The organism is Actinomadura darangshiensis, from assembly GCF_004349235.1.
Taxonomy (GTDB): Bacteria; Actinomycetota; Actinomycetes; order Streptosporangiales; family Streptosporangiaceae; genus Spirillospora; species Spirillospora darangshiensis.
In genome coordinates this window covers 1-57438 of the sequence record NZ_SMKY01000014.1, presented here as the reverse complement: position 1 = coordinate 57438, position 57438 = coordinate 1, and the positions used below count along the sequence as shown (strand labels likewise).

Below are 57438 nucleotides of genomic sequence, written 5' to 3'. Positions count from 1 at the left end.
CCATGGTCGCCGTCCTTCTCGGGGTGCGGGGGTCAGGACCGCGGCAGCCGCGCCGCCAGCGTCCGGATGTGCTCGATGAGGCCGAGCGACCCGGGGGTGGTCTCGCCCAGTGACTCGGGCAGGGCGAGCAGCCCGGAGTCGAGGATGAACGGGTCCACGACGTGGAAGGTCCGGTCCAGCCCCGGCCGCTCGCCCTTGAGGCCGTCCGGTGTCGCGAGCAGCGAGGTCGGGCAGGTCAGCCTGGTCCTGTCCGGGTAGCTGAACAGGCCGGACACCTTCCAGTCCGACAGCTTGATCGTGCTCATGCAGCCGTAGGTCTCGTCCTCGGTCACCCGGCCGACGACGCCCTGCCAGGTCCCGTCGCCCTTGACCACGCCGCCGAGCAGCGTCGCGGTGCCGTCGGCCTCGTGCGAGACGCCCCACTCCCAGCCGGAGTAGCGCTGGTCGGCGACGTTGAAGTTGCCCCAGTTGTGGTCGTGGTAGCCGCGCCATCCGCTGACGTCGATGCGGGACGAGGATCCGGGCGGCTGGAGCCATCCGTTCACATGGCTCGTCGCGACGGGCGACGACCAGTACATCGTCTGGCCGCCGTCATAATCGATCGGCCCGCCGGTCACGCCGGGCAGGGCGTTGTCGAACCAGATGTCGGCCTTGGCGAACAGGCCGTGCCACGTCAGGTGGTAGCCGCGCCGCGGGTCGTAGACGAGGTCGCCGGCGCTGCTGGTGACGGACGGGCCGTCCTTCGCGGTCACCGCGGCGACCGGTTCCGGCAGCACCGTCTTCCCGCCCTCCTCCGGGTACCAGAAGATCAGCCCCACGGGGACCGGTGCGGTGAACAGCATCGCGATGAACGTGCGGTGGGTGGCCGGGTCCATGACGTGCGAGTACCACCACTCGGTGGCGGACCCGGGGTGCGGACCGTCGTCGCGGGGCTCGGCGAGCTTGCCGGGCACCTGCGTGAGGTCCGAGCGCTTGATGTCGGTGCGGGGAATCCAGGACCCGGGGTCGTCGCCGGCCTTCGCGCGACCGGCCGGTCCGAGCGCGGCGAGGGCCGTGACGGCCAGGACCAGCGAGAAGAGCAGCGCCAGGTTCCGGCGGACGGTGTAGGGACGTACCACGTTGAGCCTCCTCGGCCATGCCCCCCGTGACGTCGGGCCCCTCAGGTGGAGCCGTGGACCGAGTGTGATTCGGTTGCCAACGGCTGTCAAGCACACTGTCGACACACTGTCCGATCACGTCGCCGGCGGGTACGCTGCCGCCATGGCCTCCACCACGCAGCCGCGCAGGAAGGTCCGCGAACGGCGTGACGACGTGCGGCGCCGCGTACTGCGGACGGCCGCCGAGATGATGGCCGACGGGACGCCGTACACCGAGCTGCCCGTCCAGCGCATCGCCGAGCGGGCGGACGTGGCCCGCTCGACCTTCTACCTGCATTTCCCGGACAAGAGCCGGCTGCTGATCGCGATGGCGGAGGAGGCGGTCGAGGCCCTGTTCGGCGAGGCCGTGACCTGGTGGCGGGCCGACCACGCCGACGGCGAGGACGGCGTCGCCCATGCCATGCGGCAGACGATCGCCGCCTACCGCGAGCACCGCCGCGTCCTCCACGCGCTCGGGGAGGTCGCCGGCTACGACCCGGACGTCGCGGCCTTCTGGCGCGACCGGATGCGGCGCCTCACCGAGGTCGTCCAGAACCGCCTGGACGCCGAGCAGCGCGCCGGCACCGTCGGCTCCGGCATGCACACTCCGACGACGGCCCAGGTCCTGATCTGGACGGTGGAACGCACGGTCTCCGCGCACTGCCACCACGACGAAGGACCGGGCGACGAGCAGATGGCCCGCACCCTGGCCCGCACGATCTGGCTGACCGTCTACGCCGTACCGTAGGCGGGAAGGATGACGGGCGACGTCCAACGGAGGGGCCGCGGATGCCGGACACGCCACGACCGGAGATCGACACGACCGCCCCGCATTCGGCCGCATCTGGGACTACTAGCTGGGCGGCAAGGACAACTACCAGGTGGACCGCGAGGCCGGCGACGCCGTCCTCCGGGTCCTGCCGGGAATCGCCGCCTCCGCGAAGCAGGACCGCGCCTTCCTCGGCCGGGCGGTGCGCTTCCTGGTGTCCCAGGGGATCCGGCAGTTCCTGGACCTCGGCGCCGGCCTCCCGACCGTCGACAACACCCACGAGGTCGCTCAGCGCGTGGCCCCGGACTCCCGCATCGTCTACGTCGACAACGACCCGCTGGTGCTCGGGCACGCCCGTGCGCTGCTGACGGGCACCCCGGAAGGGGCGTGCGACTACATCGAGGCCGACATCCAGGACACGCGGACCGTGCTTTCCGAGGCGTCCAGGACGCTGGAGTTCGACCGTCCGGTGGCCATGATGCTGCTCGGGGTCCTGAACCACATCCTGGACGACGCAGAGGTACAGCGCCTCACCGCCGACCTGCTGCGCGGCCTCGCCCCGGGCGGCTACCTCGTCATCTCCCACACCTGCGACGCCACGACCGACGAACTGGACGGCGAAGCCATGCGCCGGGCAGTGCGGGAGGTCATGGAACGCGGCGGCACCCTGATCCGCGCCCGCTCCCCGGAGGAGATCGAGGCCCTGTTCGCCGGAACCCGCCTACTGGACCCGGGCGTGGTGTCCTGCTCCCGCTGGCGCCCCGACCCGCTCTCACAGGACGCCCCAGAGGTCCCCCACTACAGCGGCATAGGAGCACTCCCCTCCTGACCTGCTCCACCGTGATCGGGTCTTCGGGGCGGGTTCGCGGACGCTGCGTCGGGCGTCCGGCCGAACCTCACCAATGGCGGCATTCCGGCCTTCTATGAGATGCCAGGAAAGGGTGCTTGATATGCTCTCGTGGCGTTTAAGGAGTCGAGAGGAGTGGCATGCCGGAAGACTCCAAGTCGAAGGTCGATCTGGAGGGTGTTCCTGAGACGCTTCTCTGGAACCTCTACCAGCGCGCCTCCGAGGCAAGGCGTCCGGACGCGGTGCTCAAGGACCCCAAAGCGATCGGACTGGTCGACTCCGTCATCGACTACCCGTTCGAGGAGCGATTCGGCAAGGCCAGCCTCGGCCAATGGCAGGCTTTGCGCGCACGCCGTTTCGACGAGGAAATACGACGCTTTATCGACGAGCACCCCGACGGCCAGGTCGTCGCCCTCGGAGAGGGGCTGGAGACGCAGTTCTGGCGGGTCGACAACGAGCGGGTCCGCTGGCTCGGCGTCGAGCTGCCCGAGATCGCCGAACTGCGCGAGCGGCTGCTGCCGGACGACACGGGCCGGGTACGGACGGTCGGCGGCTCGGCGCTGGACGGTGAGTGGATGGAGCACGTGGACCCGTCCAAGGGGCTGCTGCTGTCCGCGCAGGGCCTGCTGATGTACTTCCAGGGCGAAGAGGTGCACCGGCTCGTCGCCGAGTGCGCGGAGCGGTTCCGCGGCTCCACCATGATCTTCGACGGGGTGCCGCCGTGGTTCAGCCAGCGCACCGTCGAGGGGAAGATGAAGACCGCGCAGGGATACGTCTCGCCCCCCATGCCGTGGGCGGTGGACGCGGCGGAGAAGGACCGGCTCCGCGAGATCCCGCACGTCGCCGAGGTGCGCGACCTGCGGGCGCCGCGCGGCAGGGGCCTGCTCTACGGGTTCGTCTTCCCGCTGGCCAACCGCGTCCGGGTGGTCCGCGAGCTGGGCGTCAGCGGACTGCCCATCATGGCGATGCGCTTCGAGGGCACCGGCCGACCCTAGGCCCTGGTCATAGCGGACACGGGGCCGGTCGTGCGGGAAGCCGGGAGGAGGCCATCTCTTTCGGGCCCTCCCGCGGGGGCGCGGCCTCCGGGCCGCACCCTCGCGGGACAGGTGCCGTGGGTGGTCAGCCGACTCGGGTGGGCTCCGGCCGGGGTGGGGCGGTGGCCGGCCGGGACGGCTTCACGCGGAGGATCTTGGCGACCGATTCAGGCAGGTACCAGTTCCATGTGCCCATCAGCGACACCAGTGATGGAAGCAGCATCGAGCGGACGATCGTGGCGTCCAGCAGAATCCCGAATCCGAGCCCCGTCGCCATCACTTTCAGGTCGGTGCCCGGACTGGACGCCAGCGCCGCGAACGCCAGGAACAGGATCAGCGCCGCGCTCGTCACCAGGCGTCCGGTGCGGCCGATGCCCTGCACGATCGCGGTCGTGGTGGACCCCGACGCGTCGTACTCCTCACGCATCCGGGCCAGGATGAACACCTCGTAGTCCATCGACAGGCCGTACAGGAACGCGAACACCGTGAGCGGCACCCAGAACGTGACCGCTCCGGTCTCCGAGACGCCGAAGACAAGGTCGGATCCGATGCCCTGCTGCCAGAACAGCACGATGAGCCCGAACGTCGCGCCCATCGACAGCAGGTTGAACAGCACCGCCTTCAGGGGCAGCAGCAGCGACCGGAATGCCCGCACCAGCAGGACGTAGGTGAGCAGTGCGATCAGCGCGAGCATCAGGGGGAAGTTGCCGTAGACCGCGTTGAGGAAGTCGATCTGCGCGGTTCCCGTGCCGGTGACGCCCAAGACACCCGGGGTGCGTTCGGCCCGGTCGATGACATCCCTGACCGTGTCGACGCTCTTGGAGTTGACCGTCTCCTCGTCGGGTATCAGCACGACCACCGTCTTGCCGGCCCGGTTGCTCGCCGGCCCGTGGGGCACGAGCGCCCGCTCGATCCCCGGTACCCTTCCCAGTTCGGCGGCCACGGACCGTGCCCGGCCGGTGGACGCGAGGACCTCGATCGGCGTGAGGTTGCCGGTGGTGACCCCGCCCCGCTCCAGGGTGGCCAGCGCCTCGTAGGCCGGTCCGCTCTCGGCCAGCGAATCGCTGGACGACATCCCGACCCTGATGCCGGTGAACGCTCCGACCAGCGCCAGCAGGGCCACGATCGACACGCCCGCCGCGATCCAGCGGCGCCGCACCATCAGGCTCGCCCACCTGCTCCATGTCCGGCTGGCGGAGTCCTCCCGGCGGATCCTCGGCCAGTCCCAACGGGGACCGACGCTGCCGAGGATCGCGGGCGTCAGAGTGAGCGTCGCGGCGACACTGGCCAGCGGGATCAGCGCCCCGCCCACACCGAGGCTGCGCATGAACGGTACCGGCAGCACCAGCAGCGCCAGCAGCCCGATCGCGACCGTCACCCCGGAGAACACCACGGCGTGCCCGGCGGTCTGCGTCGCGATGACCACGGCCTCATGGTTGTCCGCGCCACGATGGCGTTCCTCCCGCCACCGGGTCACCACCAGCAGCGAGTAGTCGATCGCCACGCCCAGCCCGATCAACGCGATCAGGAACTGCACGAGGGCGGAGAAAGTACCGAGTTCACTCAGCGGCAGCAGCAGCGCGAACGTCGCCAGGATAGACGCCGCGGCGATGATCAGCGGCAGGAACGCCAGCATCGAGGCGAACACGAACGCCAGCACCGCGAGCGCGCCGACCGAGCCGATGAGCACCTCGATCAGGATCCCCGGCCCCTCGGACTCCGAACCCGTGCCCAGAACGCTCTCACCGGTGACACCGATCGTGGTGCCCGGTGGTTTGGCGGCGTCCAGCGCCCGGTGGATCTCGTCGGTGGGAATCTTGGCGGTGGCCGACGTCTCGTACTGGAAGAACACCATGGCGTAGGCGGTGCGCCCGTCCTCGGTGACGAAGGCCGGATCACCCGTGGTGGCCTGGTCCAGCACTCGCACGTTGGGGACCTCGGCCTGGACGTGGGCGAACACGGCGGCCACTCCCGCCTGGTCGCCCGCGACCGTCCGGCCCTCGGGGAGGCTCAAAGTCACCAGATAGGGCGCGGTGTAGCCGCCGTTGCCGAAGGTCCTGGTGATCTGCTCGGCGGTCTCGCTGCCGGGCTCGCCCGGCAGCGAGTAGTCGGTCGTCATACGCTCGGTGACCTGGCCGGATACGGCGCCGCCGGCGATGGCGACGACGAGCCAGAACACCATGACCAGCCGGCGGTGGGCCAGCATCAACTCAGCCCAGCGTCGCATGGTGCCCCCTTTCCCTCGGTCGGGCCACCGTTCAGCCCTCGGCCTGGATGAGGCCGATGATGTTGCCTTCGCCGTCCTTCACCGAGGCGACGAGCTTTCCGCCGCCGACGTCACGGACCTCCTGCACGGACACGGCACCGCCGTCCAGGAGCGCCTGGTACTTGGCGCGGATGTCGGCGACATGCCAGTAGGGCGTCGGGTGGATCAGGCCCTTCTCGCGAGCGGCGGGGTCCAGCCCCACGTCCTGCCCGGCGATCTTGAATCCGACGTAGTAGGGCTGGTCCATGTAGGGCTCGCCGTCGGCGAGCACGGCCAGCAAAGCCTTGGCCTTGTCCAGATCCTGGACGGGGAAGATGATGGTCTGGACGCCTTGGTTCATGTCTGTGCTCCCGCGTTGTCACGTCACATCGACGTCGTTCCGGTGGTCAAGGGACTGACAACCCGCGACGAAAGAGTGTGACGATGACCGAGGACGAATTCCTGGCGGCCCGTTTCGAGGAGCACCGGGCCCGCCTGCGGAATGTGGCCTACCGGGTGCTCGGATCACCGAGCGAGGCCGACGATGCCGTTCAGGAGGCCTGGCTGCGGGTCAACGCGGCCGGAGCCGGCGGGGTGGAGAACCTGTCCGGGTGGCTGACGACGATCGTTACCCGCGTCGCGCTCAACATGCTCAAGTCGCGCGCTTCCCGGCGTGAGGACTTCGTGGACGACCAGGGCGCCCAGGGTGCGGACGAGGACGGCCCCGAAGAGTCGGCTGTCCTCGCCGATTCCGTCGGCTTCGCGATGCTGATGGTCCTGGACACACTCACACCGTCCGAGCGGGTCGCGTTCGTGCTGCACGACATCTTCACCGTGCCGTTCGACGAGATCGCCCGCATCATGGACCGGACGCCCGCCTCCGCCCGGCAACTGGCGAGCCGGGCCCGCCGCCGCATCCAGGGTGCCCCAGGCCCGCCCGAGGCCGCGAAGGCTCGTCAACGCGCGGTGGTCGACGCGTTCCTAAGGGCCTCCCAGTTGGGCGACCTCAGCACGCTGATCACCCTCCTCGACCCTGACGTAGCACTGCACGCCGACCAGACGGCCGCGCGGGCAGGCGCCCCGGGACTGGTGCTGGGCGCAGTCGACGTCGCGGGGACCTTCTCCGGCCGCGCCCAAGCGGCGCGACCCGCCCTCATCAACGGCACCCCCGGCCTGGTCTGGCCCTCTGCCGAACACCCCAAGGTGGTCTTCGCCTTCACGATCACCAACGAAATGATCACCATGATCGACATGGTGTCCGCCCCTGATCACCTGGCCCTCCTCGACATCCGCCCCCACACCCCCTGACCGAGGCGTCAGGAGAGAGGTCGTGAGCGCCGCACCTGGTCGCGTTCCAGCGTGCGCAACAGTCACGCGGCCGAATGCGGAGCACGCCTCGGGTCAGTCGGCGGATGCGGCCGTCCCTGCCAGACCGTGAGGGTCGAAGGTGACGTAGCGGTTCGGTTCGCTGCCGGTGCCCTTGACCTTCAGGAGGCCGGCGAGCCCTTAGCGGCTGGTGATGCAGGCGAGGGGTGCTCGCCGGGCGGTGTTCGGGGCTGATACGACTGGGTGTATCGAATGTTGTCGCGGCGGTTGTATACGCGCCTTCCAGCGCAGAACCGCGCCGCGCCCCGCGCTGGTTCTCAGCGACCCAGTCGCGCCCCACCGCCGCTGACATCGTGTCCTCGCCGAACCTGACCCGCGCCCTCGAGTACCACCCGCAGGGCCTCTTCGAGCGGACCGGCAGCATCTGGCGCGCCCAGGGCCGCCGTGCCCGCCTCGAACTCACGCACTTCCGCCGCTACGTGATGACGAACTCGCTCAGGAGGAGAAGGGCGGCGATTTTATGGCGTCCAAGAACTCCACGGCGTCCAAGGTCTCCGATTCCGGTAACGCCAAGAGCGGCAACGGCCGCAACTCCAATGCCGCCGGGGAGCGCGAGGAGGAGTACGAGGGGGACCGCTGACCCCAAGGCTCAACCGGACACCTCCGGGGAAGGCGCCCTCTGACGATGCCGGTCACTTCCGCCCCTGCCGCGTCGAGGTCGATCGGACGAAATAGCGGTGATCCGGGCACTGGCGCTGACGGCAAGGACAGGGCCATTGAGGAAATAAGGCATGTCCAAACCTTACAGCGTTAGGGTCGGGGGTGGATTCGCAGTTTCCAGCAGAGCCCGGACCACGAAGTGTTGCGGAAGCAAATGTCCTCGCCGGACGCCCTCGATGAGGAGTCAGGGTGGTGGAGGTGGGGTGCATGAGGGCTTCTCGCTCAGCAGCGCTGTGCACCTGGAGAAGGCGGCGGGCCAATGCGGCGTGACGGTGCGCGGCGGCAGGATCAGGCCGGCTCTGCTGCGGTGGTGGGTTCCGACGTTCGGAGTCGGTTTTCCTTGGCGACGGTTGTCGTTCGGTGAGTGCGAAGCCAGGGAGGGCGCCAGCGGCCGGCGGGGCGGGCCAGCGCCGCTTGGCGACCGTGACGCGCCCCTGGTTGCTGGAGGCGCCTACGGCGGGAAGCGGCGGTGACTCAGCAGAGGAAGCATCGGTAGCGGGTGCCTGTGGTGGAGTGCCGGACTCTGCCACCGCTGTGTCCCGGCTCCTGGGAGGGGCGAGTGCCGCAATATGAGAGGGGCCGCTCCTGCTGACTCGAGGCCGCCCATGCAGCGCGAACGCCGCGGCGGCCGCGGTGGCCTGCTCAGGGGTCGGCGGCGCCCGCAAGGACAACCAACCGCCTTCACGCTGGGCCACCTCGACTAGACTCGTGACCTCCAGTTCGGCCAGCCGCCGCCGTCCAGTACAGGCCGACACGCCAGACAGCGCCGCCAGCCGTCCGACCGTTGTCTCGATCGTGCTGGACCGGTTGCCCCGTGCCGCTTGGTCGAGGACGGCCGCGTAGAGGCGCCACGCTTCGGCCGAACCATCCCGGAGGCCCGACGGCCCCCGGCCCACACAACATCGAGCGTCCACGCCGGTACCGCCGCGAAACGCTCACGGGTTTCTGCGGGACGCCGCCGCACCATGTGCAAAACGCTGCGTTTACATCCGCGCGGTGCGGAACGCTCCCGAGAGTCCGGGCGGCTGTCAATCAGACCACTCCCACCACGCGAACGCCGGCTCGCTCGCGAAGTCTTCGGCCGACGAAGCGGCCGCAGTATCCGGTGGTCCTGGCGGTGGAGGTCTTGGATCGACCGGCGCGTCGTCCGGGGAGGGTGCTGCCGTTGTTTCGGAAGGGGAGGAGACGTCCAGGGCGGGCGAAATGCCTGGTCCCTGGCTGGTCCACAGATGGTCGCCATCGACCGCATTCGGCGGCCCATTGCCGCACCCGTCGCTGGCTGGTCCTTCCTGCTGTCCGGGCAGCTCAGCAGATGTTTCTGCTGGTGATTGAGAGGTGCCCCCTGCAGGATTCGAACCTGCGCACACGGCTCCGGAGACCACCACCGATACGGCCCTTTACCAGGGGAAACGCGGCTAGGTCGTCATCGTTGGGGCACAAGTGGAACACGCCGCGTCGCTGTGAGCGGCTCTGAGGAGAAACGAAGCGGCGCGAAGCTTGTGCCTCGCGATCTCCCCCTGAAGGTGCTTCCTGGGCGTCTCACGGGTCGGCCGGCGAACCAGCCCAGGACGGCGGTAGAGACCCACCACAGCGGGATCCGGCCAGAGTTGGCCCCAACACGTGACAGCGAGTCCAACTCTGGTTACCTTCGGCCTATGCCCGAGTTGGTGCTGTCGGCCAGTGATGACCACGTTCAGCGGATTGCGAGTGAAAAGGATCCGGTCCGCGCGATCATCGAACTCATCTGGAATGGGCTCGACGCTGAGTCCGACCGGATCGATATTTCCTTTGAGCGCGGCGAGTTGGAAGCCGTCAACAAGGTAATTGTCCGGGACTGGGGACATGGCATAAGTGTCGATGAAGTGGCTCGGACTTTCGGCGAGATAGGCAACTCCTGGAAATCTAGAGCTAAGCGTAGTAAGAACGGCAAGCGAAAAGTTTGGGGAAGTAAAGGACAAGGGCGTCTCCATGCTTTCGCTCTAGGCGACAGGATTCGGTGGGTCAGTATAAGTGACGATACTGCGGGCAAGCGTTGGAAGTTGACCATAAACGGAAGTCGATTCGACCGTCACCGGTTTAACTATGAAAGTGTTGAGCTCGCCGGGAGAGAACGATCGGGCACGGTTTTTACTGCATTCAATGATTCTCAAACGGCGAGAGTTCAGCGCTTGGCGTCACCGCGAGCTAGGGAGAGCGTAGCGGCCACTTTCGCCCCGTTCTTGCTAAATAATCCAAACGTCGAAATTTTCTATGATGGTTCTTTGATAGATGTCACGGATCAGATCTCGGAGAACAGGCTTCTGGATCGGACCATCGAAACCGAGGAAGGTAGGGTGTCCTACGCGATCAGAATCATTGAGTGGAAAGCTGGAAAGCACCATTCGATCTATTATGGCGAATCCATAGATCACGCGGTCCATGAGGTGGACGGGAAGGATATTGAGCCGCGATACAATTTTTCGGTCTATGTGGCTTGGCCTGGCTTTAGTGAAAGCGGCGAAGATGTCGCGCTAGGAGAGCTTGCGCCATCTCCTGTAGCGGAGATCGTGAGAGATGTTAGAGAAGCAGTCCGTGACTATTTCAGTTGGAGGCGTCGGCAAGACAGAAGGAGTCAGATCGAACATTGGAAGCAGACTGGCGTCTATCCCTACAAGGAGCCTCCGCAGAACGAAGTGGAGCGTGTAGAGCAAGCTACGTTCGACCTAGTTTCGGGCACTCTTAGTGGGCATATCGCCCAAGGGAAGATGAGTGCAGGCTTGACGCTTCATCTACTCCAGAACGTGCTTCGCCATGAACCTGAATCGTTGCTCAAAATTCTACATGAAGTGCTTGCGCTCCCGACAAGCGATAGGGACGCCCTAACCGAGCTTATCGACTCCACATCTCTAAGTAACATAATTCGCTCCACATCGAAGATTGCAGACCGTGGCCGGTTCTTGGTTGCTCTCGACCACATTGTGTACGATGCAGTCGGATCCAAGGATGTGAAGGAAAAAGACCATCTTCACCGAATGCTTGAGAAAGAACTGTGGGTGTTTGGTGAAGAATATAATGTGATGAGAAGTGAACGCGGCCTCACTGAGGCATTGCGGACGCATCTAAAACTGACTGGCTTGCCGACGGATAAAATTCGCCCAGTCCGTACGCCTGAGGGTAAGAGCGGCAGACTTGACCTACATCTCGCGGTCTCGAAGCGTGAGCACGGCCGAGTAAGGCATCTGGTTGTCGAGTTGAAGGCACCGGGTGTCCTCCTTGGGCGAAAGGAGATAGACCAAGTAGAGGACTATGGTAATACTGTTATCTCTGATGTTCGATTCCGTGATCCGGCAGCCATGTGGGACTTTATTCTTGTTGGAAGCAGGATAAGCGATACAGCGCGAAATCGAATGCACGGAGATAATGCACGCGGCTTGTTTTATGAGCCGCCATCAAGGGACGAAATGCAGCCAAAGGTTCGCGCTTTCGTTCGCAGTTGGCGTGAAATCATCGACGAAAATAGGTCGCGCCTAGAGTTTTTCTCTGATGCGCTTGAGCACGATCCGTCACTACCGGAGTCTTTGGCCTATCTGAGGAAGGTGCACTCCAGGGCCTTGCCAGAGCAACTCAGGCAAGGGCAAGAAGATGCTTCGCCGCAAGGTGAGAGCCCGACTGGATGACATGTGACGGCAAGGGGTAGACCGCTCGTGCGCAGTGCGAGAGACTCGCACCATGGCCAAGCTGACCATGACACGGAGTCGGTGGAACGAACTTGCTGGGCTGCTGAGGGATGAGCAGAGGCTTCAGTCCGAGTACCCCAAAGTGGCCGAGTACCTGAGCACGGCGGCACGGCTGGCAGGTACCGGAGATGACGATACTGACGCGCAGTTCGATCTGCGGTTCGTGCATTATATGACCGCTGGCAAGACCGCGAGCACAAACCCTTATTGGGACATTGTTGAGCCGTTGGTCGTAGAGCATGATGGTCGTCGTTTGGTGAACGGTGGTCGCGCGGAAGGCAGTGCGCGACTCGCCTTTGCGCAAATGCTCTTGCAGGCTAGCTACGCGTACGCGATACCGTCCCCGCAGACGATCGAATGGGCCGCGAACTTCTGTGGAAATCTCCCGATTGTAGAACTCGGAGCCGGCCGAGGCTATTGGGCTGCGCAGTTGGCTCGCGCAGGGTTGACGGTTGACGCGTATGATTCCGAACCGCCGGACAAGGCACTGAATGCCTCGTTCCCCAAAGTGGTCGGCCAGGTTGACGTTTGGCACCCTGTTAGAAACATGGCCGATTTTGCGACGCGTGCCCGGTCATCGGATTACACGCTATTCCTCTGCTGGCCTCCTGGCTGGGGCGACACTATGTCGTGTGAGGCGCTCACGTTGTACGAGGCTGCTGGCGGCGAGCGAATCGTCTACATTGGGGAGCCGAGGGGCGGCAAGACGGGCAACGATGCCTTCTTCGACGCCTTGTCGTCTCGCTGGAGACTCGACACCGTAGATCCACACTTCGTTTCTTGGTGGACAGATAGGGACATGGCACAGGGCTGGGTCAGAATCTGAGTCCGTGCATGACAAAGGGGGTGCCGAAACGAGTCGGCACCCCCTTTGTCATGGCTCTACTTGAGGGTCATGCGGAACACGAACGCGTCGTAGCGGTCGCGGGGATATGAGATGTCGGAGAGCATGATGATTCGGTCGTCGGCGGACAGGAACTGCTGGTGAACTGTCTTGACGAGGTCGCCGGGCGTAGTCCGTAGCCACTCGGCATGCGACTCCGCTGGTAGTTGGTCAGAGATCGTCTCTTCCAGGTAGGCGGCTTCCGAGATGCCGGCGACGTCCCGCGGCTGGTAGGTGTCCGAGATCGAGATCGGTCGCCCGTTCTCGGTGGCTCGGGTGATGACGTGGTTGATCTCCTGCCCCGCCGGTACGCCGAGGGCCTCCGCGAGTTCGGTTGAGGCGGGGATCTGCTGAGTCTCTCGCTCTACCTGAACCTGCTGTTCGGACTCGTTCTCGAATGACCGTTCGGCGGTCTCCATCTGGCGTTCAGGAGACACGCGAACGAGGTTCGGCCGGTCGGCGACGAAGTTTCCTCGCCGGCGTACGGAGCGAACGAGGCCCTGGCTCTGGAGGAGTTCGAGGGCCTTCCGAACCACGATGTCCGAGACGCCGTGCTCTTGGGCGATCTCGGCGTAGCTCGGTAGCTGGGTGCGGGGTGCGAGCTCACCCCGTCGGATACGTCGGGCGTACTCGCCTGCGATGCGGACGTAGGCCGGTTCTGCCACTCCTGATCAACCCCTTCGCTGTTCGGTGGCCTTTTGACCAGCGTATACGCACCATCGTATACCTAGGCCTTGTGCGTATACGAAGCTACGTATACGCTGCGACCAGTGACCCGCTCCCAACGGAGCGAATCACCGTAAGTGCCCGCAAGGTCATCAGGAGGTTCCAGGTGTTCCCGCAGAAGTCCAGCAACATCCCGCAGTGGCTCGCCGGCATCGCCGTCGCCATCTTCGCGATCAACAACCCGGAGAAGGCCGCCGCACTGGTCAACCAGGTGATCCACGCGATTACGACGTTCTCGGGCTCGCTGGGCTGACCGGCGATGACGACCAACTACCCGCAGACCGTTGCTCCGTCCGCGATGTCGCTGGCGAACCTGGTGACCGAACTGGCGACGCGCGGCGACTGCCGACACGACCCGGACCTGCACATGGGACCCGACGCGTTCGAGTCCGAGCCGATCGCCGAGCGGCTGGCCCGTCAGGACGTGGCCCGCGAGGTGTGCGAGGACTGCCCGGTCTGGGAGCTGTGCCTGGACTACGCGCTGCGGATCCGCCCCACGTTCGGTGTCTGGGCAGGCCACCTGCCGCGTGAGCTGGCAGCGCTACGTCGCGAGGTCCGGACCCTGCCCGCGCCCGACCTGGGCGAGGTGGCGTGATGCTCGGTGCCGACCCGATCGTCTTCCCGGCCGTGTTCGCCGCGCTGTACGCCGCGCACGAGGTGGGAGATCACTGGTTGCAGACGCACGGGCAGGCATGCGGCAAGGGCGCGCCCGGCTGGTCCGGCCGCCTGCTGTGTGCCCGCCACGTGGCCACGTTGACCGCCGTCAAGGCCGCCGCCGTCGCGCTGGTGGCGCTGGTGCTGGCCCTGCCGGTCAACCCCTACGCCCTCGGCGTCGCGCTGGCGGTGGACGCGGTCTCGCACTACTGGGCCGACCGTAGGTTCACGCTGCTGAGGCTGGCCGACTGGCTCGGTCGCACGCTGATCCACGGGAAGGGCGAGTTCGCCCGGCTCGGCGACGGCGCCGCCGCACCGACCGGCACGGGTGCCTACGCCCTTGACCAGTCATGGCATGTCGGATGGCTGTTCGCCGCTGCGCTGCTGGCCTCGCTGGGGGTGTCGGCATGACCGCCCTGCTCCTGTCGCTGGCCGTGCTCGCCGGTCTGTGCTGGCTGAGCCTGTCCCCGTTCCGCCTCGCCGGCGCCGGTGTGGTGCTGCTGATCACGCACCCCGTGCCGACGTTCGCTCTCACCGCCGTGGTGGCCGTCGCGTTGACGGTGGCCGCCGCTCGGATGGCCTACCGGTCGCTGAGTGAGGACGGCTGGCATCTGGTCACCGTGCAGCGGCCCGCGCTCGCCATGAGCCGTGCGGGAGGTGTGGCGTCATGACCCGCCGCCGTAGCCCTGCCCGGTTCTACGACCCGACCGGCGCCCGGTTCGGAATCCCCACGTGGCCGTGGCGCATGGCGCCGCCGCACCTGCGCACCCACCGCCAGCTCGCCGCCGAGGGCCTGCGCCCTGGCGGTCAGGAGATCGCCGGACAAGTGCTGTGGAACTCCCGCCGCTACAACACGCCCGGTGGAGTGCGCGCCGCCTATCTCTACGATGTCCGCCTCGCGCTGCCCAAGCGTGTCCCGTCCGAGCGTCAGCGCCTCGCTCTCGGCAAGGCACTGGCCGCCCGACGGCTGTGCCCGACCTGCCGACGCGACGCCGGTTACGTCCTGCCCCGCCACCTCGGTACCTGCCTTGAGTGCGCCGAGGTCGCCGACCTCGGCGAGGCGGAGGTGACCGCGGCATGATCACGCCCACCCCCGGCTACGCCGCCGCGCCGCGCCGAACGTTGCACGCCGGTCCGGTCAAGCGCTGCCTGACCTGCCGCACGCCGCTGGACGGCGGCCCGGTCCGATTCCGCTGCCACCCGTGCGGCGCACCGATCATGGCCGCCGACCTCGACCCCGAATACCACCCCGCCGACCACTCGACCGGCCGCCCGGCCGGCGACCGTCCGGGCGTCGACTCCAACCCGGTCCGGACCGCCCCCGACGGGAGGCACAACCCATGACCGCCACTCCGTTCCACGTCCCGGCGAACCTCGGCGCACAGGCCACCACCTCGCACGCCGCCGACCATGCCGCCATCCCGCTCCGACCGCTGACGCCCCCCAACGAGATCCCGACCGACCCGCCCGCCTCGCCGACCACGCCCGAGAGCGCCGAGGGCGACACCTCGCAGGGGCGTCCGCTCACCAGTAACGAGTTCACCGCGGTTGCCGTGGTGGCCGCGCTGGTGACCGTGCTGGGACTGCTGGGGTTCATCAACAGCTTCGCCGCGGTCGCCGACGCTGCCCGGCCGTCGTTTGGGCGGTTGGCGTGGTCGGTGCCGATCGGTATCGACCTGGGCATTGCGATCTTTGCCGCCCTCGACATCGTCCTTGCTCGGCTGGACATGCGCGTTCGGTGGCTGCGGTTCATCCCGTGGGCGCTGACCGCCGCGACCGTCTACCTGAACGTCGCCGAGCAGTCGACCGCGTTCGGACGCCTCGCGCACGCCATGCTCCCGGCGCTGTGGGTGTGCGCGGTCGAGATCGCCGCGCACGTGATCAGGATCCGCGCCGGCATCGCTGCCGGAACCCGCATGGACGGGATCCGCGCCTCGCGCTGGATTCTCGCCCCGTGGCCCACGCTCAAGCTGTGGCGCCGCATGGTGCTGTGGGAGATCCGCTCCTATCCCGACGCGCTCGCCCGTGAACGCGCCCGCGTGCTCGCCCTGACCGATCTGCAGGACGCCTACGGCCGGTGGGCATGGCGCCGCCGCGCACCCCGCCGCGTCCGCGCCTTGTACCGACTCGGTGACCTCGCCCCTGCCCCGCTGGCCGATGGACCGGCCGCCGAGATGACCGCTGCTCGGTCCGCCGGACCGGTGGTGGACCGTCCGGGCGTCGCCGAGGTGGACCGTCCGGCGCTGGAGCCTGGACCGTCCGCAATATCGACCGGTGGACCGTCCGGCACCCGGTCCGGGACCCGCAAGCGGACGAGCGCACCCAAGGGGGGAGGCGGTCCCGGTGGACGGTCCGCGCGTCCGTCCCGCACCCGCAAAGCAGCCAAGACCCCGCCGCCGGACGTGGACGACCTCATGCCCCTTGGCTGGCGCATCGCCGCCGACCTCGACACCGCTGGCGAACCCCTGACGCGCAACAGCCTCGCCGCGCGGCTGCGCGCCGCCGGACAGACCGCTGGCAACGCCCGCGTCGGCGCCCTGCTCGCCCGCCTCAAGACCGAAACACCCGCCCACTCCGTGACCAACGCCGCCCCGGCCGCCGAGGGAGAGAACGCGTCATGAACCACGCAAAGGCCATGGGCGAAGTCGTTCGCCTGCCCGTTCAGCACGCCGACCACCCCGCCGACTCGGCGCCCGACCTCGACGCCCCGGCCGCCGCACCCGGCAACGGTGGGGCCAGTAACCCGCCGACCGACCCGCCGCGCCCCATGCCATTCGGCGACGCTGGAGACCACGACGCGGACGGGGACGACGGCGAGGCGCTTGAAGGCCGCGTGCTGGTGGACCGTCCGGACACGTTCCGTCCGGACGTGCGCGCCCGCCGGATGACCGGTGAGCGTGCACAGCGTCGTCCGATCATCGCGCCGTGGCTGCGCGATGCGAGCGAGGCCAAGGCCACCGTGCGGTGGGCGGTCGGGTACGCCGGTCACGTCACCGGCTACCACGCCGTCCGGGTCCCGCTGTACTCCCTGCGGCTGGCCGGACGCTCGCCGCGTGGCCTGTACCGAGTGGTGGCCGGTACGTGGCGGTGGACATTCGATCTGGAGTCGCGTCCGCTGCGCACACACGCCATCGACCGCCGCAATGACGAGTCGTATTTGAAGCTGATGGGCGAGCGTAACGACCGCGTCCGGTCCCGCCTGTTCATCTCTGGCGCGGGTGTGGTCGGTGCCGGGCTGGCCGCCGCGTCGGTGGCCGCCGCCGGTGGCGTCACCCAAACCGCCGTCCTGGCAGCGCTCGTGCTGCTGCTGGGGTGGATCGGCACCCCGACCGACCGCCGCATCCTCGACACCGCCGTTGTCTCGTCCAAGGCACCCAAGCTCACGTCTGAAATCGTGGTGCGGGCACTGGCCGCGCTAGGCAATGCCGAGATCAACAAGGCGGTCGGCAAGGGCGGGTCCGGGATCACCTTCCCCGCCCCGATCACCCGTGACGGCCCCGGCTGGCGCGCCGAGGTCGACCTCCCCTACGGCGTCACGGCGACCGACATCATGGAACGCCGTGACCGCCTGGCGTCCGGGCTGCGCCGGCCGCTGGGGTGCGTGTGGCCCGAACCCGCGCATCACCAGCACGCGGGGCGGTTGGTGCTGTGGGTTGGTGACCAGGACATGAACCAGGTCCGCCCGCCGGTGTGGCCGCTGGTCAAGGCCGGCACCACCGCCGACGTGTTCAAGGCGATCCCGTTCGGCACCGACCAGCGCGGACGCCCGGTCACCCTCACCCTGATGTACGCCAACATGCTCATCGGCGCTATGCCCGGCGCCGGCAAGACGTTCGCGCTCAAGGTCCCGTTGCTGGCCGCCGCCCTCGACCCGACCGCGCAGCTACGCGTGTTCGAACTCAAGGGCACCGGTGACCTGGACTTCGCCGAGAAGGTCGCCCACCACTACGGGTCCGGTCCCGACGACGTCACCATCGGCGAGTGCCTCGCCTCGCTCCGCGAGGTGTACAAGAACCTGGAACGGCGCGCGAAGACGCTGGCCGGGCTGCCCAAGGACGTCCGCCCCGAGAACAAGGTCACCCCGCAGCTTGCGGCCAGCCGAACCTACGGGCTCGGGCCGCTGGTGTTCGTGGTGGACGAGTGCCAAGAGCTGTTCTCCCACCCCGAATACGGCAAAGAGGCTGGTGAACTGGCCACCGCGATCATCAAGCGTGGCCGCGCCCTCGGCGTCATCCTCCTACTCGCCACGCAGCGGCCGGACAAGGACTCGCTCCCGACCGGCATCTCGGCGAACGTGGGCATCCGGTTCTGCCTGCGGGTCATGGGCCAGTTGGAGAACGACATGATCCTCGGCACCTCGATGTACAAGAACGGCATCCGGGCCACCACGTTTACCAAGCAGGACCGCGGCATCGGCTACCTCGCTGGCGAGGCCGACGAACCCCAGATAGCCCGTGGCTACTACCTCGACGGCCCCACTGCCGATCGCATTGCCGACCGCGCCCGCGCCGCCCGCAAGGACGCCGGCACCCTCACCGGCTACGCCATCGGCGAGGACACCACCACCCCGGGTGCCGAGGACGGTTCCTCGCTGCTGGACGACGTCGCCGCCGTGCTGCTGCCCGGCGAGGACAAGGTGTGGTCGGAGGTCATCGTGACCCGCCTTGCCGAGCTACGCCCCACCGTCTACGGCGCATGGAACGACCTCGACCCGACCGGCAAGGCCAAGCAACTGACCGCCGCCCTCAAGCCCTACGGCATCACCACCGCGCAGCTTTGGGGACAGGACGAAACCGGCAAGGGCACCAACCGCCGCGGCATCACCGCCGCACACATCCTCGACGCTCTCAACGACCGCGGCAACGTCACCCCGTGACACCCGACCGGCCCGCTAGGTCTAGCGGCCCCCACCGCTAGACCTAGCGGCCCGGCTAGCGACCCACACCCATCCCCACCTGTGATCAAGCATCTAGCGACCCCTACCTGCACCCATGCCAAAAACCGCCCCGGGAGGCACCTGTGAGCCCCCTACTCGCCACCGCTAGCCACACCGCCCACCCCACCGGCATGTGGCTCCTGCTCGCCACGCTCGCCGCCGCCGGCTACCTGCTCCACTGCGTGATCTGGCCGTATCGGGCCTGCCGTAAATGCCAGGGTGCGGGACGGTTCCGCTCCCCGTCCGGCCGCGCCTGGCGCTACTGCAACCGCTGCGGAGGCCGCGGCGCGCAACTGCGCGCTGGCCGCCGGATCTGGACCCACCTTAAGAACCTCGACCGCAACCGCCGCTGACCACTCGACCGGCCCCCGACGGCGCCGCCGACCGCCCAACAGCAAGACGGGCGGCCCGACGCACAAGCCACCAAGCACGCCGCCGGACCGCCCTACCCAACCGCTCACGTGCCCCAACGAGGACCCGCGAAATGGAGGTCCATCCATCATGACGCACAACCCGCCCGAACTCCCGCTTGTCGAGCAATGGCCGCTGCTGGCCGGACCTGACTGCCCCACGTGCCAGCGCCCCGCCGACGTGGCATGGATCGGCCCGGCCACCATGGCCGACGGCGCTGAGGTCAACGTCTGGCGCTGCCGAGCCTGCCCCGCCGACTTCTCCATCCCCACCGTCCGCTGGCCCGTCACCGACGGCCCCGACTGCCCGTACTGCCGAACCGAGGTCACCTGCTGGGCCGCGCTCGCCCCCGACGCCCTCGGCGACCTGTGGACGTGCGAGCACGGACACGAGTTCGTGCTCACGCCCGAGGGCCTGATCATCCTTCCTGAGGAGGCGTGATGGGCCGCCGCATCGTCACCGCGACCATGCTGCCCGGCATGCCCGACACCGTCGGCGGGCAGCCCGCAAAAGCCGACGTGCCGCCACCGGCGCGGACGCTGGATGAGGCCATCCAGCGCAGCCACGACATCATCGGCGAGGCCCTCGACCGGTACCCGATCATCGCGCGGCAGGCGCTGGTGTCGGGTGGCAACGACTCCACCGTCCTGGCGCACCTGGTCCGCGGCTATCTGGACTCCTCACCCGATGACGGCATGGTGCACGTCAACACCGGCATCGGGATCGAGGACACTCGCCAATACGTCCGTGACACCGCCGCCGCCTGGGGTCTGCCGCTGCGTGAGCTGCACCCCCGCGACTCCTACGAAGACCTCGTGCTCGGCAAGGTCATCGCCCGCACTGGCCCCAACGCCGGCCGGCGTCAAGTCTGGCTCGGCTTCCCTGGCCCTGCCGGACACAAGGTGATGTACCGGCGGCTCAAGGACGAGCCGTTGCAGCGCAACCGCGCCACCATCCTCGGTGGCAAGTCCGGCCGGACCCGCAAAGTGCTCTATCTCGCGGGGATGCGGTGGGGTGAGTCCGATCGCCGGTTCCGCAACGCCGAAGAGATCGACCCGCAAGGCGGCATCGTGTGGTGCTCGCCCATCGTGCACTTCACCAACGCCCAGATGACCGAGTACAAGCGCCGCTTCATGCTGCCCCGCAACGAGGTCACCGACCACCTACACATGTCCGCCGAGTGCCTGTGCGGCTCCTACGCCAAACCCGGTGAGCTGGACGAAATCGAGTTCTTCTACCCCCGCACCGCCTACCGCATCCGATCCCTGGAACAGAAGGCCGCCGACCTCGGCATCACCAACTGCAAGTGGGGACGGAAACCCGCAGGCAGCAGCACCATCAAGCCCGGTACGGTCGCCGGGCGGCTCTGCTCATCCTGCCCCGCACCGCGGGAGGGACAGACCGACCTGTTCCAGGTCTGGGCCGACCAAGGGCTGATGAGCACTGATGCCGCCCGCGCGCTTGCTGCGCAGACCGCACCGACCGTGGCCGGTCCGCCGTGCGCCAGCGGTACCCCGGACACCGGGAGGGCAGCGTGATGACGCGCCCAACCAAAAGCCCGGCGGCGGTCACCCGGACCACCGCCGAACTCCGCCGCGGCCACGCGATCTACGTCCGTGGCATCGGCACCATTCCCGTGGTCGCGGTCCTGCCGCTGCCACGTGGTCAGGCACTCATTGTGCTGGCCCGCGACGACCTCGCCGTGATCAGCACCCCGGCCGCCGAGTGGGAAGCGCTCTGCCCCGATGCGCCCGTGGAGTTCCTCGCCCGCGTCACCTTCTGCTCCACCTGCCGGGGGATGGGCCGCACATGCCGATTTTGAGCACTAACCTCGCCGCCGCGGCGCTGGCGTGCGCGGCGCGCGGCTGGCAGGTGTTCCCGCTGCGCCCCGGTGACAAGCAACCCCTGCCACGGTTCACCGACTGGGAGGCCAACGCCACCACCGACCCGGCCCGGATCCGCGCGTTCTGGAGCCGCGGCCCGGCGTTCAACGTCGCGGTTGCGTGCGGCCCGTCCGGGCTGGTGGTGGTCGACCTCGACACGCCCAAGCCCGGCGAGACCCCGCCGCCCGAGTGGGACATGCCGGGCGTCAACGAGGGCGCCGACGTGCTCGCCGTCCTCGCCGAACGGCACGGCGAGGCGTTCCCGCTCGACACCTTCACCGTGACCACCCGCCGCGGCGGCACGCACCTGTACTTCACCGCGCCGCGCGGCGCCCGGCTGCGCAACACCACCGGCCGGTACCGCACCGGTCTGGGCTGGCTCATCGACACCCGCGCCGCCGGCGGCTACGTCGTGGCGCCCGGCAGCTACGTGGACCTGCCCGACGGCGCCGGCGCCTACCGCATCGCCCACGACACCGCGCCCGCCCCGCTCCCCGCGTGGCTGGCCCACCTGCTCACCACGCCGCCCGCTCCCCTCTTGGGTGCCCCGAACGTTGCCGGGACGGTTGCCGACCTGCCCGCCTACGTCCAAGCGGCACTCAAGGGGGAAGCCGAACGGGTCACCGACGCGGTGACCGGTGGCCGAAACCACGCGCTCAACAAAGCCGCCTACAACCTCGGCCGCCTCGCCGGCGCTGGCGCTCTCGACGCCGATCTCGCCGGGTCGGTGCTGTACGAGGCCGCCGCCGTCCACTTCTGCACCGGCCCCAACGCCTTCACACCCGCCGACGCCCGCGCCACCATCCGCTCCGCGCTCGCCGCCGGCGCCCGCAACCCGCGCACCATCACCAGGGGGAACGCAGCATGACCACACCCAACCCCGCCACCTCGGACGGTCAACCGGTGGACGGTGCCGCGCTGCTCGATTCGCTGCGCGCCGCCCTCACCCGGTACGTGATCCTGCCGGGTTCGCAGGCCGCCGACGCGGTCACGCTGTGGATCGCCGCCACGCACGCGCAACCCGCCTGGCCGCACGCCCCGCGTCTGGTCATCCGTGCCCCAGAAAAGCGGTGCGGAAAATCCCGGCTGCTGGACGTGGTGGAGGCCACGTGCCACGCCCCGTTCATCACCGTGAACTCCTCCCCGGCTGCGGTCTACCGGTCCATCACCGACGACCCGCCCACCCTGCTCGTGGACGAAGCCGACACCATTTTTGGCCCGAAAGCCGAGGGCAACGAGGACTTGCGCGGGCTGCTGAACGCCGGACACCAGCGCAACCGCCCGGCCAAGCGGTACGACGCCAACGCCAACCGAGTCGAGTCCATCCCCACATTCGCCATGGCCGCACTCGCCGGAATCGGCGCCATGCCCGACACCATCGAGGACCGCGCCGTCGTCATCCGCATGCGCCGCCGCGGCCCCGGCGAAACCGTCGCCCCGTTCCGGCACCGCCGCGACCGCCCACCGCTCCGCCAACTCGCCGCCGACCTCGCCGCATGGCTGCGCGCCAACCTCGCCACTCTCGAAGCGGCCGAACCGCCCATGCCCGTCGAAGACCGCGCCGCCGACACCTGGGAACCCCTCGTCGCCGTCGCCGACCACGCCGGCGCCCATTGGCCCGACCGCGCCCGCGCCGCCGTTGTCGCCCTCACCGCCGACGCTGACGACAACGGGGAAATGTCCACCCGCCTGCGGTTGCTCACCGACTGCCGGACCGCATTCGGCACCGATACCGCCCTACCGACCGCCGTCCTACTCGACCGGCTCAAAGCCGAACCGGAAGCGCCCTGGGGCGACTACGGACCCAACGGACTCAGCGCCATGAAACTCGGCACCATCCTGCGCGAATACGAGATCCGATCCGACACCATCCGATTCCAGACCGGACAAGCCAAGGGCTACCGCCGCGCCGACTTCACCGACGCATGGGCGCGCTACTGCCCCACCGACGACACCCCGCCCGGCGACACCGGCCCGGCCACCGTCCTATCCCTGCCGGGGGTAGGCCGTACCAGCCGTACCAGCCTCAACACCGCAGGTCAGACCCAATGAGGCTTGCCCGACTGGTACGGCTCAAGCCGTACCAACGCCCGCCCCCTGGTACGGCTCAAGCCGTACCACCCGCCAAGCCGTACCGCACCTGACCAGCAAAAAAGAGGCTGGTACGGCTGGTACGGCTACCCCTCCCACCACCGCCACGCTTACACCGGCGCACAAGCCACCAAGCCCGCCGCCGGTGGAGGTCATCCCACCCACTCACGCCGCTCCGCGGAGGTGCATTCCCGCTATGGCCAAGAGGTCAAGCAAGTGGATCACGGTCCCCGAAATCCTCGAAGAACTCGACATCACACGTCGCACCTGGCAACGGTGGCGCGCCCTCGGCAAGACGCCGCCCTGCACCGTCCTGCCCAACCGGAAGCTTCGAATCCGCCGAGTCGACTTCGAGAACTGGCTTTCCAGCCTTGAAGAGAGGGCCGCGTGAACAAGAGTTACGACGTCCGGTTCTGGAACGTCACGGTAAAGAAGGGCAGGAAACGGCCCTACGCCCTTCGGTGGCGAGTGGGTGGCAAGGTCCAGACCAAGCCGTTCACTACGCAGGAACTCGCCAACAGCTACAAGTCGGAACTCATCCAAGCCGCGCGGCGCGGCGAGGCATTCGACATCGAGAGCGGGCTACCCGAGTCCATGATTCGCGCGGTCCTGTCCGTGAGCTGGTACCAGCATGCGCGGGACTACGTAGACGACCGATGGGGGAAGGTGTCCGCCAAACAACGAATATCCATCGCTGAAACGCTCACCGCCGTCACAGTCGCGCTCACGGCGAACCACAAGGGCGCGCCCGACTCGGAGACGCTGCGGAATGCGCTCCGCCGCTGGGAGTACAACAAGAACCGGCGCGATGCCGACCAACCCGCCGAGGTGGCCGCCGCGCTCAATTGGGTCCGCAAGGCATCCGTACTGCTGGCCGACCTCACCGAGTTTGAGGGCATCACGCTTGCCCTCGGCGCGTGTGCTCGAAAGCTCGACGGGACCCCGGCCGCGGCGAGCTACTACACCCGGCGCCGCCGCGTTCTCTACAACGTGCTCAAGTACGCCGTTCAGCGGAAGCGCCTTGCATCGAACCCCATCGACGGTCTCGACTGGAAGCCGACCGAAGAAGACGGCGTGTGGGAAGAAGTAGACCCGACCGTCGTCCCTTCGCCGCGCCAAATGACGGAACTCCTCACGGCGGTCAGCTACGCCGGACCTCGGCGAGGCCCTCGAATGGTCGCGTTCTTCGCGTGCATTTATTACGCGATGATGCGGCCCGGCGAGGTTGTCTCTCTGCGCGAATCCGATTGTGAGTTGCCCGCGACGGGATGGGGACGGCTGATGCTCGCCAGCTCCAAGCCATCGGTCGGAACCGAGTGGACTGATTCGGGGGAGTACCACGACGATCGTGGGCTCAAAGGGCGAAACCGTAGGGCCAAGCGGCCCGTGCCGATCCCGCCGGAACTCGTGAGGATCCTGCGGGACCACATCAACCGCTATGGGGTCGCCCCAGACGGCCGCCTGTTCCGCACGGAGCGCGGGGGAGTGCTCCTCCCGTCCGGCTACGGGCGCACGTGGCACAAGGCGCGCACGCTCGCCCTGACGCCTGCCGAGGAGGCGTCCGACCTCGCCCGGCGCCCGTATGACCTACGGCACGCAGGCGTCTCCCTACGGCTCAATGCCGGCGTCCCGCCCACCCAGGTCGCCGAGTGGGCAGGCCACAGTGTGGAGGTGCTGCTGAAGATCTACGCCAAGGTCATCGCCGGTCACGACCACGTGTGGGAGGCGCGCATAGACGACGCCCTCGGCGGCTAACGGCCTTAGCTGCCCGAGGGTGGAGGCTCCCTCGGCTCGATTCGCGACAACGAGTTGACTGTTTGCGCAAACTAGAGTACGGTCAACAGCCATCGTGTTTGTGCAAACACTGGGAGGGCTCTGGTGGATCGAGAAGTGCGCCTGCGTGTCGGGCCCCTGAAGCTTGATGGGCAGGTGCCTTTCCGGCCGAGCTACTCCTTCGATCTACCGCAGAGAGGAGGGGTCTACCTCATCTATGACCTTCGGGGGTGCCTGTACATCGGGCGGACTGACGACCTCTACGACCGCTTCGACACCCACCACGACTACAGCCACAACCCTCAACTGCGCTACGCCTTGCGGCACCCGGTCGGAGTGATCGACTTCGCCTGGATCCTCGTCGAGGGCATCGAGCAGATGGACCTTGAGCGGCGACTTATTCGCGACTTGGAGCCCCTCTGCAACGACATCCGTTACACCACGTGCAAGGAGACATGACATGGCCAACACCGTGCCCGCTATCAAGGGCAAGATGGGCTCGATCGAGTTCTACAACACCAAGCTCCGTGCCTCAGACCTCGCGGCCATCGCGCGCGCCGCCAGCAAGGGCGACGACTGGGCCAACCTCAGCATCGAGGAACGGCTGCAGCGCAAGCTCAACGAGAAGCGCGTACGGGACGAGCTGGTTCCCTACCTGGCCAACTCACCGGACCGGTTCTTCGGCTCCATCATCATCCTGGTCTACGAGCCGGCGACCTTCGCCTACGAGGACTTCGGTAAGTGGCTCAAGGACGACACTCCGGCCGCATATATGGGCGTCATCGGACAGATGGGCGTCCTGACCATCGACGGGGGCGACCTCATCGTGCTGGACGGCCAGCACCGCTGGGCGGCCCTGCGCTTGGTGGTGAACCGCAAGGACGACAAGGACAAGGACATCAACGGCGATTTCGTCAGTGCCGTCCGAGATGACGAACTCTCGGTGATCTTCGTTCCGTTCATCAACAACGAGACCACGCGTCGGATCTTCAACAAGATCAATAAGTCGGCCAAGCCGACTGGCCGCAGCGACAACATCATCACCAGCGAGGACGACGGATACGCCATCCTCACCCGGAAGCTTCTCGCAGCGGGCGAGCCGCTCGGGGTGACGGACACCGTGAAGGGCGAGCTCATCGTCAACTGGAAGAGCAACACTCTGGGGGACAGGAGCGCACAGCTCACCACGGTCAGCGCCGTCTACGAGACCGTCAAGGCCATCTGCAAGGAGTACAGCTTCCACTTCGAGGAAAGGGATCGCATCATCCGGCCCGGTGTCGAAGAGCTCGACAAGGCGTACGAGAACGTCTCCCACTGGTGGGGGCTGCTCCTGCAATACATCAGCGTCTTCAAGGAGGCGATCGACAACCCCGACAAGATCACGCAACTGCGCACCAAGGAGGCCAACAACCTTCTCGTCAAGCCGGCGACCCACATCGCCCTGGTGCGCGGTCTGCTGATCGCCGCGCGCCGCTACAGCGTGAAGGAGTCCCAGGCGGTCAAGCGCATCAACAAGATCGACTGGGATATGAGCAGCGACCTGTGGAAGAACATCCTCGTGTACGCCAGCGGCGAGCGCATCATCGCCCGCAACGAGAACTACCTCCGAGCGGCTGAGCTGATCGCCTACCTTCTGGCGGGTGCCTCCGACCGCTACCCGGCCGAGACCAGGGACCAGCTTCGCGTGACCCTGGCCTCGATGAAGGGGGAGCCGGGCTACCAGCTGCCCCCGCCAGTTGCCTGACCACCGTCCGCTAGGCGACTGGTCGGCCGGAACACAAATGGAACACGCGCCGTGGCATACGGCGTCCAGTGGTGGCATCTGATGTCACATGGCCCCTGAATGACGAGAGCCGGTTTCCGCAGGTCAAAGGCGGAAACCGGCTGATCGTTTTGGGGTGCCCCCTGCAGGATTCGAACCTGCGCACACGGCTCCGGAGGCCGTTGCTCTATCCCCTGAGCTAAGGGGGCGCGACGCGGTATGAGGTTACCAGGGTTGGCAGGGTGACGCGCACGTGGCCGTTCGCCGTGCGCCCGGGGGGTGGAGTGGGCTAACTTCGAGGCCGTGACCGAGCCACTGGGACGCGTGCTGGTCGTCGATGATGACGAGGTGATCCGCCAGCTCATCGCCGTGAACCTGCAACTGGAGGGGTTCGAGGTGTCGACCGCGGTGGACGGCCAGGACTGCCTGGAGAAGGTGGCCGAGGCGCGGCCGGACGTCATCACGCTCGACGTGATGATGCCGCGGCTGGACGGATGGGTCACGGCGGTCCGCCTGCGGGAGGACCCGGGAACCGCCCATATCCGGGTCGTGATGATCACCGCGCGGGCGCAGGAGCACGATGTGCGGCGCGGCCACGAGATCGGCGTCGACGCTTATGTCACCAAGCCCTTCGACCCCAATCAGCTGATCCAGACGGTGCGAAAACTGGCCGCGGTGTCCAGATAGTGGTCGGATAGTCTCACCAGGGTGACTCCAGGCGGTGTGGGCGACGCCCTTGTACGTGCGGTGCGGGACGCCGTGGCCGAGGGGGAGATCGACGTCCGCGTACCGGAGAGCGTCGTCGTCTACGGGCGCGGGGGCGGGGTCTTCGAGAGCCCTGTGGCGCTGAAGCTGGGGATCGATCCGGGCGTCCTGGCGCGGCGGGTCGGGGGCGTCGTCGCCGGGCCCGGGTTCGTGCGGGTCGTGGTGGCCGCCGGGGAGCTGGTCGAGGAGATTCTGGGTGATCCTCGTTACGGGGTCGCCCAGGTGCCGGCGGGCGGGTGGCGAGAGTGGCCGCGGACGTTGGACAATCCTGGGTTCTCGGTGCGGTACGCCTATGCGCGGGCCTGTTGGGTCGGGCGCTGGGCTGAGGCGTGCGGTGTCTCCAAGGGGGCTCTGGAGGCCGGCCCTCAGGAAATCGAGCTAGTGGGCTTCTTGGGGGACGTGCCGGGACGGGCGAAACAGGCGGAGCGGGAACGGGATGCCCGGCCGCTGATGTTCTGTTTGGAGAGAGTGGCCGGGGCGTACCACGAGGTGCACGAGCGGTGTCCCGCGGTGCCGCTGGGCGACGAGGAGCCCGGGGCGGTGCACGCGGGACGGGCCGGCTTGGCGGAGGCCGTCAAGGTCGTCCTCGGCAACGGGCTGAACATGATCGGTGAGACCCCTAGAGAGCGGATATGAGTCGAGTACACCCTGCTGGGCCGCGGCACGCCGACGTCCTGCCGGAGGACCATCCGGCCGGGCCGGCGGACGACCTGAACGCGCTGGCGCCCGAGGTCTGGCCGCGGAGCGCCAAGCGGGAGGACGGTGTCCTGACGGTCGGCGGCGTCGATGTCAGGGATCTGGCGCAGGAGTACGGGACGCCTCTGTACGTCTACGACGAGGAGGACGTGCGGAGCCGGGCCCGGGAGTATGCCGCGGCGTTCCACGACGGGGACGTCCACTATGCGGGCAAGGCGTTCCTGTGCACGGCGGTCGCCCGGTGGCTGGACGAGGAGGGCCTCGGGCTCGATGTGTGCAGCGGCGGCGAGCTCGCCGTGGCGCTGGCGGCGGGCTTCCCCACGGAGCGCATCACACTGCACGGGAGCAACAAGGCGTCCTGGGAGCTGGAGAAGGCGCTGGAGGCCGGGGTCGGGCGAATCGTGCTGGATTCGTTCGAGGAGATCGCGCGGGTGGCGTACCTCGCCCAGGAGATGGGGGCCGCGCCCAAGGTGATGGTGCGCGTCACCACGGGGGTCGAGGCGCACACCCACGAGTTCATCGCGACCGCTCACGACGACCAGAAGTTCGGGTTCTCCAGGAGTTCCGGGGCCGCCCTGGAGGCGGTCCGGAGGGTACTGGAGCTCAAGCAGCTCCGGCTGGTCGGGCTGCACAGCCACATCGGGTCCCAGATCTTCGACGTGGACGGGTTCGAGGTCGCCGCGCACCGGCTGGCCGAGCTGCTGGTCGCCATCCGGGACGAGCACGGGATCGAGCTTCCGGAGCTGGACCTCGGCGGCGGCTACGGCATCGCCTACGTGCCGGGGGAGGAGCCGCACGACCCGAAGTCGATGGCGGACGGGCTCCGGGACATCGTCGCGCGCGAGTGCAGGGCCTACGGCCTGGCCATGCCGCGGCTGACGGTGGAGCCGGGACGGGCGATCATCGGTCCCGGCGGCGTCACACTGTACGAGGTCGGGACGGTGAAGGACGTCGAGGGCCTGCGCACGTACGTCTCCGTGGACGGCGGCATGAGCGACAACCTGCGGACGGCGCTGTACGGCGCCGAGTACACCGGGGCGCTGGCGAGCCGGTCGTCCGGCGCACCGCCCATGCTCAGTAGGCTTGTCGGCAAGCACTGCGAAAGCGGGGACATCGTCGTGCGCGACCTGTGGTTCCCCGAAGATCTTGCGGCGGGGGACCTGGTCGCGGTCGCCGCGACCGGTGCGTACTGTCGGTCGATGGCCAGCAACTACAACCATGTCCCGAAGCCGGCGGTGGTGGCGGTGCGGGACGGCAGGTCGCGCGTGATCGTCCGCCGGGAGAGCGCGGCGGACCTGCTGCGGCTCGATGCGGAGGTCGAAGCGTGAAACCCGGACTGCGCGTGGCGCTGCTCGGTTGCGGCGTGGTCGGCACGGAGGTCGTCCGGCTGCTGAACGAGCAGGCCGACGACCTGGCCGCGCGCGTCGGGGCCCCGCTGGAGCTGGCCGGGATCGCGGTGCGCAGGCCCGACAAGGTGCGCGCGGGCGTCGCCCCCGAGCTGCTGACCACGGACGCGCAGGCACTGGTGACCAGGGACGACGTCGACATCGTCATCGAGGTGATCGGCGGCATCGAGCCGGCCAGGACGCTGATGCTGGCGGCGATGAAGGCCGGCAAGTCGGTCATCACCGCGAACAAGGCGCTGCTGGCCGAGGACGGCGCCACGCTGTTCGCGGCGGCGCGGGAGTGCGGCGCCGACCTGTACTACGAGGCGTCGGTGGCGGGCGCGATCCCGCTGCTGCGGCCGCTGCGGGAGTCGCTGGTCGGCGACCACGTGCACCGGGTGCTCGGCATAGTGAACGGCACCACGAACTACATCCTCGACCAGATGGACGCGCACGGCGCCGGTTTCAACGACGCGCTGGAAGAGGCGCAGGCCCTCGGCTACGCGGAGGCCGACCCGACGGCCGATGTGGAGGGGTTCGACGCGGCGGCCAAGGCGGCGATCCTGGCGCAGCTCGCCTTCCACACCCCGGTGACGGCCGCGGACGTCCATCGCGAGGGCATCACCGAGGTGAGCGCCGCCGATGTGGCGGGCGCACAGGGGATGAATTGCGTCGTCAAACTCCTGGCCATCTGCGAGCGGGTCCCATCCGAGGGTGGACGAAACGGCCGCGGCGTGTCCGTTCGCGTGTATCCGGCGATGATTCCCAGGTCGCACCCACTGGCGAGTGTCCGCGAGGCTTATAACGCGGTGTTCGTGGAGGCGGAGTCGGCGGGTTCGCTGATGTTCTATGGCGCGGGGGCCGGTGGCGCTCCGACGGCGTCCGCCATTCTGGGGGACCTGGTCGCGGTGGCGCGGAATGTGGCCGGCGGTTCACCCGGGCCTGTGGAAGTGACGTACGCGAAGCTTCCCGTGCTTCCCATGGGCGAGACGGTGACGCGCTACTACATCCAGGTGGACGTGACCGACGAGGCAGGCGTCCTCGCCACGGTCGCCGAGGAGTTCGCCAGGCACGGGGTGTCGATCCAGGCGGTCCGGCAGGTCGGCACGGGTGCCGAGGCGCAACTCGTCGTCGTGACGCACCGCGCGCCCGACGCGGCGCTGTCGTCGACGGTGGAGGGCCTGCGCGGTCTCGAGATCGTCCGCGAGGTGGCGAGCGTCATGCGCGTCGAGGGCGACGACTGAGGGACGCCCGTCCCCGCCGGAACGCACCCCGCTAGAATTCGGACGAATAGGTCCGGGGCAATAACGCAGGTCATCCGAGGAGACCGACTGTGAACGCGAACGCCCGCGCGTGGCGTGGCCTGATCGAGGAGTACCGCGAGCGGCTTCCGGTGACGGACGCGACGCCCGTCGTCACGCTGCTGGAGGGCGGCACGCCGCTGCTTCCGGCGGGCCGGCTGTCGCAGCTGACCGGCTGCGAGGTCTTCCTCAAGGTCGAGGGCGCCAACCCGACCGGTTCGTTCAAGGACCGCGGCATGACGATGGCGATCAGCAAGGCCGCGGAGGACGGCGCCAAGGCGGTCATCTGCGCCTCCACCGGCAACACCTCGGCGTCCGCCGCCGCGTACGCGGTGCGGGCCGGGATGACGTGCGCGGTCCTCGTCCCCAACGGCAAGATCGCGATGGGGAAGCTGGCGCAGGCGCTGGTGCACGGCGCCCGGCTCCTCCAGGTGGACGGCAACTTCGACGACTGCCTGGAGCTGGCCCGGAAACTGTCCGTCGACTACCCGGTGGCGCTGGTCAACTCGGTCAACAAGTACCGGCTGCTGGGCCAGAAGACGGCGGCGTTCGAGATCGTGGACACGCTGGGCGACGCCCCCGACGTCCACTGCCTGCCCGTCGGGAACGCCGGCAACATCTCCGCCTACTGGATGGGCTACAAGGAGTACGCCGCCGACAGGACGGCGTCCCGGACCCCGCGCATGCTCGGCTTCCAGGCGAGCGGCGCGGCGCCGTTCGTGAAGGGCGAGCCCGTCCTGAAGCCGCAGACCATCGCCACCGCGATCCGGATCGGCAACCCCGCCTCCTGGGACCTGGCCGTCGCCGCGCGGGACGAGTCCGGCGGCGCCATCGACTCGGTCACCGACCGGCAGATCCTCGCCGCCTACAGGCTCCTCGCCAGGGAGGAGGGCGTCTTCGTGGAGCCCGCTTCCGCAGCGAGCGTCGCGGGTCTTCTGCAGGCGAGCGAGCAGGGCGCGGTCGCGTCCGGCTCCACGGTGGTCTGCACGCTCACGGGCAACGGCCTCAAGGACCCCGACTGGGCCATCTCCGGCGCACCCGCGCCCACCGTCATCAAGGTGGACGCGCACTCCGCCGCATCCGAGCTCGGCCTCACCTGAGTGGGCTGGACGGAAGGCCCGGTGCTGGTGCGGACGCCCGCGACCAGCGCCAACCTGGGCCCCGGCTTCGACTCCCTCGGCCTCGCGCTGACGCTGTACGACGACGTCGAGGTGGAACTGACCGGTGCCGGCCTGGCCATCGAGGTGGACGGCGAGGGCGCCGAGGTCGCCGACCGCGGCGACCGGCACCTCATCGTCAAGGTGCTGCGCCGGACGTTCGACGTCCTCGACGACCTGGCCGGAACCGGTCCCGCCCGCCCGGCCGGGCTGCGGCTGCGGTGCCGCAACCGGATCCCGCACAGCCGCGGCCTCGGCTCGTCGTCCGCCGCGATCGTCGCCGGGATCGTCGCGGCCCGCGCGCTGCACCCCGCCGGAAGCCTCCTCGGCGAGGAGGCGGCGCTGCGTCTCGCCACCGACATCGAAGGCCACCCCGACAACGTGGCGCCCTGTCTCGCCGGCGGCCTCACCGTCGCCTGGACGACGTGGGACGGGCCGAAGTCGGTGCGGCTGGAATCCAAGGTCACGCAGGTCGTGGCGCTCGTCCCCGAGCAGCGGCTCGCGACCGAGCGCGCGCGCGGGCTGCTGCCGGAGACCGTCCCGCACGGGGACGCCGCCGCGAACGCCGGCCGTGCCGCGCTGCTCGTCGCGGCGCTCACCGGCGGCCTGGACGCCGGCGTCCTGCTGGACGCGACCGAGGACCGGCTCCACCAGGACTACCGCGCGCCCGCCATGCCCGAGTCCGCGGCACTGGTCGGGAGGCTGCGGGACGCGGGCGTCCCGGCGGTGATCTCCGGTGCCGGGCCGGCTGTCCTGGCCTTCACAACCGCGTCACGACTTGATTCGATGGGCCGCGAAGTGGGTAATGGGTGGCACGAGCACCCGTTGGACGTCGCGACCCGCGGCGCACGCGTCATGACCGGGGAACCCGAGATCCGGGGCTGACCGCCGCGCCGGGGGCGGGGCCGCCGCGTCGCACCGGCCGGTGCGGGCCCCGGCCCGATCCCGTTCGGCAACGATCCCGCTAGGTAAAATGCGAAGACATCGACCTCTGGGGAATAGCAGTGTGCCCTGGTGATGTTAGGCTGAATGCCGCACCAGATGCCCCGTTCGGGGCAGCGTGCTCGTCAGCCGCGCGTCGTCTGTCCGGCCCTCCGGTCGTATCGGTCCCGCGTACCAGGCTCCCCGACACCGTGACATCCCGTTGTCAGGCATTCCAGCGAAACTTCGGACCTAACGGTGCAGGGGACACGCACGAGCGGAACGTCCCGTCCACCATCTGGCTGTGCCCAGAACACGCAGATCCCGGTTCCATCGTGATCAGCGGAGCCCGTCCCGGCGCCCCCGCCGGGCCGCACCACCGGGTCTGGCCGAACGCCGGCCAACGCCCGCTCCCTGGGAAGGACCCTTAGTGAGCGAATCCAGCGAACTCCTTACGGACGCAACCAGCACGGGACCCGCCGACGCCGGCGCGGAGCCCGCCACCCCCCGGCGCCGCCGCGCGGGCACCGGCCTGTCGGCCATGGTGCTGCCCGAGCTCAAGGCGCTCGCGTCCAGCCTCGGCATCACCGGCACGACCGGGATGCGCAAGAGCCAGCTCATCGCCGCCATCCAGGAGAAGCAGGGCGGCCAGGGGCAGGGCTCGGCGGGGGGCGAGCAGGGAGCCGCTGCGCCGGAGAAGGCCGAGCGGCCGCGGCGGAGCCGCACCGCGGCGGCCAAGCGCGAGGCGTCCGACGAGCAGGTCGCCATCGAGGACGCCGCGCCGGCCACCGCGTCCGCCGGGCCGGTCACCGCGCCGGCCGAGGGGCAGTCCGGCAAGCCGGAGCAGGCCGAGAAGGCCGACAAGGGCGAGCAGGCCGAGTGGCAGTCCGACCGGGGCGAGCGCTCCGAGCGGCAGGGCGGCGGCCGCCAGCGCAGTGACCGGCAGGGCCGCGACCAGGGACGTGACCAGGGCCGGGAGCAGAACACCGAGGACGGCGAGTCCCAGGGCGGACGCGACGGCAACCGCGACGGGCGCGAGGGCCGGGACGGCAACTCGGGCGGCGGCGGGCGGCAGCGCCAGCGCGGCGGCCGCGACCGCAACGACAACCGCGACCGCAACGACAACCGTGACCGGGGCGACCGCGACAGGGGCGACCGCGACCAGGGCGGCGGTGGCCGCCAGCGCGGTCAGAACCAGGGCGGCGGCGGCCAGCACGACGATGACGACGGCGGCGGCCGGGGCCGGCGCGGGCGCCGGTTCCGCGAGCGCAACCGGGGGCGCGGCGGAGGCCGTGAGCGCTACGAGGAGCCGGTGATCACCGAGGACGACGTCCTCATCCCGGTCGCGGGCATCCTCGACATCCTCGACAACTACGCGTTCGTCCGGACGACCGGCTACCTGCCCGGCCCGAACGACGTGTACGTGTCGCTCGCGCAGGTCCGCAAGAACGGGCTCCGCAAGGGCGACGTCATCACCGGGGCCGTCCGGCAGGCGCGCGAGGGCGAGCGGCGCGAGAAGTTCAACGCGCTGGTCCGCCTCGACACCGTCAACGGGGTGGAGCCCGACCAGGCCAAGGGCCGCGTCGACTTCACCAAGCTGACCCCGCTGTACCCGCAGGAGCGGCTGCGGCTGGAGTCCGACCCGGGCATCCTGACGACCCGGATCATCGACCTGGTGTCGCCGATCGGCAAGGGCCAGCGCGGCCTGATCGTGTCGCCGCCGAAGGCCGGCAAGACGATGGTGCTCCAGGCGATCGCCAACGCGATCACCAAGAACAACCCGGAGTGCCACCTGATGGTCGTCCTCGTGGACGAGCGTCCCGAGGAAGTCACCGACATGCAGCGGACGGTGAAGGGCGAGGTCATCCACTCGACCTTCGACCGTCCCGCCGAGGACCACACGACGGTCGCCGAGCTGGCGATCGAACGCGCCAAGCGGCTCGTCGAGCTGGGCCACGACGTCGTCGTGCTGCTCGACTCGATCACCCGCCTGGGCCGGGCCTACAACCTGGCGGCGCCCGCGTCCGGCCGGATCCTGTCCGGTGGTGTCGACTCGACGGCGCTGTACCCGCCCAAGCGGTTCTTCGGCGCCGCCCGCAACATCGAGAACGGCGGCTCGCTGACGATCCTCGCCACCGCGCTGGTGGAGACCGGGTCCCGCATGGACGAGGTCATCTTCGAGGAGTTCAAGGGCACCGGCAACATGGAGCTGAAGCTCAACCGGAGCCTGGCCGACAAGCGGATCTTCCCGGCGGTGGACGTCGACCAGTCGTCCACCCGCAAGGAGGAGATCCTCATGGCGCCGGAGGAGCTGCGGGTCGTCTGGCAGCTGCGCCGGGTGCTGCACGCGCTCGACACGCAGCAGGCGCTGGAGCTCCTCATCGAGAAGATGAAGGAGACCAAGTCCAACGCCGAGTTCCTGCTCCAGGTCCAGAAGACGACCGTCTCCGACGACCGCTGAGAGCGACCGCGCACGCCCCCGTCCGGACACCGGGCGGGGGCGTCGCCGTCTCGCGGGAAGGATGGTGGGGTTAGCCCCACCCCCGATCGGGCGGCGGACTTCATGGTCGGTCGGGCTCCGGCCCGGCACGCTTGGACCGTAGGTTGGAACGGGCACGGAGGGACGACGTGGGCGAGCTGAGCAAAGACCCGGGGATGGGCGGCGCCGCCATCGGATGGGCGGCGGCACGATGGGCCGCGGCGACGCGCGCCAGCGGGGACACGGCGTCCGTCATGACCGGATCCTGGCATCCGCTCGCGATGCTGAAGTCGTCGCTGACCTGGCGGTCGGCGCTGTACCTGGGCGTCAGCATGGCGTTCGGGCTCGGCTGGTTCGTAGTCCTCGTCGTCGGGCTGGCCCTGTCCGCCGGGCTGCTGATCATCTGGGTGGGCCTCCCGCTGCTGGTGCTGCTGATGATCGCCTGGCGGTTCGGCGCGATGCTGGAGCGGCAGCTCGTCCGGGCGGCCTTCGGCGTCCGGGTGCCGAACCCGTACCGGACGCCGCCGCAGGGACGCAACCCGTTCGCCCGGCTCAAGGGCATGGCCGGCGACCCGGCCACCTGGAAGGACCTCGGCTACCTCGCCGTCTTCTTCCCCGTCACGCTGGTCGAGTTCGTCGTGTCGGTGACGGCCTGGGGCGCGGCGGGCTCGCTGGTGTTCCTGCCGGCGGTCGTGGCGGTGAACGGCGGCGCCGAGGTCAACGCCGGGTACGTCTCGTACTGGGCGGGCAACCCGGTGGAGGCGCTGCCGATCTCGCTCATCGGCCTGGTGTTCGCCGTCATCGCGATGTACGTGACGCGCGCCATGGCGATCGGGCACTCCGCGTGGGCCGCGCTGATGCTCGGCCCGAGCCCCGCGCAGACGGAGAACGCCGCGCTGCGCAAGCGGACGGAGCACCTCCAGGCCAGCCGCGCCCGCGGCGTGGACGCGGCCGAGTTCGAGCGGCGCCGCATCGAGCGCGACCTGCACGACGGCGCGCAGCAGCGGCTGCTGGCCGTCGCGATGGACATCGGGCGCGCCCGCGCCAAGCTGAACGACGACCCCGAGGGCGCGCGGGCGCTCATCGAGCAGGCCCACTCGGGCACCAAGGAGGCGATCTCCGAGCTGCGCGACCTGGCCCGCGGCATCTACCCGGCGATCCTCACCGACCGGGGCCTGGACCCGGCGCTGTCCGGGCTCGCCGGGCGCGCCCCCGTGCCCGTCGAGGTGAGCGTCGACCTGCCGGAGCGGCCGCCCGCGGCGGTCGAGAGCATCGCCTACTTCATCGTGGCCGAGTCGCTGGCGAACATCGCCAAGTACGCCCGCGCGACCAGCGCGTCCGTCCGGGTCGTCCGGGAGGACCGCTGGGTGGTCGTCGAGGTGATCGACAACGGGATGGGCGGCGCGGTGGCGCGGCCGGACGGCGGCCTGTCCGGGCTGGCCGACCGGGCGGCGACGATCGACGGCATGCTCATCGTGGACAGCCCGGCCGGCGGTCCCACGATCATCCGCGCCGATCTTCCCTGCAGCTGGTGATCGCGGCCGCGGCAGCCCCGATAATGGCTGGATGCGGGTAGTGATCGCCGAGGACTCGGTGCTGTTGCGGGAAGGGCTCGTCCGGCTGCTCGGCGACGCCGGGATCGAGACGGTGGCGACCGTGGGGGACGGGCCCGGCCTGCTCCCCGTCGTCGACGAGCACGTCCCCGACCTCGCCATCGTGGACGTCCGGATGCCGCCGTCGTTCACCGACGAGGGGCTGCGCGCGGCCCTCGCGGTGCGCGAGCGCCGTCCCGGCACGCCGATCCTCGTCCTGTCCCAGTACGTGGAGGAGCGGTACGCGACGGACCTGCTCGGCGGCGGCGCGGAGGGCGTCGGCTACCTGCTGAAGGAGCGGGTGTCTGACGTCGCGGAGTTCATCGACGCGGTCCGCCGCATCGCCGCCGGCGGGACGGTCATCGACCCGGAGGTGATCGGCCAGCTGCTCGGCCGGCGCCGCAGCGGCGACCCGCTGGAGGCGCTCACCCCGCGGGAGCGCGAGGTGCTCGGGCTGATGGCGCAGGGACGGTCGAACGGCGCCATCGCCGGGGACCTCGTCGTCACCGAGGGCGCCGTGGAGAAGCACATCTCGAACATCTTCCTGAAGCTGGACCTGCAGCCCGCGCAGGGCGGCCACCGCCGCGTCATGGCGGTCCTCGCCTACCTGGGCCGCGCCGGCAGCTGATCGGGCCGGCGGCTGATCGGGAATGCCCGGCGACCTCGCCACGTTCTCGTATCTGGCACACTTGAGGTGCAACCGCTGCGGTACCGGTTCACGCCCCATCACATCCTCCATGGTTTCGCCATGCGAGATCGAGGGGCGCCCGGCGACCGCCCGAGGCGAGGAGAACCCATGAAGCCCGAGATTCACCCGAACTACGTCGTCACGACCGTGACGTGCACGTGCGGCAACACCTTCGAGACCCGCAGCACCGCCGAGAACGGCGTGATCCACGCGGACGTCTGCTCGAACTGCCACCCGTTCTACACGGGCAAGCAGAAGATCCTCGACACCGGTGGCCGGGTGGCGCGCTTCGAGCAGCGCTTCGGCAAGAAGAAGGCCGGCAAGTAGGGCGACCGCCGCACGACAGATACCAAGGGACGGCCCGGGGACACTCGACGGTCCCCGGGCCTTCCGAAGTCGGCGAGCGGGGAGACCGAGACCGTCTCCGCGCCGGAACGGGCCAGGAACAGCGTGAATCTCGACGATCTGATCAGCGAATACGCGGGCATCGAGGAACGTCTCGCCGACCCGTCCGTCCATGCCGACCAGAACCTGGCCCGCAAGCTCGGCAAGCGCTACGCCGAGCTGCGGCCGATCGTCGAGACGCACCGCGAGCTGTCCTCGACCGAGGGCGACCTCGCCACGGCCCGCGAGCTGGCCGGGGAGGACGCGGCGTTCGCCGCCGAGGCCGAGGAGCTCGACCGGCACCGCGAGGGGCTGGAGGAGCGGCTGCGGCACCTCCTCGTCCCGCGCGACCCGAACGACGCCAAGGACGTCATCCTCGAGGTGAAGGCCGGCGAGGGCGGCGAGGAGTCGGCCCTGTTCGCCGGCGACCTGCTGCGCATGTACCTGCGGTACGCCGAGCGCGTCGGCTGGAAGACCGAGGTCCTCGACGCGCACCCGTCCGACCTCGGCGGGTACAAGGACGTCACCGTCGCCGTGAAGGCGAGGGCCTCCCAGGAAGAGGGGGTCTGGACGCGGCTCAAGTTCGAGGGCGGCGTGCACCGCGTGCAGCGGGTGCCCGCGACCGAGTCGCAGGGACGCATCCACACCAGCGCGGTCGGCGTCCTGGTGACGCCCGAGGCCGAGGACGTGGACGTCCAGATCGACCCGAACGACCTGCGCATCGACGTGTACCGCTCGTCCGGGCCGGGGGGGCAGAGCGTCAACACGACCGACTCCGCGGTCCGCATCACGCACCTGCCGACCGGTGTGGTCGTGTCCTGCCAGAACGAGAAGAGCCAGCTGCAGAACAAGGAGCAGGCGCTGCGCATCCTGCGGTCCCGGCTGCTGGCGATGGCGCAGGAGGAGGCGGACGCCGCGGCGGCCGCCGAGCGCAAGAGCCAGGTCCGGACGGTCGACCGCTCCGAGCGGGTGCGCACCTACAACTATCCGGAGAACCGGATCTCCGACCACCGGGTCGGCTACAAGGCCTACAACCTCGACCAGGTGCTGGACGGCGACCTCCACAACGTCACGCAGGCGCTCGTCGACGCCGAACTGGAACGCCGGCTGGCCGAAGCCCAAAAGTCATGAGCGCAGCGAACCGGGGGGCGTGGGGGGTCGTCCCCCCTCGAAGGGCAGGATCATGAAACTGCTGCTCGACGAGATCGCCAGGGCCACCGCCCGACTCGCCGACGCGGGTGCCGCCTCGCCTCGCGCCGACGCCGAGGAGCTCGCGGCGGCCGTGCACCGGGTGCGGCGCTCGGAGCTGCACGGCGTGCCCGACAGCGCGTTCGACGCCCGGTTCTGGGAGTTCGTCGCGCGCCGCGAGGCGGGCGAGCCGCTGCAGCACATCACCGGCCGCGCGTTCTTCCGGTATCTGGAGCTGAAGGTCGGGCCGGGCGTGTTCGTCCCGCGTCCGGAGACCGAGGTGATGGTCGGCTGGGCGCTGGAGCGGCTCCGCGACATGGACGTCCGCGACCCGCTCGTCGTCGACCTCGGCACCGGCTCCGCCGCGATCGCGCTGTCGATCGCCCTCGAAGCGCCGCGCGCCCGCGTGCACGCCGTGGAGAAGGACCCGACCGCGTTCGTGCACGCGACCCGCAACGTCGAGGAGCTGGACGAGCGGGGCCGCGTCCGGACGCATCTGGGCGACTTCGGCACCGCCCTCTCCGAGCTGGACGGCACCGTCGACCTCGTCGTCAGCAACCCCCCGTACATCCCGATGAGCGAGTGGGAGTACGTCCCGCGCGACGTCCGCGACCACGACCCCGCCGACGCGCTGTGGGGCGGCGGCGACGACGGGCTGAACGCGATCCGGGTGGTCGAGCGCTCCGCCCGGCGGCTGCTGCGGCCCGGCGGCTACGTGGCCGTCGAGCACAGCGACCTGCAGGGCAACGGCGTCTACTGGATCTTCGCCGAGGAGAACGGCTGGCGCGACGTCCGCAACCGCCGCGACCTGACCAACCGGGACCGCTTCGTCACCGCCCGCCTGGCCGCCGACTGACGGCGCGCGCGGAAGCGGCCTGAGCGAGGCGGGCGGCGTGGGAAACTGGGTCGGTGAGCCGACGTTATGACTGCTCCGAGCCGATGGAGCGCACCCGCGGGATCGCCGAGGCCGTGTCGGCGGTGCGGCGCGGCGAGCTGGTGGTCCTGCCGACCGACACGGTGTACGGCGTGGGCGCCGACGCGTTCGTGCCGCCCGCCGTGACCGCCCTGCTGGACGCCAAGGGCCGCGGCCGCGAGATGCCGCCGCCGGTGCTGGTCGGGTCCGTCCGGGCCGCGACCGCGCTGGTGGAGGACCTCGGCACCTACGGGCAGGACCTCATCGACGAGTTCTGGCCGGGCGCGCTGACGCTGGTGTGCCGCGCGAACCCGAACCTGATGTGGGACCTCGGCGAGACCAAGGGGACCGTCGCGGTCCGCATGCCGATGCACGAGCTGGCGGTGGAGCTGCTCAAGGAGACGGGCCCGCTCGCCGTCAGCAGCGCGAACCTCAGCGGGCAGCAGGCCGCCAGGACGGCGGACGAGGCCGAGAAGATGCTCGGCGACTCGGTCGCGGTGTACCTGGACGGCGGCGCCTCCGGGCGCGGCGACCCGTCCACGATCGTGGACCTCACCGGCCCGGTCCCGCGCCTGCTGCGGGTGGGCGCCATCCCCGAGGACAAGATCCGCTCGGTGGTCGGCGTGCTCCTCACCGAGGAGGACGAGCCCGACGAGCTCGCAGCGTCCCCGTCCGCGCCGGAGGAAGCCAAGCCTTCCCTCACCAAGGAGCCGGTCGCCGAGGCCCCGGACGGGCTCGCTGAGGGTCCCGCCGAGGCATCTGAGGCGGGGGCACCCGAGGCCGGGGCGAAGCCCTCGCTCACCAAGGACGCGCCCGCCGAATCCGGCACCCCAGCCGAACCCGGCACACCCGCCGAACCCGGCAAAGACGACTAGGCGGACCCCGGCGGGGCCCCGCCGGGCCGGGGCCGTGGCCGTTCCCGGCCGGACACGGGGAGCACCGGCCGCGTTACGCGGACGCGATGGCGGCAACGGTGCGAGCATGCCTGACGTGCGTGGCCGTGTCCGGGGGCCCGCGATCGCCGCGGGTGTGCTGCTGCTGACCGCCGTGCTCGGGCTGCCCGTCCTGCTCGGGCCGACCGCGGGCGCGGCGGCCGCCGAGCCCGGTCCCGGGGTATCCAGGGGCGCCCCGCCGCCCGAGCACTCCTACCGGGGCGAGAGCATCCCGGCCTACGACGTCGTCCTCACCATCGGCACCGACGGGGTGCTGTACGTCCGGGAGACGATCACCTACGACTTCGACCGGACGGGCGAGCACGGGATCGTGCGGCATGTGCCGTTCCGCCGCGGCGACCGGCTCTACGACGTGCGGAACGTCAGCAGCAGCTCGTCCACCGGCGCCCCGGCGCGGGTGCGGACGACGCGGTTCCTGCACGACGTGCAGATCAGCGTCGGCGACCGGAACCGCGAGGTCCGCGGGCGGCAGGCGTACGTGATCGAGTACGAGGTCGGGCGGGCGTTCACCCCGCGCGCCGGCCACGACGAGCTGGTCTGGGACGCGATCGGGACGAGCTGGGCCGTCCCCATCGGGAACGCGGCGGTCCGGGTGGAGGCGCCGGTGCCGCTGCGGCACGCCACCTGCCGGGCGGGCGCCGCCGGCGCGACGACCCGGTGCCTGCGCGACCGCGACGGCCCCTACGCCATCGACTTCATCCAGAACGCGCTCGCCCCGCACGAGGGCATGAAGATCCGGGTCCGGCTGCCCAAGCACGCGATCGCCGTGCGGCCGCCGCGGTACGTCCCGCCGCGCTGGACGGGCGACTGGCCGGGCACCGCCGTGCTGGCCCTCGCGCTCGCCGCCGTCCCGCTGCTGGCGCTGCGCCCGGCGCCGCGCGGGCGGACCGGGGCCGGCCTGGTCGCGGCCGGGCTGCTGCTCGTCGTCGCGGACGCGGGGGACGACATCGCGGCGCGCGGCCCGTGGGCGTTCTCGCTGGGCGACCGGTGCCTCGCCGGCCTCGCGCTCGTCATCGTCGGGGCCGGGATCGTGTGCGTGCACCGGGCCGGTGCGGGCCGATCCGCCCCGGACGGCCGCCCGGTGGGACTACAGTTGGTCGGTCGCGACGTGAACAGATCGTCCCGGCGGGCCGTCTACCAAGGTGAGGACCTGGGTGAACCCCCGCCGAGGCGGGGCGCGTAACACCGGAGACCGGCGAAGGGAGGCGCAGGGGAGTGCGGGAGTACCTGCTCACCATCCTTGTCGCCGCCCTTGTCGCCTACCTGCTGACCCCGTCGGTGCGCAGGTTCGCCGTCTGGTTCGGCGCCCAGGCCGTCCCGCGCGACCGCGACGTGCACGTCATCCCGACGCCCCGGCTCGGCGGCCTCGCGATGTTCGGCGGGATGGTGGCCGCGCTGGTGGTGGCGACCGGGCTGCCGGAGATGCGCAAGGTCCTCGGCGACGGCGGGATCAGCGTGAGCAAGGCGCTGCTGCTGTCGGGCGGCCTGATCGTGCTGATCGGGATCGCCGACGACCGCTGGGAGGTGGACGCGCTCACCAAGTTCGCCGGGCAGGTCGCGGCCGCCGGGATCTTCATCATGCAGGGCATCCAGATCTACGTGATCCCGCTGCCGACGGGTGACTCGCTGTCGCTGCCGCCCGCCTACGGGGTGCCGCTCACCGTCCTGGTCGTGGTCGCCACGATCAACGCGGTCAACTTCATCGACGGCCTGGACGGCCTGGCCGCCGGCGTCGTCGGGATCGCCGCGCTGGCGCTGTTCTCCTACGCCTACCTGCTGTCGAGGACGAACGGGCTGACCACGCTGACCGCCGCGACGCTGATCGCCGCGGTGCTGTTCGGGATGTGCGCGGGTTTCCTGCCGCACAACTTCAGCCCGGCCAAGATCTTCATGGGCGACACCGGCTCGATGCTGATCGGGCTGCTGCTCAGCGCGTCCACGATCATGCTGACCGGGCAGTTCGACCCGGCCATCCTCGCCAACGGGCTGTTCCCGTTCTTCGTCCCGGTGCTGCTGGTCCCGGCGGTGGCCGCGGTCCCGTTCATCGACATGCTGCTGGCGGTGCTGCGCCGCACCAGCCAGGGCCGGTCGCCGTTCGCCCCGGACAAGCAGCACCTGCACCACCGGCTGCTGCAACTCGGCCACTCCACCCGCCGGGCCGTGCTGATCATGTACTTCTGGGTCGGGCTGCTGGCCTCCGGGCTGGTCGGGCTCGTGCTGTTCGACGCCGCGTGGATCACCCTCGGCGTCACGCTGCTGGTGGCGACCGGCGGCGTGCTGCTGATGCTGCGCATCCCCGGCCGCCGCAAGTCCGCCCGGGGCGCCGCCGCGGGGCCCGGCGACCGTCCCGCCGACCGGCCCCCGATGCACGTCTGACCTGCGGGCCCACCGGTCCGCCCGGTGAACTGCGTCACGCTGTGCCGGGACGTTCCGACGCTCCGTGAGGATTTCTCCGGCCGTTCGGTCCGATGGTCTTGCCCTTGGGGCCCCGATGGGGAAGGGTTTGACGTCTCTCGCCCGTGTCACGAAACGTGTTCGCCAGGGGCGTCCGGTGCGGCGGCGCGTCCGCGCGCTTCCCGCCGGCGCACGGTCTGACCTGGGTTAAAGTCCGTGGTGCGAGCGTGGCCAGGATGGGTCCGCGGAGCCCGGCGGGGCATTACCTCTAGGGTAATTGTGGACAATCCGGACGCTTGTGATACCTTTCACGAACAACAGACGACCACTGAACGTGACCAGCCGGAGCCCTCATGCAAACCTCCGACGCCCGGATGCTCCGCGGCGCCGCGATCCCGACCGCGGTCGTCGGGGTGGGCGCCGTACTCATCGGCCTGCTGGCCGCCGGCGCCCAGGGCGCCCTCGCGGCGGCGACGGCCTCCGTCGTGGTGATCGCCTTCTTCTCGGTGAGCGCCCTGGTGGTCTCCTGGGCCGCCAAGTACTCGGCCCAGACCATGATGCTGGGCGCCCTCGCGAGCTACGTCGTGAAGATCCTCGCGGTGATGGTGCTGGTCACGGTCATGGACAGGGTCTCGATCTGGGACACCAAGGTCTTCGGCTGGACGGTCATCGGCCTCGCGCTGCTGTGGATCGCGTGCGAGTTCCGCGTCGTCATGCAGCGCAGGCCCTACATCGACGAACCCGAGAACCCCGGAACCGGGAAGCGGAAGGCCGCCGACGCCCTCGACCGGAGCCCGTGATGAAGGCCCCGCGACGGGTACCGGCGCCCAGGGACTACTCCAATATGACCACCGCGTGGGTGGCCTGCTATCGTCCGGAGCGCGATGAGCGAGCAGAAGCCTCGGCCGGAGGACGGCCAACGGGAATTCGCCGACGTCGCCTGGTCCGCGCCCAGCTACCTCCTCTCCGGGATGATCATCTGGGGCGGCATCGGGTGGCTGCTGTCCGAATGGACGCACCAGACCTGGCTGATCCCCGTCGGCCTGGTCATCGGTGCCGGGCTCGCCGTCTACCTGGTCTACCTGAAGTTCGGTCGCCACTCCTCCTGAGCGGCCCCGCAGAGGAACCCGCCGAGGAAGCCTTCGTGATACATCACCACATTGATGAAGGGAACGCCGCGTGAACGCGCTGACGGTCCTCGCCTCCGGGGGAGATGAGTTCCAGGCCCCGGGACTGGAACTGTTCGACTTCCCGCCCCTGTTCGCCGGCGGCCCCGAGTGGCTCACCAAGCCCGTGGTGTTCGCGGTCTTCGCCTCGGTCGTCGTCTGCGCCTTCTTCTGGTGGGCGTTCGCCAAGCCGAAGCTGGTGCCGCGGGGCGCGCAGAACATCGGCGAGATCGGCTACATGTTCGTCCGGGACGAGATCGCGCGTCCGTTCCTCGGCAAGAACACCGACCGGTGGATGCCGATGCTGATGTCGCTGTTCTTCCTGATCTGGTTCTGGAACATGTTCGCGGTCGTCCCGATCATCCAGTTCCCGATCGCGTCGCACATCGCCTTCCCGGCGGTCCTGGCGCTGTTCGTCTACTTCGTGAAGGTGTACCTGGGCCTGCGGCGCCAGGGACCGGTCAAGTACTTCACCAACATGATCCCCAAGGGCCTGCCGCTGCCGGTCTACTTCCTGCTGGTGCCCATCGAGTACCTCTCGACGTTCCTCATCGCCCCGTTCACCCACGCGGTCCGGCTCTTCGCGAACATGTTCGCGGGCCACATGATCCTGGCGTTCTTCAGCCTGGTCGGCTTCTGGTTCCTGTTCGAGAAGCCCACCGCCGCCGGATTCGGGGTCGGCCTCGTCGGCGTGCTCGTCACGATCATCCTCACGGCGCTGGAGCTGCTGATCCAGTTCCTGCAGGCGTTCCTGTTCGCGATGCTCGCCGCCATGTACATCCAGAGCGGCCTCGAAGCGGAACACTGAGTCCCGACCACCGAGCCCCTGGCCGCGGTGCTCCGGCACCCCGGCCCCCTCCGACAACCTCGCTAGCCCAGACCGGCGGAGACTCTGCCGGCCGACAGAAAAGGAATGAACCCATGACGGGAGTCCTCGCCGCCGTCGAAGGTAACGTCACCTCGATCGGGTACGGCCTCGCGGCCATCGGCCCGGGCATCGGCATCGGCATCATCTTCGGCCAGGGCGTGAACGCCATCGCCCGCCAGCCGGAGCTGACCGGCGTGATCCGCACCAACATGCTGCTGGGCTTCGTCCTCACCGAGGCCCTCGCACTGATCGGTCTGGTCGCGCCCTTCATCTTCCAGAGCATCTGACCGCGGGTCCATCTGAGGAAGGGCTGCAGACATGATCCGAGCAGCTTCCGTCCTGGCGGCGGAGGAGGCCAACAACCCTCTCATCCCGCACCCGTTCGAGCTGGTCGTCGGCATCTTCTCGTTCGCCGTCGTCATGATCGTCCTTGGCCGGATCCTCGTCCCGCGGCTGCAGAAGACGCTGGCGGAGCGGACCGAGGCGATCGAGGGCGGCCTGGTGCGGGCCGAGGAGGCGCAGAAAGAGGCGCAGCAGGTCCTCGACCAGTACAAGGCGCAGCAGAAGGCGGCCGCGGTCGAGGCGTCCAACGAGCGGCGCAAGGCCGAAGAGCAGGGCGCGCAGATCATCGCCGAGGCCAAGGAGAAGGCCCAGGCCGAGGCGCGCAAGATCGTCGAGGACGCCAAGAAGCAGATCGAGGCGGAGCGGCAGCAGGCGCTGCAGTCGCTGCGCGCCGAGATCGGCACCATGTCGGTCGAGCTGGCCGGCCGTGTCGTGGGCGAGTCCCTTGAGGACGGCGCACGGCAGAGCCGGGTCGTCGACCGGTTCCTCGAGGAGCTCGAAAGCCGCGCTCGCACGCAGGAGCAGGTTCAATCATGACCTACTTGATGTCGCGCCTCCGGCACGACGGGCCATGGCGCTTTAACGCCCGGTCTTCCCTCGTCGCTCGTACCTCGCTCCTCAGTCCAGACCGGGCGGCGCCATGACCATCACGGGAGCGGTGAGCAGGGCGTCGCTGGCCGCGGCAAGGGAGCGGCTGGAGGCGGTCATCCCGTCCGCCGACCTGGCCGCGCTCGGTGGCGACCTGTTCGCGGTGCTGCACCTGATCGACCGCGAGCACGGCCTGCGGCGGGCGGTCTCCGACCCCTCGCGGGACGGTGCCGACAAGGCGCAGCTCGTCCAGATCCTGCTGGAGGGCAAGGTGTCGCCGGCCGCTCTCGGGCTGGTCGGCGACGTCGTCCGGCTGCGCTGGACGAAGCCCTCGGAGCTGTCGGACGCGCTGGAGGCCCTCGCGGTCACCGCCGAGGCCGCCCGCGCCGAGGCCGACGGCAGGATCGACGATCTCGAGGACGAGCTGTTCCGGTTCTCCCGGGTCATCGAGGGGGAGGCCGCGCTGCGCGGTGCCCTCGCCGCCCCGGGGCTGCCGGACGACCGCAAGCTCGGCGTGGTCACCGCGCTGCTGGACGGCAAGGTGACCCCGGCGGCGCTGACGCTGATCACCGAGCTGGTGCTGCGTCCGCGAGGACGTAGCCTGGAAGGCGGGCTCGCCGGCTACGGCAAGCTCGTCGCCCAGCGCCGGCAGCGGCTGGTCGCCCTCGTCCGGACGCCGGCCGCGCTGTCGGCGCAGCAGCGGACCCGGCTCGCCGCGGTGCTCGCCGCCGCCTACGGCCACGAAGTACACCTGAACATCGAGCTCGACCCCACGGCGATCGGCGGACTGTCGGTCGAGATCGGGGACGAGATCATCGACGGCACGATCGCCGGACGGCTGGACGACCTCCGCCGGCGGCTCGGCACCGGCTGACGCCGGCAGAGCTGACCTTTTAGGGAGCAAGGAAGGAATCATGGCGGAGCTGACGATCCGTCCGGACGAGATCCGGACCGCGCTGGAGCGCTTCGTCCAGTCGTACGAGCCCGATGCCGCCGCGCGCGAAGAGGTCGGCACCGTCGTCGATTCCGGCGACGGCATCGCCCACATCGAGGGCCTGCCGTCCGCGATGGCGAACGAACTCATCGAGTTCGAGGACGGCACCCGTGGCCTGGCTCTGAACCTGGACGTCCGCGAGATCGGCGCCGTTGTCCTGGGTGACTTCAGCAAGATCGAGGAGGGCCAGAAGGCCCGCCGGACCGGCGAGGTCCTCTCGGTCCCCGTCGGCGACGGCTTCCTCGGCCGCGTCGTGGACGCGCTGGGCAACCCGCTGGACGGCAAGGGCCCGATCGAGACCACCGAGCGCCGCGCGCTCGAACTGCAGGCCCCCACGGTCGTGCAGCGGCAGTCGGTGAGCGAGCCGCTGCAGACCGGCATCAAGGCCATCGACGCGATGACGCCGATCGGCCGCGGCCAGCGGCAGCTGATCATCGGTGACCGGCAGACGGGCAAGACGACCGTCGCCGTGGACACCATCATCAACCAGAAGGAGAACTGGGAGTCCGGCGACGAGAGCAGGCAGGTCCGCTGCATCTACGTCGCGATCGGCCAGAAGGGCTCCACGATCGCCAACGTCCGCCGCTCCCTGGACGAGGCCGGCGCGCTGGAGTACACCACCATCGTGGCGGCCCCCGCGTCCGAGCCGGCGGGCTACAAGTACATCGCCCCCTACACCGGGTCCGCGATCGGCCAGCACTGGATGTACCAGGGCAAGCACGTCCTGATCATCTTCGACGACCTGTCGAAGCAGGCCGAGGCCTACCGCGCGGTGTCGCTGCTGCTGCGCCGCCCGCCGGGCCGCGAGGCCTACCCCGGTGACGTCTTCTACCTGCACTCGCGGCTGCTGGAGCGCTGCGCGAAGCTGTCGGACGACCTGGGCGCCGGTTCGATGACGGGTCTGCCGATCATCGAGACCAAGGGCAACGACGTGTCGGCCTACATTCCGACGAACGTCATCTCCATCACCGACGGGCAGTGCTTCCTGGAGTCGGACCTGTTCAACCAGGGCGTCCGGCCGGCGATCAACGTCGGCATCTCGGTGTCCCGGGTCGGCGGCGACGCGCAGATCAAGGCGATGAAGACGGTCGCCGGAACGCTGCGCCTGGCGCTGTCGCAGTTCCGCGACCTGGAGGCGTTCGCGGCGTTCGCGTCCGACCTGGACGCCGCCTCGCGGTCCCAGCTGGACCGCGGCGTGCGCCTGGTCGAGCTGCTGAAGCAGCCGCAGGGCAGCCCCTTCCCGGTCGAGCAGGAGGTCGTGTCGGTGTGGGCGGGCACGTCCGGCGAGCTGGACGAGGTCCCGGTCGCCGACATCCGCCGCTTCGAGCGCGAGTTCCTCGACTACGTCGAGCGCGAAGAGGCCGGGCTGCTGGCCTCCATCCGGGAGACGGGCAAGCTCTCCGACGACGGACTCACGAGCCTCAAGAACGCCGTCACGGAGTTCAAGAAGGGCTTCCAGACCAGCGAGGGCGAGCTGCTGGCCGAGGAGCCCGTCGAGGCGATCGACGAGGAGGACGTCAAACAGGAGACGATCACCCGCGTCAAGAAGGGCTGACGGCCATGCCCGCACAGGTACGCCAGCTCCGGCAGCGGATCAAGACGGTCAAGTCGACCGCCAAGATCACGCGCGCCCAGGAGATGATCGCCACGTCGCGGATCGTCAAGGCCCAGCAGGCGGTGGCGGCGTCCAAGCCGTACGCCGACCAGATCACGCAGGCCCTGACCGCGCTGGTGACCCACCACGTCGGGGTCGACCACCCGCTCCTCGCCGAGCAGCCGACCGACAACCGCAGCGCCGTCCTGATCGTCACGAGTGACCGCGGGTTCTGCGGCGCCTACAACGCCAACGTCATCCGCGAGGCCGAGGCGCTGATCAGGAAGCTGCGGGACGAGGGCCGCGAGCCGGTCCCGTACGTCGTCGGCACCAAGGGCATCGTCTGGTACCGGTTCCGGGGCCGGGAGGTCGCCGAGACCTGGAACGGGTTCAGCGACCGTCCGAAGTTCGGCAACGCCGAGAGCGTCGGGCGGCGGCTGACCGAGGACTTCCTCAAGACCGACGCCGAGGGCGGGGTCGGGGAGATCCACGTGGTCTACACCGAGTTCGTCTCGATGCTGACCCAGGCGGTCCGGGTGGCCAGGCTGGTGCCGCTGGAGATCGAGGAGACCGAGAGCTCCGCGGTCCCGCCGGCGTACGAGTTCGAGCCGTCCGCGCAGGCCGCGCTCGACCTTCTCCTGCCGAACTACATCGAGAGCCGCATCTTCCACATGATGCTGCAGTCGGCGGCGTCGTTCCAGGCGTCCGTCCGGCGGGCCATGAAGTCGGCGACCGACAATGCCAACGAACTGATCGGTGTCTACACGCGCCAGATGAACCAGGCGCGGCAGGCGGCGATCACCCAGGAAATCAGCGAGATCGTCGGTGGCGCTGACGCGCTCGCCGAGTCTGGCGGGGAGTGACAATGACTGCTCAGGTAGAGACGGCGACCGCGACCGGGCGCGTCGCACGCGTCATCGGCCCGGTCGTCGACGTGGAGTTCCCCGCCGACGCCATCCCGGAGATCTACAACGCCCTCAACGCGCAGGTCACCCTGGGCGGCGACGAGAAGACCCTGACGTTCGAGGTCGCCCAGCACCTCGGCGACAACATGGTCAGGGCGATCTCCATGCAGCCGACGGACGGCCTGGTGCGCGGTGCTCCGGTGACCGACTCGGGCCAGTCGATCGCGGTGCCGGTCGGCGACATCACCAAGGGCCACGTGTGGAACGCCCTCGGCGAGGCGCTGGACGTCCCGACGGCGTCGCTGGAGGTCAACGAGCGCTGGGGGATCCACCGCAGCGCTCCGGCGTTCGACCAGCTGGAGTCCAAGACCGAGATGCTGGAGACCGGCATCAAGGTCATCGACCTGCTGTGCCCGTACGTGCAGGGCGGCAAGATCGGCCTGTTCGGCGGCGCGGGTGTGGGCAAGACCGTCCTCATCCAGGAGATGATCCGCCGTGTCGCCCGCAACTTCGGCGGCACCTCGGTGTTCGCCGGCGTCGGCGAGCGCACCCGCGAGGGCAACGACCTCTGGGTGGAGATGGCGGAGGCGGACGTCCTCAAGGACACCGCGATGGTGTTCGGCCAGATGGACGAGCCGCCGGGCACCCGGCTGCGGGTGGCGCTGTCCGCGCTGACGATGGCGGAGTACTTCCGCGACGTCCAGAACCAGGACGTGCTGCTGTTCATCGACAACATCTTCCGGTTCACGCAGGCCGGCTCGGAGGTCTCCACGCTGCTCGGGCGCATGCCGTCCGCGGTGGGGTACCAGCCGACGCTGGCCGACGAGATGGGCGTGCTGCAGGAGCGGATCACCTCGACGCGCGGCAACTCGATCACCTCGATGCAGGCGATCTACGTGCCCGCGGACGACATCACCGACCCGGCGCCGCACACCACGTTCGCGCACCTGGACGCCACCACGACGCTGGCGCGGAGCATCTCCGAGAAGGGCATCTTCCCGGCGGTCGACCCGCTCGACTCCACCTCGCGGATCATGGACCCGCTGATCCTGGGGAACGAGCACTACTCGGTCGCGCAGGAGGTGAAGCGGATCCTGCAGAAGTACAAGGAGCTGCAGGACATCATCGCGATCCTCGGCATCGACGAGCTGTCCGAGGAGGACAAGGTCACCGTCCAGCGGGCGCGGCGCATCGAGCGCTTCCTGTCGCACCCGATGTACGTGGCCGAGCAGTTCACCGGCCAGCCCGGTGAGACGGTGCCGAAGGACGAGACGATCGCCTCCTTCAAGGCGCTCGCGGAGGGCAAGTACGACCACCTCCCCGAGCAGGCGTTCTTCATGTGCGGTGGCATCGAGGACGTCGAGAAGAAGGCCAGGGAGCTGGAGAAGTAGTCCGCTCCGGCGGGGCCGCCTCCGGGCCGCGCGCCCGGGGCGGTCCCCGCCGTACTTGGAGGAGGCAGACGTGGCAACCCTGAAGGTCGGGCTGGTCTCGCCGGAGCGCGAGATCTGGTCCGGCGAGGCCAAGACGGTGGTCGCCCAGACCATCGAGGGCTCGCTCGGCATCCTGCCGGGCCACGCCCCGGTGCTGGGCATCCTCCTGGACGGCAGCGTGGTGAAGATCGAGCCGGCGGACGGCGGCGAGCCGGTGCTGGCGGCGGTCGGCAACGGGTTCTTCTCCGTCGCCGCCGACGAGGTGTCGGTGCTGGCGGAGCAGGTCGAGCGGGGCGACGAGATCGACGTGGACGACGCCAAGCGGGCGCTGGACGCGGCGCTCCCGCTCTCGGCCGAGGACGCGACGCCCGAGCGGCGGGCCCGGGCGCGGCTGCGCGCGGCGGGCATCGAGGTCTAGGCGCCGGGCGCGGCGGCACTGACGGACGGCGGGGGATTTGGGCGAGCACCTGGCACTGGACGTGGGCGGGGTGCTCGCCGCGCTCGTCCTGGTGGCGGCGCTGCTGTTCGTGTCCATGGCGGTGCGCCGCTGGCTGTTCACGCGCGGCGGCGGCACCGTGGAGTGCAGCCTGCGGGAACTGGCCCTGGAGGGCGGAGCCCCCGGGGTGTGGCGGCTCGGTATCGGCCGCTACAAGGGCGACGAGCTGCACTGGCACCGCGTGTTCGGTTTCCGCGGACGGCCCCGGCAGGTGATCCACCGCCGGGGCCTCGTCGTGTCCAACCGGCGCACCCCGGACCGGGAGGAGGCGGAGGGCCTGCTGCCGGACGTGACCGTCATCGAGGTCAAGGACGGGGACGTGACGGTGGAGCTGGCGATGGGCGCGGCGGCGCTGACCGGCTTCCTGGCGTGGCTGGAGGCGGCCCCGCCCGGCTTCCCGGTGGACCTGCACCCGCCAGAGTGAACGGCTCCGGAATGGGCCGGTAAGGGTTCGGTCTGGATTCGGCACGGCCGCGGCGCCGCTGCTTTCGGGCGGGGGCGGCGGGGGTGATGATCGCGCTGGTCCGCTGCCTACCGCATCCGCTGGAGTGCACGTGCGCAAGCCCGTCATCGTCGCCTTCGCGGCGCTGCCCGTCCTCGTCCTGCCCGCCGCCGTGGCCGGCTTCGTGCCGGCGGCCGGTGCCGCACCCGCCCGTCCCGACCTCGCCAAGCTGGTCACGGTCAAGGACATGAAGGCGCATCTGGCCGCGTTCCAGGAGATCGCCGACTTCAACGGCGGTGACCGTGCGGCGGGGAGCGCGGGCTACGACGTGTCCGTGCGGTACGTCGTCGGGCGGCTGCGGAAGGCCGGCCTGACCCCGAAGGTGCAGAAGTTCACCTACCCGTACTGGCGTGAGCGGTCGCACGCGGCGCTCGCGCGGACGGCGCCGTCCAAGGCGTCCTACAAGCTGGAGAAGGACTTCCTCACGCTCGCGTACTCGGGGTCCGGCGATGTGACGGCGCCCGTCGTCGCCGTGGACATCCCCGCGAAGGGGGACGGGACGAGCGGCTGCGAGAAGGCGGACTTCAAGGGCTTCACGAAGGGGTCGATCGCCCTCCTCCAGCGGGGGACCTGCACCTTCGCGACGAAGGCGGCGAAGGCGAAGGCAGCGGGCGCGTCCGCTGTGCTGATCTTCAACAAGGCGGGGGAGAAGGGGCCGGTGAACGGGACGCTGTCCAAGCCGGTCGCGCTCCCGGCCCTCGGGCCGAGCCACGCGGTGGGCGCCGAGCTGGCGAAGGCCGCGAAGAAGGGCGGCCTGAAGCTGCGGGTGAAGACCGACACCGTGCACGGGAAGAAGAAGTCGTCCAACGTCATCGCCGACACCGAGCGCGGGCGGGCCGACAACGTGGTGCTGGCCGGTGCGCACTTGGACAGCGTCCCGGCCGGGCCGGGCATCAACGACAACGGCACCGGCGCCGCCGCGCTGCTCGCCGTCGCCACCAAGATCAAGGAGCTGGGCAAGAGCGACCTCCGCAACCGGGTGCGTTTCGCCTGGTGGGGTGCCGAGGAGGAGGGCCTGCGGGGGTCCGCGCACTACGTGGACTCCCTGTCGGAGGCGCAGCGCGGGCGGATCGCGCTGAACCTGAACTTCGACATGCTCGGCTCGCCGAACGGCACCCGCGGCGTCTACGACGGCGACCACTCGACCGGCACCGGCACGCGCGCGCCGGCCGGTTCGGGGGCGATCGAGAAGATGTTCCAGGACTACTTCAAGGGCCGCAAGCTGCCGACGACGGAGAGCGAGTTCAACGGGCGGTCCGACTACGGCCCGTTCATCGAGAAGGGCATTCCGTCCGGCGGGATCGACACCGGCGCCGAGGACCTGAAGACGGCCGCGGAGGCGAAGGCGTTCGGCGGGAAGGCCGGCAAGGCCTACGACGCGTGCTACCACGCCAAGTGCGACCGGCTGAAGAACGTCAACCTCAAGCTGCTGGACGGCAACGCCGACGGCGTCGCGCACGTCATCCAGCACCTGGCCCAGACGACGGTTGCCGTCAACGGCGGCGCCCGCCTCGACCTCGCGCAGGATCCGACCTACACCCCCCTCTGGCAAGGCCCGTACCTACTCCGCTAGCCGCTGGCTAGTCGGCCGGTTTGACGGTGATGCCGCCGTCGCGGGTGGCGAGGTCGATGTGGCGCTTGGAGCCGGAGTCCTGGTGGACGGCGCTGTCGATCCGCTTGGAGCCGTTGCTGGCGGACGCCTCGATGGCGTAGCCCTCCCCGCTCGGGAGGCGCAGGCGGATCGAACCGTTCTGGGTGACGGCCTTCACGTTCGCGGGCGGCGCGTCGAAGCCGAGCGCGATTCCGCCGTCCCTGGTGTTCGCCGTGAGCCGGTCGGCGGTCAGCCCGCGGGCGTCGATCGAGCCGTTGGCGGTGCCGAGGTCGGCGGTGGTGATCCGTCCGCTCACCTTGATCCGGCCGTCGCGGGACCGGGCGGTCAGCGTGTCCGCGGTGAGCCCGGTCGCGTCGACGGAGCCGTTGGCGCTGCGCACGTTCGCGGTCGTGACGTGGCCCGAGATGCGCAGCGAGCCGTCGTTGGAGGTGATCGACGCCGTGCTGGCGTGCAGGCCGGTCGCCCGGACGGAGCCGTTGTCGCTGTGCAGCTTCACGGCACCGCTGAGCCCGGTCGCGACGATCGCGCCGTCCCGGTCCTCGACCTCCACGGGCGTGCTCCGCGGCACCTGGACCTTGTAGGAGACCCCGCACGAGCTGAACCCGATCACCTGGGTGCCGCACTTGGACGACAGCGTCAGCGTGTTCCCCTCGGTGGAGTGCAGCGCCTTCGGCTTGTTCTTCTCGTTCGTCCAGCGCAGCCGCTCGCTGACCTTGATGCTCGGGACGTCGGCCGCGGTGACCTCGACCCGGCTCCCGTGCGTCTTGACCTTCAGCGTGGTGACGCCGGCGGGCGCGGTGTAGGAGCGGTCCGCGTGGTGCCTGCCGACGGTCAGGTTGCCGCAGCCGGCCAGTGCCGCCGCGGCCGCCGCCGCGACGGCCGTGACTGTCAGGGTCCTCACGTGGTCACTCCCGGTCTCGCCCGTCTGTACAGGACAAGCCTGCTCCAGGCGCGGCGGTGCCACCAGGAGGGGAGCCGGTCATCCGGGGGTGGGGTTAGCCCCACCCCGGCCCGGTTCAGCGCTCGCCGCCGGGCTTCCAGAGCACGTCGCCGTGCTCGGCGTTGGCGACGCGGCAGAGGATGAACAGCAGGTCGGACAGGCGGTTGAGGTACTTGGCGGTCAGCGGGTTCACCCCGCCCTCCGTACCCTCATCGGCGTTCCCGTGCGCCTCGACCGCCGCCCACGCGGACCTCTCGGCGCGCCGCGTCACCGTCCGGGCGATGTGCAGGAGCGCGCCGCCGGGCGTCCCGCCGGGGAGGATGAAGCTGCGCAGCGTCGGAAGATCGGCGTTGTGCTCGTCGCAGGCCGCCTCCAGCCGCTCGATGTAGGGCGCCTCGACGCGCAGCGGCGGGTACTGCGGGTCGGCGACGACGGGCGCGCACAGGTCGGCGCCCACGTCGAACATGTCGTTCTGGACGCCGGTCAGCAGCGCGACGAGGTCGTCCGGCAGGGAACCGAGCGCGAGGGCCGCGCCGATCGCGGCGTTGGCCTCCTCGACGTCGGCGTAGGCGGCGAGGCGCGGGTCGGTCTTGGACGTCCGGGACGCGTCGCCCAGTGCGGTGCTGCCGTCGTCGCCGGTACGGGTGTAGATCCGGGAGAGGACGACGGGGGTGTCCCTGTTCTTCGCCATACGCAGCACCCTAGCCGTGCCACTGGTAGAAGCCCGTTCGGTAGTGTTTCGGAAACACCCGGGAGGCCGCCGTGTACGACTACATCATCGTGGGAGCGGGCAGCGCGGGCTGCGTGCTCGCCGCCCGGCTCACCGAGGACCCCTCCGCCAAGGTCCTGCTGCTGGAGGCGGGCCCGCCCGACGACGCCCCGGAGATCCACATCCCGGCCGCCGTGGCCGCGCTGATCAAGGGCCCGTACGACTGGGACTACGCGACCGTCCCGCAGGAGCACGCGGCGGGCCGCAGCGTGTACTGGCCGCGGGGGCGGACGCTCGGCGGCAGCTCGTCCACCAACGCGATGATCTACATCCGCGGGGCCCGCTACGACTACGACACCTGGCGCGACTCCTACGGCTGCGACGGCTGGGGCTACGAGGACCTGCTGCCCTACTTCCGCCGCGCCGAGGACCAGCAGCGCGGCGAGCTGCCCTACCACGGCGTCGGCGGCCCGCTGCGCGTCGAGGACCTGCGCTACCGGCACCCGCTGACCCGGGCGTGGGTGCAGTCGGCCAAGGCGTACGGGCTCGCCGCCAACCCCGACTTCAACGGCGCCGACCAGGACGGCGTCGGCTTCTACCAGGTCACCCACAAGCGCGGGAAGCGCTGGTCGACCGCCGCCGGCTACCTGCACCCGATCGAGAACCGGCCGAACCTGACGGTCGTCACCGACGCCCTCGCCACCCGCGTCGTGATCGAGGACGGCCGCGCCGTCGGCGTCCACTACGAGGCGCGCGGCGAGACCCACTCGGCCCGCGCCGAAGCAGAGGTGATCCTCTCCGGCGGCGCGGTCAACAGCCCGCAGCTGCTCATGCTCTCGGGCATCGGCCCGGCCGACCACCTGCGCTCGCTGGGCATCGACGTCGTCGCCGACTCCCCGGTCGGCCGGCGGCTCCAGGACCACCCGTTCGTGAACGTCATGTTCGCGACCCCCCGCACGAAGCCCCTGTGGGAACTGGCGAACGCCCGCTCCTTCGCCCTCTACCAGGCCCTGGCGCGCGGCCCCTACGCCTCGAACGTCGCCGAGGCCGGCGGCTTCGTCCGGACGGTCGAGGGCCTCCCCGCGCCCGACCTCCAGTACCACGTCCTCCCGACCCCGTTCGTGAACCAGGGCCTCACCGAGTCGTCCGACCGGCTCCTGTCGGTCATGGTCACCGCGGTGGCCATCGCGAGCCGCGGCGCGCTCACCCTCCGCTCCGCCAGCCCCCACGCCAAGCCGCTGATCGACCCCGCCTACCTCGCGGACAAGGCCGACCTGGACATCCTGGTCGCCGGCGTCCGGCAGGCCCGCGAGATCGCCGCGTCCGGCCCGCTCTCGTCCCTGATCGGCGGCGAGTGGGCGCCCGGCGAGCAGGTCGAGTCGGACGAGGCCGTCATCGGCTTCGTCCGCCGCGAGACCGCGACGCTGTTCCACCCCACGAGCACCTGCGCGATGGGTACCGGCGACTCCGTCTGCGACGCGGAACTGCGCGTCCGCGGCGTAGAGGCCCTCCGCGTAGTGGACGCCTCAGTCATGCCGGCCGTCCCCCGAGGCAACACCAACGC

General features: G+C 69.7%; 58 protein-coding genes and 1 tRNA gene. 52 read left to right on the top strand and 7 right to left on the bottom strand.

Annotated features, from left to right (window positions below; genetic code table 11):
- Positions 1-32: 32 nt before the first annotated feature.
- A complete protein-coding gene (locus E1293_RS05520) occupies positions 33-1118 on the bottom strand; it encodes a hypothetical protein (RefSeq protein WP_132194469.1) in 1086 nt (361 codons plus the stop codon).
- 142 nt (positions 1119-1260) lie between these two features.
- Between E1293_RS05520 and E1293_RS05515 the strand changes: the two genes are divergently transcribed.
- The 3 genes from E1293_RS05515 (at position 1261) to E1293_RS05505 (ending at position 3747) form a co-directional block, all read left to right on the top strand.
- Positions 1261-1884 (top strand): TetR/AcrR family transcriptional regulator, encoded by a 624-nt coding sequence (locus E1293_RS05515; protein ID WP_132194467.1) that lies wholly within the window; start codon positions 1261-1263, stop codon positions 1882-1884.
- A 133-nt stretch (positions 1885-2017) separates the two neighbouring features.
- Entirely contained in the window at positions 2018-2734 is a 717-nt protein-coding gene (locus tag E1293_RS05510; RefSeq protein ID WP_243716038.1) for an SAM-dependent methyltransferase, read from the top strand.
- A gap of 158 nt (positions 2735-2892) precedes the next feature.
- Positions 2893-3747 carry a class I SAM-dependent methyltransferase gene (locus E1293_RS05505; RefSeq protein WP_132194465.1) on the top strand — a complete coding sequence of 285 codons (855 nt, stop codon included), beginning with the start codon at positions 2893-2895 and terminating at the stop codon, positions 3745-3747.
- 124 nt (positions 3748-3871) lie between these two features.
- On the opposite strand, the gene E1293_RS05500 is transcribed toward E1293_RS05505, so the two are convergent.
- Positions 3872-6013 carry an MMPL family transporter gene (locus E1293_RS05500; RefSeq protein WP_132194463.1) on the bottom strand — a complete coding sequence of 714 codons (2142 nt, stop codon included), beginning with the start codon at positions 6011-6013 and terminating at the stop codon, positions 3872-3874.
- 31 nt (positions 6014-6044) lie between these two features.
- Positions 6045-6392 (bottom strand): VOC family protein, encoded by a 348-nt coding sequence (locus E1293_RS05495; protein WP_132194461.1) that lies wholly within the window; start codon positions 6390-6392, stop codon positions 6045-6047.
- A gap of 83 nt (positions 6393-6475) precedes the next feature.
- On the opposite strand from E1293_RS05495, the gene E1293_RS05490 reads away from it, so the two are divergent.
- The 3 genes from E1293_RS05490 to E1293_RS05475 all read left to right on the top strand — a co-directional run bounded on the left by E1293_RS05490 (position 6476) and on the right by E1293_RS05475 (position 12619).
- Positions 6476-7339 carry a sigma-70 family RNA polymerase sigma factor gene (locus tag E1293_RS05490; protein WP_132194459.1) on the top strand — a complete coding sequence of 288 codons (864 nt, stop codon included), beginning with the start codon at positions 6476-6478 and terminating at the stop codon, positions 7337-7339.
- 2393 nt (positions 7340-9732) lie between these two features.
- Positions 9733-11733 (top strand): ATP-binding protein, encoded by a 2001-nt coding sequence (locus E1293_RS05480; RefSeq protein ID WP_132194457.1) that lies wholly within the window; start codon positions 9733-9735, stop codon positions 11731-11733.
- A gap of 52 nt (positions 11734-11785) precedes the next feature.
- A complete protein-coding gene (locus tag E1293_RS05475) occupies positions 11786-12619 on the top strand; it encodes a hypothetical protein (protein WP_132194455.1) in 834 nt (277 codons plus the stop codon).
- A 56-nt stretch (positions 12620-12675) separates the two neighbouring features.
- Here the strand turns inward: E1293_RS05475 and E1293_RS05470 are convergent, their stop codons facing one another.
- Entirely contained in the window at positions 12676-13341 is a 666-nt protein-coding gene (locus E1293_RS05470) for a GntR family transcriptional regulator (protein WP_132194453.1), read from the bottom strand.
- A 167-nt stretch (positions 13342-13508) separates the two neighbouring features.
- Between E1293_RS05470 and E1293_RS47285 the strand changes: the two genes are divergently transcribed.
- The 18 genes from E1293_RS47285 (at position 13509) to E1293_RS05385 (ending at position 26894) form a co-directional block, all read left to right on the top strand.
- A complete protein-coding gene (locus E1293_RS47285) occupies positions 13509-13655 on the top strand; it encodes a hypothetical protein (protein ID WP_157419387.1) in 147 nt (48 codons plus the stop codon).
- Positions 13656-13661: 6 nt separating this feature from the next.
- Positions 13662-13997 carry a WhiB family transcriptional regulator gene (locus E1293_RS05465; protein ID WP_132194451.1) on the top strand — a complete coding sequence of 112 codons (336 nt, stop codon included), beginning with the start codon at positions 13662-13664 and terminating at the stop codon, positions 13995-13997.
- Positions 13997-14467, top strand: coding sequence for a transcriptional regulator (locus tag E1293_RS05460; protein WP_132194449.1), 471 nt, complete (start codon positions 13997-13999; stop codon positions 14465-14467). Before E1293_RS05465 ends, E1293_RS05460 begins: the two co-directional genes overlap by 1 nt.
- Positions 14464-14727, top strand: a complete 264-nt coding sequence (locus E1293_RS05455) for a hypothetical protein (RefSeq protein WP_132194447.1) — start codon at positions 14464-14466, stop codon at positions 14725-14727. The genes E1293_RS05460 and E1293_RS05455 overlap by 4 nt, the downstream gene beginning before the upstream one ends.
- Positions 14724-15137: an RRQRL motif-containing zinc-binding protein gene (locus E1293_RS05450; RefSeq protein ID WP_132194445.1), complete on the top strand. Its 414-nt coding sequence runs from the start codon at positions 14724-14726 to the stop codon at positions 15135-15137. The genes E1293_RS05455 and E1293_RS05450 overlap by 4 nt, the downstream gene beginning before the upstream one ends.
- Entirely contained in the window at positions 15134-15400 is a 267-nt protein-coding gene (locus tag E1293_RS05445; protein WP_132194443.1) for a hypothetical protein, read from the top strand. The genes E1293_RS05450 and E1293_RS05445 overlap by 4 nt, the downstream gene beginning before the upstream one ends.
- Positions 15397-16677 carry a DUF2637 domain-containing protein gene (locus E1293_RS05440; RefSeq protein WP_132194441.1) on the top strand — a complete coding sequence of 427 codons (1281 nt, stop codon included), beginning with the start codon at positions 15397-15399 and terminating at the stop codon, positions 16675-16677. Before E1293_RS05445 ends, E1293_RS05440 begins: the two co-directional genes overlap by 4 nt.
- Positions 16678-16691: 14 nt before the next feature.
- Entirely contained in the window at positions 16692-18932 is a 2241-nt protein-coding gene (locus E1293_RS05435) for a P-loop NTPase family protein (RefSeq protein WP_243716037.1), read from the top strand.
- Positions 18933-19075: 143 nt separating this feature from the next.
- Entirely contained in the window at positions 19076-19345 is a 270-nt protein-coding gene (locus E1293_RS05430; protein WP_243716036.1) for a hypothetical protein, read from the top strand.
- Between the two features lie 148 nt (positions 19346-19493).
- Positions 19494-19844, top strand: coding sequence for a hypothetical protein (locus tag E1293_RS05425; RefSeq protein ID WP_132194437.1), 351 nt, complete (start codon positions 19494-19496; stop codon positions 19842-19844).
- The gene (locus tag E1293_RS05420) at positions 19844-20941 is read left to right on the top strand and encodes a phosphoadenosine phosphosulfate reductase family protein (protein WP_132194435.1); all 1098 of its coding nucleotides are present in this window, start codon (positions 19844-19846) and stop codon (positions 20939-20941) included. The genes E1293_RS05425 and E1293_RS05420 overlap by 1 nt, the downstream gene beginning before the upstream one ends.
- The gene (locus tag E1293_RS05415) at positions 20938-21225 is read left to right on the top strand and encodes a hypothetical protein (RefSeq protein WP_132194433.1); all 288 of its coding nucleotides are present in this window, start codon (positions 20938-20940) and stop codon (positions 21223-21225) included. The genes E1293_RS05420 and E1293_RS05415 overlap by 4 nt, the downstream gene beginning before the upstream one ends.
- Complete coding sequence (locus E1293_RS05410) at positions 21213-22154, top strand: bifunctional DNA primase/polymerase (protein WP_132194431.1); 942 nt, start codon at positions 21213-21215, stop codon at positions 22152-22154. The genes E1293_RS05415 and E1293_RS05410 overlap by 13 nt, the downstream gene beginning before the upstream one ends.
- Positions 22151-23338: a DUF3631 domain-containing protein gene (locus tag E1293_RS05405; RefSeq protein WP_132194429.1), complete on the top strand. Its 1188-nt coding sequence runs from the start codon at positions 22151-22153 to the stop codon at positions 23336-23338. The genes E1293_RS05410 and E1293_RS05405 overlap by 4 nt, the downstream gene beginning before the upstream one ends.
- A 235-nt stretch (positions 23339-23573) precedes the next feature.
- A complete protein-coding gene (locus E1293_RS05400; RefSeq protein WP_132046071.1) occupies positions 23574-23768 on the top strand; it encodes a helix-turn-helix transcriptional regulator in 195 nt (64 codons plus the stop codon).
- A complete protein-coding gene (locus E1293_RS05395; protein ID WP_132194427.1) occupies positions 23765-25132 on the top strand; it encodes a tyrosine-type recombinase/integrase in 1368 nt (455 codons plus the stop codon). The genes E1293_RS05400 and E1293_RS05395 overlap by 4 nt, the downstream gene beginning before the upstream one ends.
- 123 nt (positions 25133-25255) lie before the next feature.
- Positions 25256-25609, top strand: a complete 354-nt coding sequence (locus tag E1293_RS05390; protein ID WP_165978086.1) for a GIY-YIG nuclease family protein — start codon at positions 25256-25258, stop codon at positions 25607-25609.
- 1 nt (position 25610) lies between these two features.
- Positions 25611-26894 carry a DGQHR domain-containing protein gene (locus E1293_RS05385; protein ID WP_132194423.1) on the top strand — a complete coding sequence of 428 codons (1284 nt, stop codon included), beginning with the start codon at positions 25611-25613 and terminating at the stop codon, positions 26892-26894.
- A gap of 155 nt (positions 26895-27049) precedes the next feature.
- Here the strand turns inward: E1293_RS05385 and E1293_RS05380 are convergent.
- Positions 27050-27121 (bottom strand) — tRNA-Arg (locus E1293_RS05380).
- A 115-nt stretch (positions 27122-27236) separates the two neighbouring features.
- On the opposite strand from E1293_RS05380, the gene E1293_RS05375 reads away from it, so the two are divergent.
- From E1293_RS05375 to E1293_RS05245, 27 genes are all read left to right on the top strand, one after another.
- Positions 27237-27599: a response regulator transcription factor gene (locus tag E1293_RS05375; protein ID WP_132194489.1), complete on the top strand. Its 363-nt coding sequence runs from the start codon at positions 27237-27239 to the stop codon at positions 27597-27599.
- Between the two features lie 21 nt (positions 27600-27620).
- The gene (locus E1293_RS05370; RefSeq protein WP_132194421.1) at positions 27621-28313 is read left to right on the top strand and encodes a DALR anticodon-binding domain-containing protein; all 693 of its coding nucleotides are present in this window, start codon (positions 27621-27623) and stop codon (positions 28311-28313) included.
- On the top strand, positions 28310-29701 hold the full coding sequence (gene lysA, locus E1293_RS05365; protein WP_132194419.1) for a diaminopimelate decarboxylase: 1392 nt from the start codon (positions 28310-28312) through the stop codon (positions 29699-29701). Before E1293_RS05370 ends, lysA begins: the two co-directional genes overlap by 4 nt.
- The gene (locus tag E1293_RS05360) at positions 29698-31002 is read left to right on the top strand and encodes a homoserine dehydrogenase (RefSeq protein WP_243716035.1); all 1305 of its coding nucleotides are present in this window, start codon (positions 29698-29700) and stop codon (positions 31000-31002) included. The genes lysA and E1293_RS05360 overlap by 4 nt, the downstream gene beginning before the upstream one ends.
- An 89-nt stretch (positions 31003-31091) precedes the next feature.
- Entirely contained in the window at positions 31092-32159 is a 1068-nt protein-coding gene (thrC, locus tag E1293_RS05355) for a threonine synthase (protein WP_132194417.1), read from the top strand.
- Positions 32160-33101 (top strand): homoserine kinase, encoded by a 942-nt coding sequence (gene thrB, locus E1293_RS05350; RefSeq protein WP_132194415.1) that lies wholly within the window; start codon positions 32160-32162, stop codon positions 33099-33101. It begins immediately after the preceding gene.
- A gap of 466 nt (positions 33102-33567) precedes the next feature.
- Complete coding sequence (gene rho / locus E1293_RS05345; protein WP_132194413.1) at positions 33568-35598, top strand: transcription termination factor Rho; 2031 nt, start codon at positions 33568-33570, stop codon at positions 35596-35598.
- A gap of 167 nt (positions 35599-35765) precedes the next feature.
- Positions 35766-37151, top strand: a complete 1386-nt coding sequence (locus E1293_RS05340; protein ID WP_243716034.1) for a sensor histidine kinase — start codon at positions 35766-35768, stop codon at positions 37149-37151.
- A gap of 31 nt (positions 37152-37182) precedes the next feature.
- A complete protein-coding gene (locus E1293_RS05335) occupies positions 37183-37836 on the top strand; it encodes a response regulator transcription factor (RefSeq protein ID WP_132194411.1) in 654 nt (217 codons plus the stop codon).
- Positions 37837-38004: 168 nt separating this feature from the next.
- Positions 38005-38223 carry a 50S ribosomal protein L31 gene (rpmE, locus tag E1293_RS05330; RefSeq protein WP_131739562.1) on the top strand — a complete coding sequence of 73 codons (219 nt, stop codon included), beginning with the start codon at positions 38005-38007 and terminating at the stop codon, positions 38221-38223.
- Positions 38224-38346: 123 nt separating this feature from the next.
- Positions 38347-39411, top strand: a complete 1065-nt coding sequence (gene prfA, locus E1293_RS05325; RefSeq protein ID WP_132194409.1) for a peptide chain release factor 1 — start codon at positions 38347-38349, stop codon at positions 39409-39411.
- Between the two features lie 52 nt (positions 39412-39463).
- Positions 39464-40324 carry a peptide chain release factor N(5)-glutamine methyltransferase gene (gene prmC / locus E1293_RS05320; protein WP_132194407.1) on the top strand — a complete coding sequence of 287 codons (861 nt, stop codon included), beginning with the start codon at positions 39464-39466 and terminating at the stop codon, positions 40322-40324.
- A gap of 53 nt (positions 40325-40377) precedes the next feature.
- Positions 40378-41256, top strand: coding sequence for an L-threonylcarbamoyladenylate synthase (locus tag E1293_RS05315; RefSeq protein ID WP_132194405.1), 879 nt, complete (start codon positions 40378-40380; stop codon positions 41254-41256).
- A 106-nt stretch (positions 41257-41362) separates the two neighbouring features.
- Positions 41363-42517 carry a DUF2207 domain-containing protein gene (locus E1293_RS05310; protein WP_132194403.1) on the top strand — a complete coding sequence of 385 codons (1155 nt, stop codon included), beginning with the start codon at positions 41363-41365 and terminating at the stop codon, positions 42515-42517.
- A gap of 32 nt (positions 42518-42549) precedes the next feature.
- Positions 42550-43710, top strand: a complete 1161-nt coding sequence (locus E1293_RS05305) for a glycosyltransferase family 4 protein (protein ID WP_132194401.1) — start codon at positions 42550-42552, stop codon at positions 43708-43710.
- Positions 43711-44081: 371 nt separating this feature from the next.
- Positions 44082-44528: a Cg1360 family ATP-synthase-associated protein gene (locus E1293_RS05300; protein WP_132194399.1), complete on the top strand. Its 447-nt coding sequence runs from the start codon at positions 44082-44084 to the stop codon at positions 44526-44528.
- 84 nt (positions 44529-44612) lie between these two features.
- Positions 44613-44837 (top strand): AtpZ/AtpI family protein, encoded by a 225-nt coding sequence (locus E1293_RS05295; RefSeq protein WP_132194397.1) that lies wholly within the window; start codon positions 44613-44615, stop codon positions 44835-44837.
- Between the two features lie 70 nt (positions 44838-44907).
- On the top strand, positions 44908-45702 hold the full coding sequence (gene atpB / locus E1293_RS05290; protein WP_132194395.1) for a F0F1 ATP synthase subunit A: 795 nt from the start codon (positions 44908-44910) through the stop codon (positions 45700-45702).
- 113 nt (positions 45703-45815) lie between these two features.
- A complete protein-coding gene (atpE, locus tag E1293_RS05285) occupies positions 45816-46049 on the top strand; it encodes an ATP synthase F0 subunit C (RefSeq protein ID WP_132194393.1) in 234 nt (77 codons plus the stop codon).
- A 31-nt stretch (positions 46050-46080) separates the two neighbouring features.
- Positions 46081-46641, top strand: a complete 561-nt coding sequence (locus E1293_RS05280; RefSeq protein ID WP_207938675.1) for a F0F1 ATP synthase subunit B — start codon at positions 46081-46083, stop codon at positions 46639-46641.
- 103 nt (positions 46642-46744) lie between these two features.
- Complete coding sequence (locus E1293_RS05275; RefSeq protein WP_132194391.1) at positions 46745-47566, top strand: F0F1 ATP synthase subunit delta; 822 nt, start codon at positions 46745-46747, stop codon at positions 47564-47566.
- A 40-nt stretch (positions 47567-47606) separates the two neighbouring features.
- A complete protein-coding gene (gene atpA, locus E1293_RS05270; RefSeq protein WP_132194389.1) occupies positions 47607-49241 on the top strand; it encodes a F0F1 ATP synthase subunit alpha in 1635 nt (544 codons plus the stop codon).
- Between the two features lie 5 nt (positions 49242-49246).
- The gene (locus E1293_RS05265) at positions 49247-50143 is read left to right on the top strand and encodes a F0F1 ATP synthase subunit gamma (RefSeq protein WP_132194387.1); all 897 of its coding nucleotides are present in this window, start codon (positions 49247-49249) and stop codon (positions 50141-50143) included.
- 2 nt (positions 50144-50145) lie between these two features.
- Positions 50146-51576 carry a F0F1 ATP synthase subunit beta gene (gene atpD, locus E1293_RS05260; RefSeq protein WP_132194385.1) on the top strand — a complete coding sequence of 477 codons (1431 nt, stop codon included), beginning with the start codon at positions 50146-50148 and terminating at the stop codon, positions 51574-51576.
- Between the two features lie 70 nt (positions 51577-51646).
- Positions 51647-52033, top strand: a complete 387-nt coding sequence (locus E1293_RS05255) for a F0F1 ATP synthase subunit epsilon (RefSeq protein ID WP_132194383.1) — start codon at positions 51647-51649, stop codon at positions 52031-52033.
- 37 nt (positions 52034-52070) lie between these two features.
- Positions 52071-52535 (top strand): DUF2550 domain-containing protein, encoded by a 465-nt coding sequence (locus E1293_RS05250; protein ID WP_132194381.1) that lies wholly within the window; start codon positions 52071-52073, stop codon positions 52533-52535.
- Between the two features lie 130 nt (positions 52536-52665).
- Positions 52666-54186, top strand: a complete 1521-nt coding sequence (locus tag E1293_RS05245) for a M20/M25/M40 family metallo-hydrolase (RefSeq protein WP_243716033.1) — start codon at positions 52666-52668, stop codon at positions 54184-54186.
- Between the two features lie 7 nt (positions 54187-54193).
- Here E1293_RS05245 and E1293_RS05240 read toward each other — a convergent pair whose 3' ends face one another.
- Complete coding sequence (locus E1293_RS05240; RefSeq protein ID WP_165978085.1) at positions 54194-55126, bottom strand: DUF4097 family beta strand repeat-containing protein; 933 nt, start codon at positions 55124-55126, stop codon at positions 54194-54196.
- Positions 55127-55241: 115 nt separating this feature from the next.
- On the bottom strand, positions 55242-55856 hold the full coding sequence (locus E1293_RS05235) for a cob(I)yrinic acid a,c-diamide adenosyltransferase (protein ID WP_132194377.1): 615 nt from the start codon (positions 55854-55856) through the stop codon (positions 55242-55244).
- 71 nt (positions 55857-55927) lie between these two features.
- Here E1293_RS05235 and E1293_RS05230 point away from each other — a divergent pair.
- Positions 55928-57438, top strand: a 1511-nt coding sequence (locus E1293_RS05230) for a GMC family oxidoreductase (RefSeq protein WP_132194375.1), incomplete at its 3' end; no start/stop codon positions are given.

Bases quoted from the DNA above. Each gene is read 5' to 3' on its own strand.
- E1293_RS05420 (WP_132194435.1), top strand. From the start codon at position 19,844: ATGGGCCGCCGCATCGTCACCGCGACCATGCTGCCCGGCATGCCCGAC.
- E1293_RS05405 (WP_132194429.1), top strand. From the start codon at position 22,151: ATGACCACACCCAACCCCGCCACCTCGGACGGTCAACCGGTGGACGGT.
- rpmE (WP_131739562.1), top strand. From the start codon at position 38,005: ATGAAGCCCGAGATTCACCCGAACTACGTCGTCACGACCGTGACGTGC.
- E1293_RS05400 (WP_132046071.1), top strand. From the start codon at position 23,574: ATGGCCAAGAGGTCAAGCAAGTGGATCACGGTCCCCGAAATCCTCGAA.
- E1293_RS05445 (WP_132194443.1), top strand. From the start codon at position 15,134: ATGATCACGCCCACCCCCGGCTACGCCGCCGCGCCGCGCCGAACGTTG.
- E1293_RS05455 (WP_132194447.1), top strand. From the start codon at position 14,464: ATGACCGCCCTGCTCCTGTCGCTGGCCGTGCTCGCCGGTCTGTGCTGG.
- E1293_RS05280 (WP_207938675.1), top strand. From the start codon at position 46,081: ATGATCCGAGCAGCTTCCGTCCTGGCGGCGGAGGAGGCCAACAACCCT.
- E1293_RS05475 (WP_132194455.1), top strand. From the start codon at position 11,786: ATGGCCAAGCTGACCATGACACGGAGTCGGTGGAACGAACTTGCTGGG.
- E1293_RS05275 (WP_132194391.1), top strand. From the start codon at position 46,745: ATGACCATCACGGGAGCGGTGAGCAGGGCGTCGCTGGCCGCGGCAAGG.
- E1293_RS05465 (WP_132194451.1), top strand. From the start codon at position 13,662: ATGACGACCAACTACCCGCAGACCGTTGCTCCGTCCGCGATGTCGCTG.
- E1293_RS05425 (WP_132194437.1), top strand. From the start codon at position 19,494: ATGACGCACAACCCGCCCGAACTCCCGCTTGTCGAGCAATGGCCGCTG.
- E1293_RS05295 (WP_132194397.1), top strand. From the start codon at position 44,613: ATGAGCGAGCAGAAGCCTCGGCCGGAGGACGGCCAACGGGAATTCGCC.
- atpA (WP_132194389.1), top strand. From the start codon at position 47,607: ATGGCGGAGCTGACGATCCGTCCGGACGAGATCCGGACCGCGCTGGAG.
- E1293_RS05440 (WP_132194441.1), top strand. From the start codon at position 15,397: ATGACCGCCACTCCGTTCCACGTCCCGGCGAACCTCGGCGCACAGGCC.
- E1293_RS05410 (WP_132194431.1), top strand. From the start codon at position 21,213: ATGCCGATTTTGAGCACTAACCTCGCCGCCGCGGCGCTGGCGTGCGCG.
- E1293_RS05515 (WP_132194467.1), top strand. From the start codon at position 1,261: ATGGCCTCCACCACGCAGCCGCGCAGGAAGGTCCGCGAACGGCGTGAC.
- E1293_RS05460 (WP_132194449.1), top strand. From the start codon at position 13,997: ATGCTCGGTGCCGACCCGATCGTCTTCCCGGCCGTGTTCGCCGCGCTG.
- E1293_RS05435 (WP_243716037.1), top strand. From the start codon at position 16,692: ATGGGCGAAGTCGTTCGCCTGCCCGTTCAGCACGCCGACCACCCCGCC.
- lysA (WP_132194419.1), top strand. From the start codon at position 28,310: ATGAGTCGAGTACACCCTGCTGGGCCGCGGCACGCCGACGTCCTGCCG.
- E1293_RS05500 (WP_132194463.1), bottom strand. From the start codon at position 6,013: ATGCGACGCTGGGCTGAGTTGATGCTGGCCCACCGCCGGCTGGTCATG.
- E1293_RS05490 (WP_132194459.1), top strand. From the start codon at position 6,476: ATGACCGAGGACGAATTCCTGGCGGCCCGTTTCGAGGAGCACCGGGCC.
- E1293_RS05310 (WP_132194403.1), top strand. From the start codon at position 41,363: ATGCCTGACGTGCGTGGCCGTGTCCGGGGGCCCGCGATCGCCGCGGGT.
- E1293_RS05495 (WP_132194461.1), bottom strand. From the start codon at position 6,392: ATGAACCAAGGCGTCCAGACCATCATCTTCCCCGTCCAGGATCTGGAC.
- E1293_RS05265 (WP_132194387.1), top strand. From the start codon at position 49,247: ATGCCCGCACAGGTACGCCAGCTCCGGCAGCGGATCAAGACGGTCAAG.
- E1293_RS05450 (WP_132194445.1), top strand. From the start codon at position 14,724: ATGACCCGCCGCCGTAGCCCTGCCCGGTTCTACGACCCGACCGGCGCC.
- E1293_RS05385 (WP_132194423.1), top strand. From the start codon at position 25,611: ATGGCCAACACCGTGCCCGCTATCAAGGGCAAGATGGGCTCGATCGAG.
- prmC (WP_132194407.1), top strand. From the start codon at position 39,464: ATGAAACTGCTGCTCGACGAGATCGCCAGGGCCACCGCCCGACTCGCC.
- E1293_RS05300 (WP_132194399.1), top strand. From the start codon at position 44,082: ATGCAAACCTCCGACGCCCGGATGCTCCGCGGCGCCGCGATCCCGACC.
- E1293_RS05335 (WP_132194411.1), top strand. From the start codon at position 37,183: ATGCGGGTAGTGATCGCCGAGGACTCGGTGCTGTTGCGGGAAGGGCTC.
- E1293_RS05235 (WP_132194377.1), bottom strand. From the start codon at position 55,856: ATGGCGAAGAACAGGGACACCCCCGTCGTCCTCTCCCGGATCTACACC.
- E1293_RS05480 (WP_132194457.1), top strand. From the start codon at position 9,733: ATGCCCGAGTTGGTGCTGTCGGCCAGTGATGACCACGTTCAGCGGATT.
- atpE (WP_132194393.1), top strand. From the start codon at position 45,816: ATGACGGGAGTCCTCGCCGCCGTCGAAGGTAACGTCACCTCGATCGGG.
- E1293_RS05505 (WP_132194465.1), top strand. From the start codon at position 2,893: ATGCCGGAAGACTCCAAGTCGAAGGTCGATCTGGAGGGTGTTCCTGAG.
- atpD (WP_132194385.1), top strand. From the start codon at position 50,146: ATGACTGCTCAGGTAGAGACGGCGACCGCGACCGGGCGCGTCGCACGC.